Consider the following 52605-nt stretch of genomic DNA (forward strand, 5'->3'; position numbering starts at 1 on the left):
CACCCCGGGGTTGCTAATGCTGGCAACTTTCGGGCTGCAAAGGCTTGAAGCGGGCTTGGAGAAAGACACAGTTAGCGCAACTGATGTCGCCGAATTTCTCGAGCAGGCCGAGCCTATAGATGTGCGCACATTGGCCCAGGAGGGAATGCCTGAGGCGCTGGACGGTTTGCACCGCCGGATCGGCCACGGCGCCGGTGCGGCGCCCTATCTACCCAGCCGCGACGACCCACCCACGGATCAGTTGCTGGTGGCCGCCATTGCTTTGGCCGCGAATCAACACGGCTCGTCTCGGCGGCAGCATGAGCATTCCCAAGCCAATCGGCAATTTGGGCCGCGTCAGCATGCCAATCGTGTGTAGCGTTGGCACGTCGAGTCGAGGCCGTAGCTCTAGACTTCGGATCGACCGGGAAACAAACCCGGGCGCTAGACCCGTCCGATGACGATGCGGGCCGCTGAATGGCGGCCCGAGGAGGAGTCGGGCAGATGACTCGCGCCGACACCTGTCATTTGAATACCTAAAGGGGCAACGTGGACGAGATCCTGGCGAGGGCCGGAATCTTCCAGGGGGTTGAACCGAGCGCCGTCGCAGCGCTGACCAAGCAGCTGCAACCCGTCGACTTCCCGCGCGGGCACACCGTTTTCGCGGAGGGCGAGCCGGGCGATCGGCTGTACATCATTATCACCGGCAAGGTGAAGATCGGCCGCCGTTCTCCGGACGGCAGAGAAAATCTGCTGACCATCATGGGTCCGTCCGACATGTTCGGTGAGCTGTCGATCTTCGACCCGGGGCCCCGGACCTCGAGCGCGACGACGATCACCGAGGTACGCGCGGTGTCGATGGACCGCGACGCGTTGCGGGCCTGGATCGCCGACCGCCCTGAGATCGCCGAACAGCTGCTGCGCGTGCTGGCCCGTCGGCTGCGGCGCACCAACAACAACCTCGCCGACCTGATCTTCACCGACGTGCCCGGTCGGGTCGCCAAGCAGCTGCTGCAGCTCGCCCAGCGGTTCGGCACTCAAGAGGGTGGCGCGATGCGGGTGACGCACGACCTGACTCAGGAAGAGATCGCCCAGCTGGTCGGCGCCTCCCGCGAGACGGTGAACAAGGCGCTGGCCGACTTCGCCCACCGCGGCTGGATTCGCCTGGAGGGCAAGAGCGTGCTGATCTCGGACTCCGAGCGGCTGGCGCGCCGAGCGAGGTAAGCGCCTGCCGCGAAACAGAAGCCACGGTCGCGGTTTCGCGGCGATCGCAACCCTGGCTTAGGTTTCGCGCCAGCGCCGAGAACTAGCGCCGCAGATAGTCCAGCTGGGCCTTGACCGACCACTCGGCGACGTCCCACAGCTCCTTGTCGACGTCGACGTAGACGTACTCGACGACTTGGCGGGTGGTGGCGTCCTCGCCCAGAGTGCGCAACGCGGACCGGATCTGGTCGAGCCGTTGTTCGCGATGCGCAAGGTACTCCTGCGCAACCGCTTCGATGTCGGGCAGGTCGGGACCATGGCCGGGCAGGACAGTGCGCCGGCCGAGCCCGCGGAGCCGTTCCAGCGACGCCAGGTAGTCGGCCAGGCTCCCGTCTTCGTTGTCAATGACGGTGGTTCCGCGGCCCAACACGGTGTCCGCAGTCAGCACCGCGTCGTCGAGGACGAAAGACAACGAGTCGGCGGTGTGGCCCGGCGTCGCCCACACGGTGATCCGCACTCCCGCGGCGTCGATCACTTCACCGTCGGTCAGCTCGGCGGACAGTCCGCGCAGGAATCCGCTGCCGGCCGAACGCACCGGGGCACCGGTCAGGTCCACCAGTTTGTCGATCGCATCGGTGTGGTCGCCGTGCCGGTGGCTGATCAGCACCAGCGCGATGCGCCCCACACCGGCAAGGGCGGCGATGTGCTCGTCGTCGTCGGGTCCGGGGTCGACGACGACAACGTCGTCGCTGCCCGGAGCGCGCAGCACCCAGGTGTTGGTTCCGTCGAGCGTCATCTTGCCCGGGTTGTTCGCCAGCAACACCGATGCGGTGGTCGTCACCGGTCGCAACCGCCCGTAGGCCGGATGCTGCAGCGTGTCAGGGGCGCCCGTCATCGGCCGCTAGCCGACCTCGACCACCAGCTCGACCTCGACCGGGGCATCCAGCGGGAGTTCCGCGACACCGACCGCCGAGCGGGCATGGATGCCGGCATCGCCGAACACCTCGGCCAGCAGATCCGAGGCGCCGTTGACCACGCCGGGCTGGGCGTTGAAACCGGCAGCGGACGCAACGAATCCGGTCACCTTGACCACCTTGGTCACCGAGTCGATACCCACCAGCGCGTCGATGGCCGCCAAAGCGTTCAGTGCAGAAATCCGGGCGAGTTCATTGCCCTGTTCGGCCGTGACATCCGCACCCACCTTGCCGGCTTGGACGAGCTTTCCCTCGTGGACCGGCAGCTGGCCAGAGGTATAGACAAGGTTGCCGCTACGGACGGCCGGCACGTAGGAGCCCAACGGCTTCACCACGACCGGCAACTCGATACCGAGCTCGGCAAGCTTGGCGGAAGCGGTCATTTCGGCCGTTTCAGATACGCGACGTGCTGCTCCCCGGTCGGGCCCTGCAGCACGGAGACCAGCTCCCAACCGTCGGCACCCCACTGGTCGAGGATCTGCTTGGTGGCGTGGGTCAACAGCGGGACTGTTGCGTATTCCCAGGTGGTGGGTTGGCTCATATCCCGAGCTTATCGGCAGCGCCGCCCAGACCCGAGGCGCCCTTGTGCGGAGCAAACCGAGGAGGAGCTGGGCCAATGGTTAGCATGCAAGGGTGGGGACCACATCGAGCGGTGGCAGCAACGTCGGCTGGCCATCGCGATTGTCGAAGACTCGTCTGCATTTCGTGACCGGCAAGGGCGGGACCGGCAAATCGACGGTCGCCGCCGCGCTGGCGCTGACCCTCGCCTCGGGTGGACGCAAGGTGCTGCTCGTCGAAGTCGAAGGGCGCCAAGGCATTGCGCAGCTCTTCGATGTGCCGCCGCTGCCCTACAAGGAACTCAAGATCGCCAGCGCGGAGCGGGGCGGTCAGGTCAACGCGCTGGCAATCGACATCGAGGCCGCGTTCCTGGAATACCTGGACATGTTCTACAACCTCGGCATCGCCGGTAAGGCGATGCGCCGGGTGGGGGCGATCGAATTTGCCACGACGATCGCGCCGGGCCTGCGTGACGTCCTGCTCACCGGCAAGATCAAGGAAGCCGTGATCCGGGTGGACAAGGGTGCCAAGTCCCCGGTCTACGACGCGATCGTCGTCGACGCACCGCCCACCGGTCGCATCGCCCGTTTCCTGGACGTCACCCGGGCCGTCTCCGACCTCGCCAAAGGCGGACCGGTCTACTCGCAGGCCGAGGGCGTGGTCAAGATCCTGCACTCCGATCAGACCGCGATCCACCTCGTCACGCTGCTCGAGGCGCTGCCGATGCAGGAGACCAAAGAGGCCATCGACGAGTTGCAGGGGCTGGGTCTGCCGATCGGGTCGGTGATCGTCAACCGCAACATCCCGGCTTATCTGCAATCCGACGACCTGACCAAGGCCGCCGAAGGCGACATCGACGCCGAAGAGGTGCGAGCCGGCCTGGCCGCCGCCGGAATCAAAATCGGCGACGAGGATTTCGCCGGCCTGCTGACCGAGACCATCCAGCACGCCACCCGGATCACCGCTCGGGCATCGACCGCCGAGCAGCTCGACGAGCTGAAGGTGCCACGCCTGGAACTGCCGACCATCGCCGACGGCGTCGACCTGGGCAGCCTCTACGAGCTGTCGGAAGCGCTTGGCCAGCAAGGAGTTCGATGAGCACCACACCGCCCGCCCTGGACATCGCCGGCATCCTGTCCGACACCACCAACCGTGTCATTGTGTGCTGCGGCGCGGGCGGGGTCGGTAAGACCACCACCGCCGCGGCCATGGCACTGCGCGCCGCGGAGTACGGCCGCACCGTGGTGGTTCTGACGATCGACCCGGCCAAGCGACTGGCGCAGGCGCTGGGCATCAGCGACCTGGGCAACACTCCGCAGCGCGTGCCGCTCGCCCCGGAGGTGCCCGGCGAGTTGTTCGCGATGATGCTCGACATGCGACGCACCTTCGACGAGATGGTGGTGCAGTACTCGGGACCTGATCGCGCACAAGCGATTCTGGACAACCAGTTCTACCAAACGGTCGCCACCTCCCTGGCCGGCACGCAGGAGTACATGGCGATGGAGAAGCTCGGCCAGTTGCTGGCCGAGGACCGCTGGGATCTGGTCGTGGTGGACACTCCGCCGTCGCGCAACGCACTGGACTTCCTCGACGCACCCAAGCGGCTCGGCAGCTTCATGGACTCCCGGCTGTGGAAATTGCTGCTGGGCCCCGGCCGCGGGATCGGCCGGTTGGTCACCGGGGCGGTGGGCCTGGCGATGAAGGCGCTGTCGACCGTCCTCGGCTCGCAGATGCTCGGCGACGCGGCAAGTTTCGTGCAATCCCTGGATGCGACGTTCGGCGGTTTCCGGGAGAAGGCCGACCGCACCTACTCGTTGCTCAAGCGGCGCGGCACGCAATTCGTGGTGGTGTCGGCCGCGGCGCCGGACGCGCTACGCGAGGCGTCGTTCTTCGTGGACCGGCTGTCGGAGGAGAAGATGCCGTTGGCCGGGCTCGTCCTGAACCGCACGCACCCGTTGCTGTGTTCGCTGCCGGTCGAACGCGCGATCGACGGCGCCGAAACTTTCGAAAGCGACGGCGCCAACGCTTTGACCAAGGCCGTCTTACAGATTCACGCCGACCGTGCGTCGACGTCGAAGCGGGAGATCAGACTGCTGTCGCGGTTTACCGGTGCCAACCCCCACGTCGCGATTGTCGGGGTTCCCTCGCTACCGTTCGACGTCTCCGACTTGGAGGCACTGCGCGCGATCGCCGATCAGATGACGTCGGCTTCCGCGGCGACCGCCTGAGAGAGCGTCCTGACTAGCCGACGCTGCGGTGCTTGCGCTGGGTGCTGAAGAACTCAGCCCAGGACACCACCTCGGGGTGCTGCTTGAGTAGCGCACGCCGCTGACGCTCGGTCATCCCACCCCAGACGCCGAACTCCACCCGGTTGTCCAACGCGTCGGCACCGCATTCCAGCATCACCGGGCAGTGCCGACAGATGACCGCGGCCTTGCGCTGCGCGGCCCCCCGCACAAACAGTTCGTCAGGATCAGCGGCCCGGCACAGCGCCTTCGACACCCAGGTGATTCTCGACTCCGCTTCCGCGCCGTAAAGGACGGCGTTAGTCGGTGCTGCGACTGTCTTCCGCGGAGCGGTCCGTATAGCTGACACCAGCGATTCCCCTTCGCTAATAGCCACCCGGTGTGGCGTGCAATGCATGATCCAGATTCCCGATGCGACCTGTGCCACACTGCGCTGCTCGGTGTTACCTGTATCTCATTGTGTGGATAAGCTACGTGGTCAGATACCAATTACGCAACATTCTGAAGACGCTTTTTTGGGACGACCGTGCAGTCCGATCATGAAAAGCCGCCAATGGCCGGGGAATGAAGCCGTTAACAGCGGCCTGAGCTGCGACTGAGAGAAACCTGAGGTGGCGTGCCGGCGGAAAAGGTTTCCGCCAACCACGCGCGAAGGTGTCCGCCGCAGCGCCGCTAGTGTAGTAGCCATGTCGGAGCGCCCCGCGGCTGCGGTCACCATCGCCAAGCTCGCCGGCTGTTGCCTGCTCGCCAGCGTCATCCTCGCTGCTCTGATGTTCCCGGTCGCCGGTGGCGTCGGGCTGATGTCCAACCGCGCGTCCGAGGTCGTCGGCAACGCGTCGGCGCAGCTCCTCGAGGGCGACGTACCGGCGGTGACCACAATGGTGGACGCCAAGGGCAACACGATCGCGTGGCTCTACTCGCAACGCCGATTCGAGGTGCCGAGCGACAAGATCGCCAACACCATGAAGCTGGCCATCGTGTCGATCGAGGACAAGCGCTTCGCCGAGCACAACGGCGTCGACTGGAAGGGCACCCTGACCGGGCTGGCCGGCTACGCCTCGGGCGACGCCGACACTCGCGGCGGCTCGACGCTCGAGCAGCAGTACGTGAAGAACTACCAGTTGCTGGTGATCGCCCAGACCGACGCCGAGAAGCGGGCGGCCATCGAGACCACCCCGGCCCGCAAGCTGCGTGAAATCCGGATGGCCCTCACCCTGGACAAGACCTTCACCAAACCCGAGATCCTGACCCGCTACCTGAACCTGGTGTCGTTCGGCAACAACGCATTCGGCGTTCAGGACGCCGCACAGACCTATTTCGGCATCAACGCCACGGATCTGAACTGGCAGCAGGCCGCGCTGCTGGCCGGCATGGTCCAGTCGACCAGCGCGCTCAACCCCTACACCAACCCGGACGGCGCACTGGCCCGGCGAAACCTGGTGCTCGACACCATGATTCAGAACGTTCCCAATGAGGCCGACGCGATCCGCGCCGCCAAGGCCGAGCCGTTGGGCATTCTGCCGCAGCCCAAAGAGTTGCCGCGCGGCTGCATTGCCGCCGGTGACCGCGCCTTCTACTGCGACTACGTTCAGGCCTACCTGGCCCGGGCCGGCATCAGCAAAGAGCAGCTCGCCCGCGGTGGTTACCTGATTCGCACCAACCTCGATCCCGAAGTGCAGGAGCCGGTCAAGCACGCGGTCGACACCTACGCCAGCCCGACCCTCGACGGCATCGCCAGCGTGATGAGCGTGATCCGGCCGGGGAAGAGCTCGCACAAGGTCGTCGCGATGGCCAGTAACCGCACCTACGGGCTGAACACCGAGGCCGGCGAGACCATGCGGTCGCAGCCGTTCTCACTCGTCGGCGACGGCGCGGGCTCGATCTTCAAGATCTTCACCACGGCGGCCGCCATGCAGATGGGCATGGGCATCAACACCAACCTCGACGTGCCGGCCCGGTTCCAGACCAAGGGCATGGGAAACGGTGGCGCCAAGGGCTGTCCCAAGGAAACCTGGTGCGTCGTCAACGCCGGCAACTACCGCGGTTCGATGAACGTCACCGACGCCCTGGCCACCTCGCCGAACACGGCGTTCGCCCGGCTGATCCAGCTGGTGGGGGTGCAGCGCACGGTCGACATGGCGGTCAAGCTCGGGCTGAGGTCCTACGCCGAGCCGGGCAGCGCCCGCGACTACGACCCGGAGAGCAACGAGAGCCTGGCCGACTTCATCAAGCGGCAGAACATCGGCTCGTTCACGCTGGGCCCGTTCGAACTCAACGCGCTGGAACTGTCCAATGTCGCGGCGACGCTGTCCTCCGGCGGCATGTGGTGCCCGCCCAACCCCATCGACAAGTTGATCGACCGCAACGGCAACCAGGTGGCCGTCACCACCGAGGCGTGCGAGCAGGTGGTGCCGCCGGGGCTGGCCAACACGCTGGCCAACGCGATGAGCAAGGACGCGCTCGGCGGCGGCACCGCGGCCGGATCGGCCGGAGCGGCCGGCTGGAACCTGCCGGTGTCGGGAAAGACCGGCACCACGGAGGCGCACCGGTCGTCGGGCTTCGTCGGTTTCACCAACCAGTACGCGGCGGCCAACTACATCTACGACGACTCCACGTCCCCGTCGGATCTGTGCTCGTCACCGTTGCGACGCTGCGGCGACGGCAATCTCTACGGCGGTAACGAGCCGGCACGCACGTGGTTCACCGCGATGAAGCCGATCGCCACGCTGTTCGGTGAGGTGAAGCTGCCCCCCACCGACCGGGAGTACGTCGAGGGCGGCCCGGGATCTCGGGTGCCGAGCGTCGCGGGTCTGGATGTCGAGGCGGCCAAGACGCGCCTGAAGGAATCGGGCTTCCAGGTCTCGGAGCAACCCGCGTCCGTCAACAGCAGTGCCAAGTACGGCGAGGTGGTCGGAACGTCGCCGAACGGGCAGACCATTCCGGGCGCCGTCATCACCATTCAGACCAGCAACGGCATTCCGCCGGCCCCGCCCCCGCCGCCGGATGGCTTCCCGCCCGCGCCGGTGGGCTCGCAGGTGATCGAGATTCCGGGTCTGCCGCCGATCACCATCCCCATCCTGGCGCCGCCACCGCCTCCCTAGCCCGTTGGCCGGTGTCCGTCGCGCAAACAGTCGGGAACCGGCAGTAGGCTGGCCGGCATGCCTCGTCGTGGGACCCTCACCGCTTTGAGAAGCACCGGCGCTGTCGCGCTCGGCTCGGCTGTCGCCGGCATCGGCTACGCGTCGCTCATCGAGCGCAACGCCTTCGTCTTGCGCGAGTTGACCATTCCGGTGCTGGACCCGGGCTCGTCGCCGCTGCGGGTGCTGCACATCAGCGACCTGCACATGAGGCCCGGCCAGCGGCGCAAGCAGGCATGGCTGCGGGAACTGGCGAGCCTGGAGCCCGACCTGGTGGTCAACACCGGTGACAACCTGGCGCACCCCCGGGCGGTGCCGTCGGTGGTCCAGAGCCTCGGCGATCTGCTCTCGGTTCCAGGTGTCTTCGTGTTCGGCAGCAACGACTACTTCGGCCCGCGCCCGAAGAACCCGCTGAATTACCTGACCAATCCCGGCCACCGGGTACATGGTCAGCCGCTGCCGTGGCAGGACCTCCGGGCGGCGTTCACCGAACGCGGCTGGCTGGATCTGACACACAACCGCCGCGAGTTCGAGGTCTCCGGCCTGCACGTCGCGGCCGCCGGTGTCGACGACCCGCACATCGATCGCGATCGCTACGACACGATCGCGGGGATGGCCAGCCCGGTCGCCAGCCTGCGGCTGGGGCTGACTCACTCTCCTGAGCCACGGGTGCTGGATCGGTTCGCCGCCGATGGCTACCAGTTGGTGATGGCCGGCCACACTCACGGGGGGCAGTTGTGCCTGCCGTTCTACGGCGCGCTGGTGACCAATTCGGGGCTGGACCGGTCGCGCGCCAAGGGTCCGTCGCGCTGGGGGGCCGACATGAGGTTGCACGTGTCGGCGGGGATTGGGACGTCGCCGTACGCGCCAGTCCGATTCTGCTGCCGGCCCGAGGCCACCCTGCTGACGTTGATCGCAGCCCCGACCGGCGGACGCGACCCGCAACGCCAGCACGGCCGGTCCCAGCCGACCTACTCGGTGGGCTGAGGCCCCGCCGCTACGGCGACGTCGAGTGCGTCAATGCGCGAAACTCGGCGTGGTCACTCCAGGTTGCTTCGAGCCACGCCTGATCGACATCGCTGTCGGGAGCAGTGACCAGTAACCACAGCACCCCGAGGGCGAGGATTCCGCCGAACACCACGGCGCCTAACACCGTCATGATTTACCTGCTTCCGTTGCACATCGTGCGCGCTCAGTGTAGTTAGCTGTGCCCACTACCGACTTATTCCACGCCCCGGTGTGGCGCACATCGCTTGGCGCTGGTGACAGCTCGGTCTGCTTAGGAGGCTGCCGGGTCGGTGCGATACGCTGGCGTGGCTTTAAATCGGGGTGTGGCGCAGCTTGGTAGCGCGCTTCGTTCGGGACGAAGAGGTCGTGGGTTCGAATCCCGCCACCCCGACTCGTAGGCAAACCGCAAGGCAGAGGGACGATCTTCGGTCCCCTGCCTTGCGGTTTTTCTCAGCCTCCCAATCGAGGGATTCCCCTGTATCGGCGATGCGCCGGTGCCACTATCGTCTGCAGCAGTTTGTTCGTTCTAGGGGGGAATTTCATGGGGGCTGCTCGGGGTTTGGCGGCGGGGACGGCGTTTGTCGCTGCCGCCGTGGGATTGGCGTTTCACGCGGCGGCGGAAGCACCCGTCGGGCGTTACACCGCAACGGTGATCGGCGACTCCGCCGACCAGGAATCGTCCGAGAAGGCGGCCACGTTGCGCTTCACGTCCTGCGGGAGCGGGTGCACGCACGTTCTCTCGCCGGGGGGCGAGTTCGATCTGCATCTGCAGGGCAACACCTGGACGGGAACGGCGAATTCACTCGACGGTGAGACATGCACTCACACCGTGGACGCCCACCTGGTCTGGACCCATGCCTGCGCGGGTCCCGTCGTCCGCGCGCAGTTGACGAAGAGCGGTTAAGGGACCACCAAGCTGTCCGTCGCCAGCGGCGTCCCGAAATAGGTCGCCTGCGGATCGACGACGACGTCTTTGACCTCACCCTGCTTGGCCAACACGTCGCGGGCCATCTGCTCGAACGTGATTTTCGTTGGGCCGCCGACATTTTCGATGGCGTCGCTCGGTGCAGCCGCCGCCACCCTGGCCACCGCCTGGGCGAGGTCCGCGGTGGCGATCGGCTGAATCAGCGCGTCCGGCACGCGCACCTCGTCGCCTACGGTCAACGACGCGGTGATGGCATCGGTGAATTCGACGAACTGGGTGGCCCGCACGATCGTGTACGGAACTCCAGACTGCTCGACCAGCTTCTCCTGGGCGACCTTGGCGCGCATATAGCCGCTTTCAGGCATCCGGTCACATCCGACGATCGATACGACGACGTAGTGTCCAACACCCGTGTTCTTCGCCGCGGCAAGCAGATTCGTCGTCGAGGTGGTGAAGAACTCCATCACCGGATCGTCGTCGAACGTCGCGGAGTTGGCCACGTCGACGACCACGCCGGCATCGGTCAACGCCTCACCGAGTCCCTCGCCGGTGAAGGCGTTGACACCGGTCCGTGGTGAGGCCGCCACCGTGTCATGGCCCAAATCGTCAAGCACAGCAACCACTTTCGACCCCAGAGCACCCGTACCACCAATTACCACGATCTTCATGGCCGCCGCCTTCCGGGTGTCATTCAGCCGCGCCGAGTCTATCGCCGGGTGGCCGCAGGCGGAACTGCCACGAATTCGCCGCGCGGCAGCGGGCAACCTTGGGATGATTGCCGGGTGAGAGTCATCATCACCGGCGGCAACAGCGGCGTCGGCGCCGCAACCGCGGCCCGGCTCGCGGCCGACGGGCACCGCGTCGTCATCGCCTGCCGCACGATCCCGAAAGCCGAGCGGGTCGCCGCCGCCATCAGCGGCGACGTGACGGTCGCCCAGCTGGATCTGGCCGATCTGGGCAGCGTCCGCAAGTTCGCCGACTCGGTGGACGGGGTCGACGTGCTGATCAACAACGCGGGGGTGCTGGGTCTGCCGCTGACCCGGACCGCCGACGGATTCGAAGCCCACATGGGCACCAATTACCTCGGTCATTTCGCGTTGACCTGCCTGCTCGGCGACCGGATCGAGGATCGGGTCATCTGCGTGGTCAGCTCGTCCTACGCCATGAGCCGCCTGCAGCTGGACGATCTGAACTGGAACGATCGCAAGTACTCCACTTGGTTGGCCTACGGCGAGTCCAAGTTGGCCGTCATGCTGTTCGGCCACGAGCTGACCCGGCGCGGCGTGCGGACCTACCTGACCGATCCTGGTGCGACCAACACCGACATCACCCGGGACGCCAGCGGCATCGTGCCGTGGATCCGGGACCACACCTTCCGTGGATTCCCCGCGCACAGCGCCCAGGTCGGAGCGCGGTCGACCATTCAGGCCGTCACCACCGATCTGCCGAGCGGGAGCTATTTGGCGCCGCGCTTCGGCCAGTGGGGCAGGCCCAAGGTGACCAAGCCGCGGGGCAAGGCCCGTGACTCCGCGACGGCTCGTCGGCTCTGGGAGATGTCCGTCGACTTGACCGGCTGCGACTGGCCCGTTTGAGGTGGGCCGATGCACGGGTAAACACCCCCGTGCTTTCCACCATTGTCGAACCCAGGCTGCCGGCCGCCCGTGGACCGGTGTCCATGGCAGTCCGGCGCAGCCTCACCGAGCCCGCTCCCCGCGACCAACTGACCCGAATCGACGCATCGCTTCGCGACTCCGACCCGTACGGTCTGGATCTGCAACTGGCGCTCTACATGTGTTACGAGCTGCATTACCGCGGCTTCGCCGGAGTCGACCCGTCCTGGGAGTGGGACCCCGGTCTCCTTCATCTGCGCGCTCAGCTCGAACAGGAGTTTCTGGCCGAGGTGCGACGCGACGTGGGGACCATCGAATCGGGTCGCACCGCCGAGGCGGAGATGGAGGACCTGTCGATCGAGTCCTCGGACGGGTCGGGACCCTCGTATTGGTTGCGCGACAACGGATCCTGGCAGCAGATGCGCGAGTACTTCGTACATCGGTCGCTGTATCACCTCAAAGAAGGGGACCCGCACGCTTTCGCGATTCCCCGCCTCACCGGCCAAGCCAAGGCGTCGTTCGTGGCGATCGAATTCGACGAGTACGGCGGTGGGAAGGGTGCAAAGCTGCATCAACAGCTGTTCGCCGACTTGATGGTCGCCGCCGGACTCGACGCGACGTACCTCGCGTATCTCGACGACGTCCCCGCCGAGGCACTCGCGGCGGTGAACCTGATGTCGCTGTTCGGTTTACACCGAGAATTCCGCGGCGCCGCAGTCGGCCATTTCGCGTCGACCGAGATCACCTCGTCGCCGGGTTCACGTCGCTTGGTCGACGCGCTTCAGCGGATGGGGGCGCCCACGGACTGTGTCGCTTTCTACAGCGAGCACGTCGAGGCGGACGCGGTGCACGAGCAGGTGGTACGCCGCGATGTGGTCGGTTCATTGGTGGAGCGCGAACCCGCCCTGGACCGCGATGTGGTGTTCGGCATTCGAGCTCACGCCGCGGTCGAAGACCGGCTGGCCGACGTGATCATGGCGTCGTGGACGGCCGGCGAAACCTCGTTACGACGACCGCTCGACTGAATCTTTCTGCGCTGCAGCGTCAGTGCTGACGCGGGCACGAGCCGGCCGACACCGGCGATGGCTGGTGTCGCACATCGGATACATCTTGCTACGTCGACATGTGCAGATGGCCACCATGAACCGGTCGGATTCGACGATCTCGCCGCTCGGTGTCTCGATGCGTACCGGCCCGGGTATCAGCACCGGGCCGTTCGGCACCACCTGTACCCGAACCGGTTCGGTCATGGCTTGTCCGCGCGGATCACTATCAGTTCCTCGGTCCGGCATCCGCGTGCGATCTGACCGGTGACCTCCAGCCATCCGGCACGTGCCGAGAGCACGGGACCGAACGGAATGAACTGCGAAGCAACGACTTCGGCGTTAAGCCCGGTGGATCGCAAAGAGGCAAGCGACTTCTCGACGCCGGCCAGAGCCGAATGCACCATCAGCAGTGATCCGCCCGCGCCCAGCATGCCGGCTGCGGATTCGCACAATGGGTCGAGCACCAGTCGACCGTCGACACCGGCATCCCAGGCGCGAGCCGGTCCGGCAGTGATCGGGATGACTTCGGTGTCACCCGCCGGCGGTGTAGGCACATACGGCGGGTTGGACACGATCAGGTCGAACGGTGCGTAATCCAGTGCGCCGGACCACGATCCTTCGCACACATTGATCTCCACACCGGCGTACAGCGCATTGCCCTGCGAGCAACTGACCGCCCGCGGGCAGATGTCGAATGCGGTCACGCTACGGGCGCCCAGTTCGGCTGCCGCGATCGCCACAACACCGCTGCCGGTGCACAAATCGAGCACACTACGGTTTTGGGCCAACCCCGAGTCGTCCATGCTGCGGATCAGCAGTTGCGAGTCTTCTTGCGGTGGATACACGCCATCAATGTCGAGCGAATCGGGCGTGGCGAAGTAAGCAGTAGTCACGTCGGCCTTTCGGGATTCTGATTGCCGTGCTGCTTACGGCTCGAAGTGTCTGATGCCCACAATTAACAATCCCGAAACCGCTTGGAACAGCCAGCGTGCTCAGGTATGCGCCGCAGATCGCTCGAGTTGGGCGATCAGACGAGCGCAGAACGCGGGCAGGTCGTCGGGCGAGCGGCTGGTCACCAGATTGCCGTCCTCGACCACTGCTTCATCGACCACCGTGGCACCGGCGTTTCGCAAATCGGTCCGGATACTGGGATAAGAGGTCAGGGTGCGGTTCGCGACGACGCCCGCTTCGACCAGAGTCCAGGGTCCGTGGCAGATGGCCGCGACGGGTTTACCGGAGTTGACGAAGTCGCGCACGAACGCAACAGCGGAGCTGTCCATCCGCAGCTTGTCCGGATTGACTGTGCCCCCGGGCAATACCAGCGCGTCGAACTCGTCGACCGAGGCCTCCGAGACCAGCTGGTCGACGCGGATCGTCCCGGCCGGCTCCAGATCATGGTTACGCGCCTGTATGTCACCGTGGTTCAGCGACAGCAGCACGACCTGGGCACCTTTCTCGACGAGTTGTGCACGCGGCGTCTCGAATTCGACCTTTTCCACGCCATCGGCCGCCAAGATCGCAATCTTGGTTCCTTGCAATTGATTTGACATAGTTACCCTCCTAAGCTGCGGACCGCAGGGCGGCCAGCAGCGGCTCGGCGGCCTCCTTGAGGAATTGCTGCTGGGTGTCGCCACCGATCTGCAGCAGAGCGATGTCGGTGAAGCCCGCCTCCCAGTAGGGACGGACGGCCTCGACGATGGCGTCCAGGTCGGGGCCGCACGGAATGCTCTCGGCGACATCCTCGGGCCGAACGAACTGGGTCGCGCCGGCGAAGCCGGCGGGGGTGGGCAGGTCGGCGTTCACCTTCCAGCCACCACCGAACCAACGGAATTGGTCGTGTGCCCGCGCGATCGCCGCGTCCCGGTTGGGATCCCAGCAGATCGGGATCTGGCCGACAACCCGTCCGCCGCCGGCGATGCCCTTGGCCTGACGGGCGGCGTGCCAGTCGTGGACGAGGTCGCCGTCGGGTTCCACCGCAATCAGGTGCTCGGCCAGCAGTCCGAACTTCTCGATCCCCTTCGCGCCGGCCACGGCCACGCCGATGCCGACCGGCACGTCGGGCAGGTCCCACAGCCGCGCGGAGTCGACCTGGTAGTAGTCGCCACGCCAATCGACCAAGTCGCCGCTGAACAGACTGCGGATGATCTCGATGGCCTCGCACAACATGTCCTGCCGCTGCGTTACGCCAGGCCAGCCCCGTCCGACTACGTGCTCGTTGAGGTTCTCCCCACTACCCAGGCCCAGCGTGAAGCGACCGTCGGCCAGAATCTGCACTGTCGCCGCCTGCTGCGCGACCACCGCCGGGTGGTACCGCATGGTCGGACAGGTCACGTAGGTGTAGAGGTCGACGTGCTCGGTCATCTGTGCGACCGCGCCCAGCACCGCCCACGCATTGGGGGCGTGCCCCTGCGATGTCAGCCACGGCGAGAAGTGATCACTGGCGACCTCGAAGTCGAACCCTCGGTGCTCAGCTGAAATCGCATTCTGGACAAGGTCTTTGGGACCGTTCTGTTCTGTCATGAGGGTATAGCCGAACCGTGTCATAGGGTTTCGGGTACCCGAGCCCGGTCAGGGCAAACGATTCCGTCAGCACCGACCGGATGCAGCCCCCGTCACAGGCGGTCCTTGACCGCCTGTGACAGCCGCGCCCCGTCGGCCTTGCCCGCGGCCAGCGCGGTGGCGGCCTTCATCACCTGGCCCATCTGCTTCATGCCCGGCCGTTCGCCCAACTCCTCGGCCAACTGCGCGATCGCGGTGTCGGCGACGTCGGCCACCTCCGCGTCGGTCAGCGGAGTCGGCAGGTACTCGTCGATGACCCGCGCTTCGGCATGCTCGTTGGCCGCCAGCTCGCCGCGGCCGTTCTGCGTGTAGATCTCCGCGGCCTCACCGCGCTTGCGGGACTCTTTCGCCAGGACCTTGAGCACCTCGTCGTCGGAGAGCTCGCGGGCTTCCTTACCGGACACCTCCTCGGTCTGAATCGCGGCTAGCAGCATCCGGAGTGTCGCGGTGCGCAGCTTGTCCTTCGCCTTCATCGCGTCGGTCAGGTCCGCCCGCAGTCGAGACTTGAGTTCGGCCATGCCGCAGACGCTACGCGCTGGGGAGCGGCACGTTGAGAAATAGCCGGGTGCTCGACAGTATGGAGCCATGCGCGATCCTGAGGAGCGGCGCTCGTGAGGCAAGCCGGCGGCGATGCAGAGCGCAGCGATGCTGAGGAGCGGCGCTCGTGAGGCAAGCGGGCGGCGATGCAGAGCGCAGCGATGCTGAGGAGCGGCGCTCGTGAGGCAAGCCGACCCCGATGGTGGCTGCGCCTGGTGAGCACGCCACCGCCCGGTTACCCGGTCTACCCCTATGGCGGATATGAGCAGGCCGGATACGGGCCTCCCGGATATCAGCCACCGGCATACCAACCACCCGCCTACCAGCAGCCGGCCTATCCCCCGCCCGCCTACGGCTCGACCGGTCATCCCCCGATGGCCTGGCCGCCGATGGGTCAGCCGCCACCTGTCGCGCCGGGGTATCCGCCGCCGGGTCAGGGCTGGCAGCCCGGTTACTTCCCGCAGCCCGGCTACCCTCCGCAGCCCGGCTACGGAGTGCCCCCACCACCGCCCGCGCGCGGCCTCTGGACGCCGGGCATCATCCCGCTGCGGCCGCTGAGCCTCAGCGACATCTTCAATGGCGCGGCCGTGTACATCCGCACAAACCCCCGGGCCACGCTGGGCGTGACCGCCGTCGTCGTGGTGATCTCGCAGCTCATCTCGCTGGCGGCTTTCGCCGGACCGTTGGCCGCGGCGAGCCGGCTCAGCACAGCGCCCGCCGACCAGCTCACCGCGGGCGACTTCGGAGCCTGGACCGCATCGGCCGGGCTCAGCGGGCTGGTCGGCTGGCTGGGCGGCATCTTGCTGACCGGCATGCTCACGGTCGTCGTGGGGCGCGCCGTGTTCGGCGGCCAGATCAGTGCCGGTGAAGCCTGGGCCCGGATTCGCGGGCGGCTGCCCGCGCTACTGGGTTTGGTCGGTATCGAGGCCGCCGGGCTGATCCTGCTTGCCGGCGGCGTGGGAGTGATCATCGGAGCCACCGCCGCCGCGGGCAACATGGCGGCAGCGGTGTTGCTCGGCTTTCCATTGGTCATGATGTCGGTGGGCGCGGTGTTGTATCTCTACGTGGCGCTGTCGTTCGCACCGGTGCTGATCGTGCTGGAACGGCTGCCGGTATTCGACGCGATCACGCGTTCTTTTGCCCTGGTGCGCAACAGCTTCTGGCGAATTCTCGGGATCCGGATGCTGACCTGGTTGGTGGTAAGTCTGGTTGCCGGCGCCGTCGGCGTGCCGTTCGGCTTCATCGGCCACCTGCTCGGCGGCGGTTCCGCGCTGGCCGCCGCGACGGTAGGTGCGGTCGGGGCCGCGATCGGCCAGATCATCACCGCCCCCTTCGGCGCCGGCGTCGTGGTGCTGCTCTACACGGATCGCCGGATCCGCGGGGAGGCATTCGATCTCGTGCTGCAGACCGGCGCCGCCCAGGGACCTTCGGCGACTGCTTCGACCGACGCCCTCTGGCTGACCCGGCCGGTGTAGGACAGCGCAACGGATGCCCGCAATCGACATCGACCGCGACACCGCGCACGAGGCGGCCCAGCGTGAACTCGACAAACCGATCTACCCCAAAGGCTCGGTGTCGCAACGCGTTGAAGAATGGCTGCACGAGCTGCTGTACCGCATCATCGAGAAAGGGTCGTCGCTGCCCGGCGGTTGGCTCACCGTCATTGTCCTGCTCACCGTCCTGATTGCCTTGGTCGTGCTGGCAGTGCACATCGCCCGCCGAACCATCCGGACCCGGACCGGTGGTGACTACCAGCTGTTCGACGCCGGCCAGCTCAGCGCCGCTCAGCATCGCGCCATCGCCGAACACTGTGCAGCCGAACAGGATTGGACGGCAGCGATCCGCCACCGGCTGCGTGCGGTGGCGCGGAGCCTGGAGGAGAACGGGACCCTGGACCCCGCACCGGGCCGGACCGCCAGCGAACTGGCCGTCGATGCCGCGGACCGATTGCCGGCGTTGGCCGCCGAACTGTCACGATCGGCGACCGCGTTCAACGACGTCACCTACGGCGAAAGGCCCGGCACCCAGGCCGGCTATCAGCTCATCGTCGAACTCGACGACCACCTCCGGTTTCGTTCCGCCAGTGGTCAATTCGAGCGTCCTGCACATTCGATGCCCGAGTCGTGGACCCCGGTCCGATGAACATCGCCCCGGCATCTCAGGCGGTACGCCGTCGACCGTGGGGGTGGATCCTGGCCGCCCTGATAGCCGTCTCCGCTCTGGCCGCTGTCACTACCTACCTGACCGCGCCTCGACCGGGCGGGCACCTGGACCCGGAATCGACCGAACGCCAGGGAGCGCACGGGCTGGTCGCCCTGCTGCGCGACCGCGGGGTCAGCGTCGTCGTCGCCAACTCCGTCGACGAGGCCGCGCACGCGGCACGACCAGGGTCGCTGCTGCTCTTCGGTGAGACCCAGCGCGTCACCACCGGTCCACTGCTCGAGCGCCTCGGCAACACCGGTGCGGACCTACTCCTGGTCGAGCCCACCTCACGCACCCGCGCCGCCCTGTCCCCCGGCATCCGCAACGCCGGCGCTGCCACGGCCGACAGTGAACCGAATTGCTCTCTGCGAGAGGCGAACCAGGCGGGGGCTGTCAACTTCGGGCCGTCCAACACCTTCGAGGCGGCCGGCCACACCACGGTGACGAGTTGCTACGGCGGCGCACTGGTCCGGTATCTGGACGGCGATCGGACGGTGACGGTGATCGGCAGCAGCGACTTCCTCACCAACCGTGGTCTGCTGCGCGCCGGCAATGCCGCGCTGGCGATGAACCTGGCCGGTGAGAGTTCCCGCCTGGTCTGGTTCGCCCCGCAACACGTCGAGGGCGGATCAGCGGCCAAGGGCAAGATCTTCGACCTCATCCCGGAAGGCGTGACGTGGATGGTCGCGCAGTTGTGGCTGACCGTGGGGCTGGTCGCGTTGTGGAAGGGCAGACGACTCGGGCCGCTGGTGGCCGAGGACCTGCCCGTCGTGGTCCGCGCGTCGGAGACGGTCGAAGGCCGTGGCCGACTGTATCGATCGCGACGGGCCCGCGACCGGGCCGCGCAGGCGCTGCGCACCGCGACGCTCCAGCGCCTGGCGCCCCGCCTCGGGCTCGGCGTCGAGGCTCAACCACCGGCAGTGGTGCGGGCGATCGCCGCACGGGTCAGATCCGACCCGGACACGTTGTGGCACATCCTGTTTGGGCCGCCACCTACGACAGACGCGGACCTGACACAGCTCACCGAGGCTCTCGACGACATCGAAAGGCAGGTCGCACATTCATGACTCAACCGGAAGGCCAGTCGGCGCGGCACGCACTGCTGGCGTTGCGCGGCGAAATCGGCAAGGCTGTCGTCGGGCAGGACGCGGTGATCACCGGACTGGTGATCGCGCTGCTGTGCCGTGGACATGTCCTGCTCGAAGGTGTTCCGGGCGTAGCGAAGACGCTGTTGGTGCGATCGCTGGCCGCGGCACTGCGGTTGGATTTCAAGCGGGTCCAGTTCACCCCGGACCTGATGCCCGGTGACATCACCGGGTCGCTGATCTACGACAATCGCACCGCCGAGTTCGCGTTCCGGAACGGCCCGGTGTTCACCAACCTGCTGCTGGCCGACGAGATCAACCGGACCCCGCCGAAAACGCAGGCGGCCCTGCTGGAAGCCATGGAAGAACGTCAGGTCAGTGTGGACGGCGAGGCCCGGGCGCTGCCTGACCCGTTCATCGTTGCGGCGACGCAGAACCCGATCGAGTACGAGGGCACCTATCAGCTGCCGGAGGCGCAGCTCGACCGATTCTTGCTGAAGTTGGAGGTGCCGCTGCCGCCGCGCGATGCCGAGATCGCCATCCTCGGACGGCACGCACACGGCTTCGATCCGCGCGACCTGTCGGCTATCCGGCCGGTCGCCGGCCCGGCGGAGCTGGCCGCCGGGCGTGACGCGGTGCGACGGGTCCTGGTGGCCGACGAGGTTCTCGGCTACATCGTCGACATCGTCGGCGCCACAAGGCATTCGCCGGCGTTGCAGCTCGGGGTCTCCCCACGCGGTGCAACCGCATTGCTGGCCACCGCGCGGTCCTGGGCGTGGCTCTCCGGGCGCAACTACGTCACCCCGGACGACGTGAAAGCGATGGCCCGCCCGACGCTTCGGCACCGGGTGCTGCTTCGACCCGAGGCAGAACTGGAGGGCGCCACCACCGACGGTGTGCTGGACGGCATCTTGGCGTCGGTCCCGGTACCACGCTAGTGGTACTGACCGGACGGACGGGGCTGATCGCCCTGCTTTTCGTGCTGCCGATCGTCGTATCTCCCTGGCCGGCAGCAACGTTCAGCGTGCTACTGGGTCTACTCGTGGTCGCGGTGATCACCGATGCCGGCCTGGCGGCCAGCCCGTTTCAGCTGCAGTACACCCGGCTGCCCAACGGGTCGGTCCGGCTCGGTGAGCTGGTGGCCCTCGGGCTGCTGGTCCACAACGCCGGCCGCCGGCGTTTTCGCGGACAACTCCGCGACGCCTGGCCGCCCAGCACCCAGGCCGAGCCAATCAGCCATGCCGTCGATGTCGAGCCCGGAGAGCTGCTGCGGCTGGACACCTGCCTTCGGCCGATCCGTCGCGGCGATCAGCATTCGGCCGCGGTCACGGCGCGATCGATCGGTCCACTCGGGCTCGCGGGCCGGCAACGATCACGCCCGGTGCCCGGGGAGGTTCGCGTGCTGCCGCCGTTCCTGTCCCGCAAGCATTTGCCGTCGCGGCTGGCCAGGCTGCGTGAGCTGGACGGGCTGCTGCCGACGTTGACCCGCGGCCAGGGGACCGAGTTCGACTCGCTGCGTGAGTATGTCGTCGGTGACGACGTCCGCTCCATCGACTGGCGGGCGACGGCCCGCCGCGCCGACGTGGTGGTCCGCACCTGGCGGCCGGAGCGCGACCGGCGCGTCGTCATCGTGCTCGACACCGGGCGTACCGCGGCCGGACGCGTCGGTGTCGACCCGACTGCCGGCGACCCCAGCGGCTGGCCGCGCCTGGACTGGTCGATGGACGCTGCGCTACTGCTGGCAGCGCTGGCCTCACGGGCCGGCGACACCGTCGACTTCCTGGCCCACGACCGGGTGACCCGCGCGGCCGTGTTCGGCGCCTCGCGAACCGAATTGCTGGGGCGCGTGGTCGAGGCAATGGCACCGATCACGCCGGCACTGGTCGAATCTGACGCCACGGCAATGGTTTCCGCGATCATCCGACGAACCCGGCGCCGGGCCCTGGTGGTGCTGATGACCGACCTGAATGCCAGCGCCCTCGACGAGGGCCTGCTGCCGGTGCTGCCCCTGCTGTCGACCAAGCATCAGGTGATCGTGGCGGCGGTGTCCGACCCGCGGGTCAATCAGTTGGCCGCCGGTCGCTCCGATCCGGCCGCCGTCTACGACGCGGCGTCCGCGGAACGCTCGCGCGCCGAGCGCTCAGCGATCGCGTCGCGGCTACGCCTTGGCGGCGTGGAGGTGGTGGACGCGGCCCCGACCGACCTGGCGCCCGCACTGGCAGACCGCTACTTGTCGATGAAGGCCGCCGGGCGGCTATAGCCGCTGCCCGGTCACCGCGTCGGCACGATGTCCGGCGCGTCGGCGATGTCGCCGGTGTCGCCCACCCGCACCGCGCGCCGCCCGAAATACACCACATACGCCAGAAAGCCCGCCTCGGCGAGTATCCCGATACCGATCCGCACGAACGTCGGCAGCGAGGACGGCGTGACGAACGCCTCGATCACACCTGAAACCAGCAGCACCACAACCAAACCCACGGCCACCGAGATCACCGCGCGGCCCTGTTCGGCCAGCACCTGTCCGCGCGGCCGATCGCCGGGTGAGATCACCGACCAGCCCAGTCGCATGCCGGCGGCACCCGCCAGGAACACGGCGGTCAGCTCCAGCAGGCTGTGCGGTAACAGCAGGCCGAACAGCACATCAGCCTTGCCGGCCTGCAGCATCAGGCCACCCACCACCCCGAGATTCGCGGCGTTGGCGAACAGTACGAACGGGATCGGCACCCCGAGCAGGACGGAGAACGCGACGCACTTGGCCGCGACCCAGGAGTTGTTCACCCAGACGTGCAGCCCGAATGCGGCCGCGGCGTGCTCGCTGTAGTACGAGGCAAAGTCGTGGTTGACCAATTCATCGATCTCGCTTGGTGTTCCGATCGTCGACTGCACTTCCGGACTTCCGATCACCCACAGCGCGATCACCGCCGACACCGCGAAGAACACGACGGCCGACCCCAGCCACCACCGCCAGGCACGGTAGGCCACCACGGGGAACGACACCGTCCAGAACCGGGTGAACTCGCTGGACAGCGGAGCATGAGCGCCGGTGACCGCGGCACGCGCCCGCGCGACCAGGCTGGAAAGCCGACCGACGAGCGCGGAATCCGACGTGCCGGATCGCAGCATGGACAAATGGGTCGACGCCCGCTGATACAGCTCGACGAGTTCGTCTATCTCCGCTCCGCTGAGCCGGTTGCGGCTACGGACCAACCGGTCGAGGCGGTCCCAGCTGTCGCGATGCGCGATCACGAACGCGTCGACGTCCACTCGACCGAGGGTAATGGCCAGGTAGCGTGCGCAGTATGTCGGAGGTGGTGACCGGGGATGCCGTGGTCCTCGATGTGCGGGTCGCGCAGTTGCCGGTGCGTGCCGTCAGCGCACTGATCGACATCACCGTGATCGTCATCGGCTACCTGATATCGCTGATGCTGTGGGCGGGCACCCTCGGCCGTTTCGACGACGCGGTGGTCGGGGCGATCATCATCATCTTCACCGTGCTGGTGTTCGTGGGCTATCCGCTGGTGCTGGAGACCGCGACCCGCGGCCGCACCCTCGGCAAGATGGCGATGGGCCTGCGGGTGGTTTCCGACGACGGTGGCCCCGAGCGTTTCCGGCAGGCCTTGTTTCGCGCGCTGGCATCGATCGTGGAAATCTGGATGATGCTGGGCAGCCCGGCGGTCATCTGCAGCATGCTCTCGCCCAGGGCAAAGCGGATCGGGGATGTCTTCGCCGGCACGATCGTGATCAGCGAACGCGGGCCGAAGCTGGGACCACCACCGGTCATGCCGCCACACCTGGCGTGGTGGGCCGCGTCGTTGCAACTGTCCGGTCTGCGGGCCGAGCAGGCGGATGTGGCGCGCCAATTCCTCTCGCGGGCAATGCAACTCGATCCGCAGTTACGCGAGCACATGGCGTACCAGATTGCCGGCGACGTCTTCAGCCGGGTCGCCCCACCGCCGCCGCCCGGGACGCCGCCACAACTGGCGCTGGCCGCGGTGCTTGCCGAGCGCCACCGCCGCGAACTGGCACGTCTTCGGCCCCACCCCGGGCCGCCGTCATTTCAGCCCGGGTACGCCCCGCGGTTCTGACGCCGTTACTGCGCGACGGTGATGGCGAGAATGGCCATGTCGGCCACCAGCAGCGCCAACGCGGTCACCGGAATCACGAAGCCCCAGCGACGCCGGGCGGTGAAGATCGAGAGCAGGATCGTCACCACCGCCACTGCGGGCGCGCCGTAGTACAACACGTCGAAGCTGATCCCGCGGGGACCGAGATTCGGGCAGGCCTTGTCGCTGCAGGCCGCGGTGCTCATCACCGCGCCCAGGGCCACTGCCATCGCGACGCCCGCCGCAAGCGCGGTGAGCAGCGCAAGTGCCCAGTTCAGCCATAGCCGCCGACGGTTGCCCCGGTGGGGGCTCGGCACCCGCGCCTCGGGGTCAACGCCCGGGTGATCTCTTACGTCTGCGTCCTTGCTCATGCGTTGGGTGCTACCCCGCCGACTAGGTGGGCAAACGAGCCGCTGAAAATCCAACCTTGCGAAACGATAGTTCCCGATATATCGTCAGACTATCGGTAGCGCATCGGGCGCTGCCTTTCCAGAAACGAGATCAACCAATGAACACCCCCTTTTTTGACGCAGAAGACGCTCAACTGAGCGGACCGTTCGCGGGTCGACCGCACGGCTTCGGCTTTGCACCGCAGGACCGCCGCGCGGCTCATTTGCAGCGCAGGCAGGCCCGCCGCGAGTTCCGCGACCTGGTCCGGGGTCATGACGCCGGGCATGACGGCCCGTTCGGGCCCGGTTTCGGCCGCGGCTTCGGGCGCGGATTCGGCCCCGGCGGATTCGGCCCCGGTTTTGGGTTCGGGCCCGGCTTCGGCCCCGGCCCCGGCCCCGGCCCGCGAGGCGGACGGCGCGGCGGTCACAGTCGACGCGGCCGGCGCGGTGATGTGCGAGCCGCCATCCTGGTACTGCTCGCAGAGCGGCCGATGCACGGCTACGAGATCATCCAAGAGGTTGCCGAGCGCAGCCAGGATCTGTGGAAACCCAGCCCCGGCTCGGTGTACCCGACCCTGCAACTGCTCGTCGACGAAGGCCTGATCGTCAGCAGGGAATCCGAAGGCAGCAAGAAGCTCTTCGAATTGACCGACGCGGGCCGTGAGGCCGCCGAGAAGATCGCCACACCTCCGTGGGAGGAGATCGCCGACGGCGTCGACCCGGCCCAGCTCAACCTGCGGTCTGCGGTCGGCCAGCTGTTCGGCGCCGTGGCGCAATCCGCGCACGCCGCCAGCGAAGAGCAGCAGCAGCGAATTCTCGAGATCGTGAACAACGCTCGTCGCGAGATCTACACGATTCTCGGCGAAGACGACTGACCAGCTGAGTGAACGGTGGGGGCCGGCGTTGCCGGTCCCCACCTCGGCGTCAGGTGACTTCGACCCAACCCAAGGTGCGCTGCACGGCTTTTCGCCAGCCGGCGTATCCCGCCGCGCGCTCCTGCTCGCCCCACTCCGGTGCCCACCGCTTGCCTTCGCGCCAGTTGGCGTGGAGGTCATCCGCGCCCGACCAGAACCCGACCGCCAGGCCGGCCGCGTAGGCGGCGCCCAACGCCGTCGTCTCGGTCATCGCCGGGCGGACGACTTCGACGCCGAGCACGTCGGCCTGAATCTGCATGCACAGATCGTTGGCGGTGATCCCACCGTCGACCTTCAAAACCCCAAGGCGCACACCGGAATCGGCCTGCATAGCATCGACCACGTCACGGCTTTGATAGCAGATCGACTCCAGGGTCGCGCGGGCCAGATGCGCGTTGGTGTTGAAGCGTGACAGGCCGACGATTGCGCCCCGGGCATCCGAACGCCAGTAGGGCGCGAACAGACCCGAAAAGGCCGGTACGAAATAGACTCCGCCGTTGTCGTCGACCTGACGAGCCAGCGATTCGCTCTGCGACGCCCCGCTGATGATGCCGAGCTGGTCTCGCAGCCACTGCACGGCCGATCCGGTGACGGCAATCGAACCTTCAAGGGCGTAAACAGGTTTGGCGCCGCCGAACTGATAGCAGACGGTGGTCAACAGGCCGTTGGCCGACCGGACGATTTTCTCACCGGTGTTCTGCAACAGGAAATTCCCGGTGCCATAGGTGTTTTTGGCATCTCCGGGGTCCAGGCAGACCTGCCCGACCATGGCAGCGTGCTGGTCGCCCAGGATTCCGGTGATCGGCACCTCTCCGGCCAGTGGGCCGTTGGCCGACGTGAGGCCGTACGGCTCGACCGGTGAGGACGCCGCGATCTGCGGAAGCATCGCGCGCGGAATGTCGAAGAAGGACAGCAGTTCGTCGTCCCAGTCCAACGTCTCGAGGTTCATCAACATGGTTCGGCTGGCATTGGTGACGTCGGTGACGTGCACGCCTCCTCGCGAGCCGCCGGTGAGATTCCACAGCAACCAGGTGTCGGTGGTTCCGAAAATCGCGTCGCCGGCTTCGGCCGCCGCGCGGACGCCGTCGACGTTGTCCAGGATCCACTGCAACTTCCCGCCGGAGAAATAGGTCGCCGGCGGCAAACCCGCCTTGTGCCGGATGACGTCACCGCGGCCGTCACGGTCCAGCGCTGAGGCGATGCGGTCGGTGCGGGTGTCCTGCCAGACGATCGCGTTGTGGTACGGCCGGCCGGTGCGCCGGCTCCACACCAGCGTGGTCTCACGCTGGTTCGTGATTCCAAGCGCAGCAAGGTCTTTCGACGACAAGTTGGTCGCATTGAGCGCCGACATCAGCACCGACGCGGTGCGCTCCCAGATCTCGATCGGGTTGTGCTCGACCCACCCCGCGCGCGGCAAGACCTGCTCGTGTTCGAGTTGGTGCCGGCCCACCTCGTCGCCATCGTGACCGAAGATGATGCATCGAGTGCTGGTGGTGCCCTGGTCGATCGAAGCGACGAACTCGGCCAACTGCATTCCTCCCGCGCGTCAGTCCATCATGAACTACGCGCGACGCGGTTGGTTACAGGCCCGCGATTCCGCCGATGGCGGTCAGTCCGATGTCTGCGTTGACGAAGTCGGCGTAGTCGATCGAGAAGATCGGCGTGAGCACCCCGGCGGCGTCGCTCAGCCCGACCTGCAGCAGCGACGGGATCGTCAGCAGGAATTCCGACGAGTCCGGGCCGGGCGCGCCGCTGAAGAAGTCGACCGAGAACGGCAGCCCGTTGGTCGCCCCTTCGAGGAAGTTGTCGAACGCGAGGGTGTCGGTGTTGAGGCTGAACAGGTCGGTGTAGCCGTCGATCGTGAGCGGCCCGAAGCTCTCGACGAGTTGGCTGGCGGGAGGCGTGCCGCCGAGCTCGATCAGTCCGAGGTCGGCCTGGAGGAACTGCGTGGCATCGAAGGTGGAGATCGGCGTGAGGTCCCCGCCGATGTCCTGCAGGCCACCTTGGTAGATCCCCGGGATGGTCAGGAGCAGCCCGAAGTCATCTGATCCGGGGGTGCCGTAGGAGAGGTCGAACTGAAACGGGATCAGGTTGTAGGACCCGGTGAGGAAGTTGTCGAATGCGTAGGTGCTCGTGTTGTAGGTCAACGCATCGGTGTATCCGTCGATCGCGATCGGCCCGAGATGAGCCAGGTCGTCCCCGGGGGCAGCATGTGCGGCTGCACCGGCGAGCAGCCCCAGTGCCGGCGCCGCCAGCACTGCGCCGACGGCTAAGGCAGCGGTACGGCCCAGGCTGCGACCCATCGACGACTCCGATCGTTTTCTGTGTTGGATATGAATTCGAGCTGAGATTGTTGCAAGTTTCCTGTGTGGGCGTCAATACCGCGCACGCGGGTTTACCTGCCCGCCATCCGTCGGCAATTCCCGTTCACATCAGTTCATTTGGCCGATCTGTTGCGGTGCCCGAGGTAAAGCGGTTGCATCGGCATTGTGGGCGAAGAGGTCAAGCGGACCACCTATGCGCGCGTCGACCGGCAGGAGTACCGGCGCAAAGTACAACAGTGCCTCGACGTTTTCGAGCGGATGCTTGCGCAGTCCAGCTTCGAGTTCGATCGCCCGCTCACCGGAATGGAGATCGAGTGCAACCTCGTCGACGACGCTTACCAGCCCGCGATGACCAACTCCGATGTGCTGGCCGCCATCGCCGACCCCGCCTACCAGACCGAATTGGGCGCATACAACATCGAATTCAACGTTCCGCCCCGTCCACTCGGTGGACGAGCCGCCGCTGCGCTCGAAGACGAGGTCCGGGCCAGCTTGAACGCCGCCGAGAACAAGGCCGGTGCCGGCGGCGCCCACATCGTGATGATCGGCATCCTGCCCACCCTGATGCCCGAGCACCTTGCCAGCGGGTGGATGAGTGAATCGTCGCGCTACGCCGCGCTCAACGACTCGATCTTCAACGCCCGCGGTGAAGATCTGGTGATCGACATCGACGGGCCGGAGCCACTGAGTCTGCACTCAGCCTCGATTGCACCCGAATCAGCATGCACCAGCATTCAATTGCACGTACAGGTGTCGCCCGCCGGTTTCGCCGCGAACTGGAACGCCGCCCAGGTGCTGGCCGGCCCACAGTTGGCGCTGGGAGCCAATTCACCGTATTTCTACGGTCACCAGCTGTGGTCGGAGACGCGCATCGAGTTGTTCGCGCAGTCCACCGACACCCGGCCCGACGAGCTGAAAACTCAAGGGGTGCGGCCGCGAGTGTGGTTCGGCGAGCGCTGGATAACCTCGATCTTCGATCTGTTCGAGGAGAATGTCCGCTACTTTCCGTCGTTGTTGCCAGAGGTCTCCGACGAAGACCCGGCCGCCGAACTCGCGGCCGGCCGCACCCCGCACCTGGCGGAGTTGCGACTCCACAACGGCACCGTCTACCGGTGGAACCGGCCGGTGTACGACGTCGTCAACGGTCGTCCGCACCTCAGAGTGGAGAACCGCGTATTGCCGGCCGGCCCGACCGTGATCGACATGCTGGCCAACGCCGCCTTCTACTACGGCATGCTGAGGACGCTGTCCGAGGAGGATCGGCAGGTCTGGACCAGACTGGAATTCGCTGCCGCGCAACGCAACTTCACCGAGGCCGCCCGTCACGGTATTCGCGCGCAGCTCTACTGGCCGGGATTGGGCACCGTCGGCACAGAGGAGCTGGTGCGCGGCGAGCTGCTGCCGATGGCCTACGACGGACTGGACAGCTGGGGTGTCGCGCCCGACATCCGGGACCGGCTGCTCGGGGTGATCGAAGACCGCGCACGCGTCGGGCGCAACGGCGCGAGCTGGCAGGTGTCCGCTGTGCGGGCACTGGAGAAACGCGGACTCGACCGCCCCGCAGCGCTGGCCGAGATGCTGCGGTTGTACTGCCGGAACATGCATACCAACGAGCCGGTCCACAGCTGGGCCGATCCGTAGGCGGTGAGGCCCGGAGTACGTTGGAAGACATGGCAAATGAAGTAATGGACTGGGACAGCGCGTACCGCCAGGACCGAGACGCCGGGTTCGAAGGGCCCCCGCCGTGGAACATCGGCGAGCCGCAGCCGGAGCTGGCCGCGCTGGCCGCGGCCGGCGAGTTCCGCAGCGATGTGCTCGATGCCGGGTGCGGGTACGCGGAGCTGTCGCTGAGCCTGGCCGCTGACGGCTACACCGTCCACGGCGTCGACCTCACACCCACTGCGGTCGCTGCCGCCACCCAAGCCGCCCAGGAGCGCGGGTTGAGCACCGCGACCTTCGAGCAGGCCGACATCACGGCGTTCGGCGGACACGACGGCCGGTTCAACACCGTCGTCGACAGCACGCTGTTCCACTCGCTGCCGGTCGAGGGCCGCGACGACTACCTGTCCGCGGTGCACCGGTCGGCTGCCGACGGCGCCGGGTACTTCGTGCTGGTGTTCGCCAAGGGAGCGTTCCCCGCAGAATGGGAGCAGAAGCCGAACGAGGTCGACGAAGCCGAACTGCGGGCCGCGGTCGAAAAGCATTGGCAGATCGACCAAATCCGGCCGGCTTTCATCCACGCGAACATCCCGCCGGCCCCGGCGGATTCGGACGTTCCGATGATCGAGCACGACCGCGACGAGAAGGGCCGGATGAAACTGCCCGCCTACCTGCTCAGCGCGCGCAAGAACTGAGCGTCATACCGCCGCGGCCTCGGCCTCGGTGAGCGCCTCCCCGAAGGTCGTCAGGTCGTCGACACCGGCGTCGACGTGCGGCGAGATGCGCAGCACCGGAGCCGTCAACTCCATCGGCGCGCGCTGCACCGCCACCGCGGTCGTGACAATGCGGCGCTCGGCGATCAGCCACGCGCGTACTTTCACGGGATCAGCGCCGCCGGTCGGGGCCAGCGTGGTGATGGCGCTCGGCTCGTCGACCGCTTCGACCACCCGCCACCCCGGCACGTCGGCAAGGACAGTGCGGCTCAGGCGACCCACCTCGGCGAGCCGCTCCTGCACAGCGGCCGGCCCGGCCGCCACGTACTCACCGACCGCGACCGAAAAGCCCACCCGCGCCGCCACATTGGCCTCACCCAGCTCGAGGCGGTCGGCGTTGGTCAACGATCCGACCCACTGCTTCGGCGGAAGGCGGGGCTGCAGCCGCTGCATCAGCGCCGGCCGCACCGCCAGCACCCCGACCCCGCGCGGACCGGACAGCCATTTGCGCGACGACGCGTACATCGCATCGACGGCCACCGCGCAGTCCACCTGCCCGAGTGCCTGAGCCGCGTCGACGATCAGCGGCAGCTCCAATTCCGCACACAGCGTTGCCATTTCCGCCAGCGGCTGCACCACCCCGCGGTGGCTGGCGACCAATGTCAAGTGCACCAGGTCGGGCGGGGCGGCCGCCAGGGCGGACGCCACCTCTGACAGCGCGAGCCGGCCCTCGGCGTCCGTCGGCAACGTCTGACGCTCGAAACCGTGCACGGTCATCAAGGCCAGATTCGGTCCGTATTCGCCGGGCAGACAGGCCAACCTGCGCCGGCCCGGCCAGCTGGCCAACAACAGGTCCAGCGCATGCTGCGATCCGGTGGTGAACACGACCTGCGCGTCGGGCACGCCGGTCAGCGCAGCAACAGCGGCCCGTCCGGCGTCGAGCACCGGCGTGGCCGCCTCCGCGGCGACGTAGCCACCGACCTCGGCTTCGTGTCGGGCGTGGCGGTCCGCCGCATCCAGCACGGCGAGACTCTGCCGGGAACAGGCCGCGCTGTCCAGGTGTAGGCCGGCGACTTGTGGTCGGGCGGACTGCCAGGCCTGCGCCAGGCCGGTGCTCACTTGACCGACAGCGACAATCCGAAGTCACCGGCGTTGTCGGTCCACCACTCGGTCAGCTGCAGGCCCGCTTCCGCCAACTCGGTGGCGACCGACTCGGCCCGGAATTTGCACGACACCTCGGTGAGAACTTTTTCGCCCGAGTCGAATTCGACAGTCATGTCCAGCGCCGCGATGCGGACCTGCTGCGCCCGGTCGGAGCGTAGCCACATCTCCATCCGCTCGTCGGCGGCATTCCACGAGGCGACATGGTGGAACGCGTCGACGTCGAAGTCCGCCTCGAGCTCCCGGTTGATCACCGCAAGGACGTTGCGGTTGAACTGAGCTGTGACCCCTGCGGCGTCGTCGTACGCCGCCACCAATCGCTGGGTGTCCTTGACCAGATCGGTACCCAGCAGCAGGCTGTCACCCGGCTGCAACGCCGCGGCCAGCCCGGCCAGGAATTCGGCCCGGTCGCCGGGTTTGAGGTTGCCTATCGTCGATCCGAGGAACACGAACAGCCGACGGCCGCCGCTGGGAATTTTGGCCAGGTGTTTCTCGAAATCGCCGCACACAGCCGCGATTTCGACACCCGGATACTCGTCCTGGATCGCCTTTGCCGCTATCGACAACATGCTCGCGTCGACGTCGAACGGAACGAACCTGCGCAGGGCGCCGCTGTCGCGCAGCGCATCCAGCAACACCCTGGTCTTCTCCGAGGTTCCGCTGCCCAGTTCGACGAGGGTGTCGGCGCCCGCAGCCGCAGCGATCTCCCCCGCGCGGGTCCGCAGGATCTCCGCTTCGGCCCGGGTGGGGTAGTACTCCGGCAGCCGGGTGATCTGGTCGAATAGCTCGCTGCCCACCGCGTCGTAGAACCACTTGGGCGGCAACGACTTCGGCGTGCTGTGCAGTCCTGCTCGCACGTCACGGCACAGCGCCTCGTAGGCCGAGTCCGCGGCCAGGTGGTTGGACAAGGTGAGCGTCATACTGATCCCTCCGTTGGGTTTAACGCGGTCATGGTCACCAGTTCGGCGGTGACCTCGACGAGATGGCGATCGGGAACTTCCTCCCAGCCGGGCTGGTCGTCGTAGGGCTCACTGGCCAGCACCACGCCGTCATCGCGGCGCAGGATCGACAAAGTGTCACCCCATGTGGTGGCCAGTAATCGAGAACCGTTGGCCGCCATGATGTTCAGCCGCGCATTCGGGTCGGCCGCACCCACTTCGGCAATGGTCTGCCCTAGCGAACCGAGGCCACGGCTGAAGATCAAGGCGGCCAGAACCGCGCTGTCACAGGTGGATTCGGCAGCAGCGCTGGCGGGCAGCACGTCACGATCGACGACTCCGTTGTGCGACAACAGCCATCGTCCGTCGGTGAACGGCGCGGTCGCACTGGGTTCGATCGGCATACCCACGGTAGCCGACCGCACCGCCGCGACCGCGCAGTGACTGCGAAGCGCCGGTGCGATGGAATCGAAGGAAACATCTCCCCACAACGGGGCCGCACTACGCCAGCGCCGCGGGGTCGTGCCGTCGAAAAAGCCGACGCCCCAGCCGTCGGCGTTCATCAACCCGTGCTTCTGCCGGCGCGGGGCGTAGGACTGCACCCGAAGGCCGTGCGGCGGGTCGAGCACCAGCGACGAGACGGAGGTTTCGCGTCCCAGCCAGCCCAGGTGACGGCACATCAGCGGTGGCCTCCCGGGTCGCCTTCGGACCACGCCAGCCGGACACCGGAGAAGATCTGCCGGCGGTACGGGTGATCCCAGTTGCGGAAACTGGGTCGCACGATTCCGGCCTCCACCGCCCACGAGCCGCCGCGCAGCACCCGGTAGTCACCACCGAAGAACGGCTCCGAGTAGCGCTGATAGATCATCGGTGTAAAGCCGGGCCACGGCTCGAGTTCGGAGCTGGTCCACTCCCAGACGTCACCGAGCATCTGCTCGACTCCGTATGCCGATGCGCCGTCGGGGTAGGCGCCGACCGGCGCCGGGCGCAGCGCATCGCCACCGAGGTTGGCCAGTGCCGGCGACGGCTCCGCGGATCCCCAGGGATAGCGCCGGCGCGCGCCGCGCTGCGGATCCCAGGCGCACGCCTTCTCCCACTCGCGTTCGGTGGGTAGCCGCGCACCGGCCCACGCCGCGTAGGCCTCCGCCTCGAAATAGCTGACGTGCTGGACGGGTTCGTCGGACGGGATCTCCTCGACGTGCCCGAACCGGGTCCGGGTCTGCCCGTCGGCGTCCCAGAACTGGGGGGCGGTCAGCCCGGCGGTGGCGCGATGCTCCCAGCCGCGCGCAGACCACCACCGCGGTTGCCGGTAGCCGCCGTCTTCGATGAACTGCCGCCATTCGCCGTTGGTGACCGGAACCCGGCCGATCCGGAACGCGGGGACATCGACGACGTGTGCGGGCCGTTCGTTGTCCAGCGAGAACGGTTCGTCGGCCACGTCGACGCCGAGGACGAACGGTCCGCCCGGCACCAACACCGAGGTGCCCGTGAGCCCGGCCCGACCACACGGCAGCTGGCCGGAGTCGTGCAGCAGCGCCGGGCCGACCCGCAGATTCAACGCCTGCAGCATGGTTTCGTCGTGCTGGTTCTCGTGGCTGACCACCAGGCCGTAGACGAAGTTGTGGTCCGGATCGTCAGGCAGCCGGTCGAGGGCGTCGAGGGACGCCGCCCGCACGGTGCGGCAGTAGTTGCGCGCCTGCTCCGCGGACAACAGCGGCAAGTCGACCCGGCTGGCCCGGGAGTGCACGAACGCGTCGTAGAGGCTTTCGACTGCGCCGGAAAGGATTCCGGGCCGGTCCGGGTCGCCGCCACGCAGCAGCCACAACTCTTCCTGCTGGCCGATGTGGGCCAGGTCCCACACCAGCGGGCTCATCAGCGGGTCGTATTGGCGGCGCAATTCGGCCTCGTCGAAATCCACCAATCGCAGGGTTCTCTGACGGGCCCGCTCCAAGTCGCGGACCACCGTTTCGCGATGCGTCACTGCTCCCCTCGCGCCAGGGCGGTGACGGCGGCCGCGATCCCGCTCTCGACCACCCGGTCGGAGAAATTGTCGGCCGGGCTGCGACCCTGCTCCACGGCGGCGGCGAGGCGCTGCATGCCGTCGCGCAGCCCGGCGGGGGCACGTTCGGCGGCGAGGGCCACGCACCGGTTGGCCGCGGTGTGAATCCGCTGATCACCCAGGCCGAGCCGGGCCGCGGCGTCCCAGGCCGTCGCGACGGGTTCGACCGCCTCGGCCGCCAGGTCCGCAGCGACCGGGTCGTCGAGCAGGGTGACGATGGTGAACACCACCGCGGGCCAGATGTCGGCGGGCATGCTGTCCAGGTAGCGGATTTCCAGCCATTGACGCGGCCGGACCGGCGGGAACAGCGTGGTCAGGTGGTATTCCAGGTCGTGACGGGTGGGCCGGCGACCACCGAGTAGCTCCCGGCCGTCAGCCCAGTCGGCGAACGGCAGATAGTGGGTGACCGGCGTCGGCTCGGGGCTGTGCACGAGCATCACCGGCGCTTTGAGCGCATAGCGCGCCCAGTCGGTGGCGGGGTCGTCGGCGCTCGCGGTCAGGACCGGCCCGCATCGTGCCGAGTCCAGTTGGCTCCACACCCGCTGGCGGGTCGAACGCCAGCCGGAGAATCTCCCGCCCAGCAGCGGCGAGTTGGCAGAGATCGCGACCATGACCGGCCCCAGCGCGTGCGCCAGCCGGACCCTGTCCGCCCAGCCGGCCTGCGGCCCCGCATCGAGGTTGACCTGAACCGACGCGGTCGAGGTCATCATCGCGGCACCCGCCTCGCCGGTGTGACTGGCGACGAAGAACTCCTCCATCGCCTGATAACGCGCGCCCGGATTCACGCGTCCGGCCGGCCGCAATGGATCCGCCCCCAGCGGCACCAGGCCCAGGCCGACGGCGTCGAACGCCTCGCGCAGCGCGGCCTGGTCGTCGGCGATCGCCTCGATCGCGGCCGTCACGCCCGACGCGGGCGGGCCGGACAGTTCGACGGCGCCGCCGGGTTCCACCGTGACAAGGCTTCCGCCGGGCATGGCCGGCAGCGTCTGCAGAACGGCGGTGATCTCATCCCAGCTCGGTCGGCGGTGCGGGTCGGTCGGGTCGTAACAGTGCGCCTCGATCTCCAAGCCGACGCGGCCTACCGGGCCATCCGTCAGGCAGACGCCGGCAATGAACTGTGCGGCGGCCGAAGCGCTGGCAAATTCCTCGAGCTCCAGACGCGCGGGATCGACTTGCGACGCGACGGCGAACGCCATGACCGGAAATCCCTTCGACCCCGCACCGCAGGTCTCGAGCGATCGAGACTGCTGGTTGCGCGCGGCTATCCAACGATAGTCACAAGACTTATCTCCCAGACCGCCCCGACGTATTCCCGCCGATCAGGGGTGACTACTGGCCGAGCGCGTTCTCGATAGCGCCGGCCAGCACGTTCACCGCCGGACCACCGTTGCCGGACTGACAGACTTTGGCTTGCAGCACGACGTTTTCCCGCAGACGGGTCTGGGTGAAACATCGCCGGTCGGTGCCGGCCTCCTGCTTGCTCCATGCGGCGTCGGCCGCGGCCGGCGGGCCGCCGTCGAACGTCCACACCTGGGTGGTCCCGTTGTCGAGGTGCATGGCGGTGGTCTGGCCCGAGCAACCGGTCGTGCGGTCGACGACACGGTGGAACGCCGCTCCGGCCGCGGAGGCGGTGGCGAACACCCCGACGGCCTGCTTGACGAAGTGCGTCTGATCGGTCGGCGATGTCTGCGTGCTGGCACCGTTGAAGGACGCCAGATCGGGATCGTCGTAGACCTCCGGCAGCCCGATGTCGGCCCAGTTGTTGCACACCGGATTGTCGACGGAGAACCCCTGGACGGGGTGGGCGAACAACGACTCGTCCCGCATCGGACCCCCGACGATGTTGCCCACCGAGCCCTTGCTCAGGACCGCGTAGCTGACCACCCCGGGGTCCGAGGGCCGAGCGGACGCGGCCGCGCCGTTCCACGCGGTGGTGGCGCACACCGTTGACACGACGAATGTCGTTGCGGCCGTAGCAATCCGGCTCATCGTCGCCGATCGGCTGCCATTACGGCGTGTAGGTCGGTGGCGGCGGCTCGTCGGGACCACCGTGGCCGCCGTGACCTCTCGGCCCGCCCGGCCCGCCCGGTCCTCCCGGTCCCATGCCGGGGCCCCACGGACCGACCCACGGCGGTCCGCCGGGACCCGAACCGGGCGGGAACGGGCCGCCCGGGAACACCACCCACGGCGGACCTTCCGGCCCGCTCGGTGCCTCCGGCCCGAACACCCCGCGATTGTGGTGGTGGTTCTGCGGACCGTGTCCGGACAGCTCTGCGCCGGCGAAGAAAACGACCGCCAGCACGAACACCGTGCCGGCCACTATCACCACCCATGCCGCGGCCTGATAGAGCCGCGCGTGCCTGGCCGGGGGCAGCGGCGCAACCGTCGGGACGGCCGGGGGCGGGCCCGACGGCACGATCGGGGGTTCGGGAGCTTGGGTCATGCCTTGATCATGCCGAGGCGGGCTCCGCCCATCAACCAGCGGTGTGCGCGAGTCGAGAGGAAGAATCGAACGGCGATGACTTCGGTCCTCCTAGTACCCGAGCACCCAGGCGAATTTCAGGATGACCACGGCGATGAGCGTGACTCCGGCGATGATCGCCACCCAGGCCGCCACTTGGTAGAGCCGCTCCGACCGAGGTGACGGTGCCACAATGGGCGCCGGCGCAGCCGGAGGCGGCGGAGTAGACGGGTCGGGGGTCTCGCTCATACCCGCATAATGCCTTAGCTCAGCACGGTCTGCGAGCGCTACCTTGGCCGATCGGCTTGAGAACTGACAGCCCGGCGCCCTCGTGGGACGCCGGGCTGGTGACCGTCGAGGCTACGAGTGGGCCGGAGCCAGTGACGGAGTGATCGATGACGGCATGTGCGACGGTCCGGGAACGCCGGGGCCGTGGTGGAATGCGGCGCCCTGCTCGTGGTGGCGCGGACCGTCCGGGCCGCCGGGGTGCTGGTGGTGCCAACCGTGGTGATGGCACTTGTGATGACCCAGGTGGGCGACCTTGAAGCCGGTGAAGAAGATGCTCAGGACGATGAAGACGATGCCCGCGACGATCACGACCCACGCCGCGAAGCGGTAGAGCCAATAGGGTTTGACGACTTCGGTCGCGGGGGTGGTGGCGACCGTGGTCGGTGTGGTTGGGGTGTCAGGTGTTTCGCTCATACCTGAAATGATGCGAACATACGAATAGGTCCCGCTGGGTAGAACTTATGAAAGCGCTATGAGCCCTGGCCCAGGTGGGTTTCAGCCGTCCTCGGGCCATGTTTTGAACGGGTTCACGGCGAACTGGATGACCCGATACGGCGACCGCTCCCGCCCGTCGGTGTTGTGCCACTGGCTGACGAACACCCGCACTTCGTCCAGCGTCGACCCCGGCGAGATGTACCCGCCGTAGGGCTGGGCCAGCCGGTTGTCGTGCGGCGGCGGCAGGCTCTCGGCCGGTTCGGGCCACTCGTCGTGCTGCACCACGGTGGTGACCGGCGCGGTGGCCAGTGCGGTCGGGTCGTCGGCAACCCGGATCTCCATGTTCCCGGTGCTGGAATTGAAGTACGACAGCACTGACTTGCCGTCGATCTGCGTCATGCTGATCTCGCCGATCGTGTCACCCCACAGCGGGACCGGCGTCCTGCCCCAACCGCCGTCCGCGCCGGGCGCATAGCCCTGCCAGCGGGACCGGTCGCCGAAATTCTCCGGCGCCACGCGGTAGAGCACCATCGGCTGGCTGCGGTCGAAATTGTCCGCGACGATGTACACCCAGCCGGTCCGCGACTCGGCCGTCGGTATCGGGTCGTAGTAGCCGCTGATCTGTGACTGCCGGCCGTCGGCGTAGCCGGCGTCCCGCGTGGAGCCCGTTACCGTCGGCCAATACCCCTGCACCGCTTCGGCTTTCACCAGTCTAGAACTCTTCGGAACCAGGTTCTCGGCGGTGGTGATCAGCAGGTAGTTCTGCCGGTTGATCTGGACGACACCGGCCGGTAACTGGGACGCACCCGCCGGTTTGGGTTCGGCCAGCAGCGGCTCGTCGACCCCGACGACTCCGGTGTACTTCACTCCGTCCGGGTCGTCGACCGACGATGTGTCCACCCGCAGCGCGATCGGCGAGTAATAGCCGCCGAACCCGACACCCTGGCCGGCGAAGCTGTCGCCGCAGACCTGTACCACCTGTGTCGGAAACTGCAGGAACACACAGAGATCGGTGGCGCCGATGCCGTAGTCGCGGGTGGGCGTCCCGGTGCCCGCCGCCGGACCGATGCGGACCACCTCGCCCGGGACGAGCGGCTGCAGGACCGGCTGCGGCATCGGAGCCGGCGGATCGGCATGCGCGATCGAAAACCCTTGGCAGGCAAGCAATACAACGCTAGTCAGTGAGTGGCGGGCCAAGCTCACCCTGATGTCACAGGTCAGCGGCGAGCAGTTCAGCGATCTGAATAGTGTTCAGGGCAGCGCCTTTACGCAGATTGTCGCCCGCGACGAACAGCGCCAGGCCACGCCCCTCCGGCGCACCCGGATCGCGGCGGATCCGGCCGACCAGCGATTCGTCGACACCGGCGGCGGCCAACGGCGTCGGCACGTCGACCACTTTGACCCCTGGCGCGCCGGACAGGATCTCCCGGGCCCGTTGCGGTGAAAGTGGTTGCGCGAACTCGGCATTGATCGACAGCGAGTGGCCGGTGAACACCGGCACCCGTACGCAGGTCCCGCTGACCAGCAGGTCGGGGATACCCAGGATCTTGCGGCTTTCGTTGCGCAGCTTCTGGTCCTCGTCGGTTTCACCGGAGTCGTCGTCGACCAGCTTGCCGGCCAGCGGCACGACGTTGAACGCGATCGGCGCCACGTAAGCCTTCGGTGCCGGAAATTGCAACGCGCTGCCGTCCTGCACCAACTGCTCGGCGTCGTCGATCACGGCGCGGGTCTGCTCGGCCAATTCGGCCACCCCGGCAACTCCGGTACCGGACACGGCCTGGTAGCTCGACACCACCAGGCGGACCAATTGGGCCTCGTCGTGCAGCACCTTGAGCACCGGCATCGCGGCCATCGTCGTGCAGTTGGGATTGGCGATGATGCCCTTCGGGCGGTTCTTGGCGTCAGCGAAGTTGACCTCGGAGACCACCAGCGGCACCTGGTCGTCCTTGCGCCAGGCCGACGAATTGTCGATCACGGTCACGCCGGCTGCCGCGAACCGCGGTGCCTGAACCCGCGACATCGTCGCTCCTGCGGAGAACAGCGCGATGTCCAAACCGCTCGGGTCGGCCGTCTCGGCGTCCTCGACCTCGATCTCCTGCCCGCGATACGGCAGCTTGCGGCCTTGCGAGCGAGCCGAAGCGAAGAACCGGACGCTGGTCGCCGGGAAGTCACGCTCGTCGAGCAGCCGGCGCATCACCTGGCCCACCTGGCCGGTGGCACCCACAACTCCTATTGCAACCATTTATCGTCCTGTTCCCGCGTACACCGTGGCCTCCTCGGCACCGCCGAGGCCGAATGCTTCGTGTAACGCGACAACCGCCTTGTCTAGTTCGGTGTCGCGGCACAGCACCGAGATCCTGATCTCGGAGGTGGAGATCAAGTCGATGTTGACACCGACCTGGGCCAGCGCCTCACAGAACGTGGCGGTGACTCCGGGATGACTGCGCATACCGGCGCCGATCAGCGACACCTTGCCGATGTGGTCGTCGTAAAGCACTTGGCTGAAACCGATTTCGCTCTTGAGCGCGTCCAGCTTCTCGACGGCGGCCGGGCCGTTGTCGCGGGGGCAGGTGAACGTGATGTCGGTCTTGCCGTTCTCGATCTTGGAGACGTTCTGCAACACCATGTCGATGTTCACGTCGGCGTCTGCGACCGCGCGGAACACCTTGGCGGCGTAACCCGGATAGTCGGGGATGCCGACGACGGTCACCTTGGCCTCGCTGCGGTCGTGGGCGACGCCGGTCAGGATGGGCTCTTCCATGGGTATGTCCTCGATCGATCCGGTGACGATGGTGCCGGGCTTGTCGGAGTACGACGAGCGCACGTGCACCGGGATGTTGTAGCGGCGGGCGTATTCCACGCAGCGAAGCATCAGCACTTTCGCTCCGCAGGCAGCCATCTCGAGCATCTCCTCGAAGGTGACCGTGTCGAGTCGGCGGGCGTTGGGAACGATCCGCGGGTCAGCGCTGAAAATTCCGTCGACGTCGGTGTAGATCTCGCAGACGTCGGCGTGCAGAGCCGCGGCCAGCGCGACCGCGGTGGTGTCCGAGCCGCCGCGGCCCAGCGTGGTGACGTCGCGGGTGTCCTGGCTGACACCCTGGAATCCGGCCACCAGCACGATGCGGCCCTCGTCGAGCGCGGCCTGCAGCCGGGTCGGCGTGACGTCGATGATCTTGGCCTTGCCGTGGGCACCGGTGGTGATGACGCCCGCCTGCGATCCGGTGAACGAGCGGGCCTGGGCGCCCAGCGACTCGATGGCCATCGCGACCAGGGCGTTGGAAATTCGTTCGCCGGCGGTCAGCAGCATGTCGAGCTCGCGCGCCGGCGGGGCCGGGCAGACCTGCTGAGCCAGATCCAGCAGGTTGTCGGTGGTGTCGCCCATCGCCGAGACCACGACGACGACGTCGTTGCCCTGCTTCTTGGTTTCGACGATGCGTTCGGCGACCCGGCGGATCCGGTCGGCGTCGGCCACCGATGATCCACCGTATTTCTGCACGACGAGCGCCACTGTTGCTCTCTCAGGTCGTTGAGTACCGGCAAGTAATCAGGTCGGAAAACAGGATACGTCGACCAGGACTGTGACCTGCACCCGCCGTTTCGCGCCATCTGCTATGCAGGGGGCCGACGAAAGGTGGACGCGATGGCGAGTGCGCCCGAAGTGCTGTGGGGAGACGAACCCGACGAGCACGACTACCCCGCAGCGGCGGACTATCTCGCCCTGCTGGCCTCACCGGAGCAGATCGACGCGATCGTGGCGGCGCTCAAACAGGCCCCGGTGGTGCACCGAAAGGCCAAGGACCTGTTGCGTGCCTCGCAGCTCGCCCTACTCCCCAAGGACAACGTGCACGTGCAGCGTGACCTGAAGAAGATCAAGAAGGGCAAGCGCCTCTCCCCGATCCTCGTCGTGCGCGGCGACCTCGACACCGGGGTGGCCCTGCAGATCGCCGACGGCTACCACCGGGTCTGCGCGAGCTATTACACCGACGAGAACACCGACATCCCGGTCCGGATCGTCCCGTCGAAGTGACTTTGGCCGGGACGGTGGGCGCGGTACAGTAGCCAGCGTGCAGCGGGTGCTCCTTCTCGGACGCCGCGACAGGGCCTGATCCAGACCGGCTTCCTGTCGCGGGTGTTCGCGATGCGCCGGTCTAGCCCACATTCGGGCGCCCTCTCAAAACCCCGGAGCGACCACCGTGACCAGCTATTCCAAGTCGTCGATCGAATCCCCCGACGCATTCACGTCCAGCCGAACCATCAACAAACCCGTGGGCCCACCCCGTCCCGGCCAGCCCTCGTGGAACACCCAGCGCGGATCGTCGATGCCGGTCGACCGGTACCGGCCGTTCGCCGACGAGGTCGAGCCGATCCGGTTGGCCGACCGCACCTGGCCCGACAAGGTCATCGACACCGCGCCGCTGTGGTGTGCGGTGGACCTGCGTGACGGCAACCAGGCCCTGATCGATCCGATGAGCCCGGCCCGCAAGCGCCGCATGTTCGACCTGCTGGTTCGGATGGGCTACAAGGAGATCGAAGTCGGATTCCCGTCGGCCAGCCAGACCGATTTCGACTTCGTTCGCGAGATCATCACTGAGGGAGCGATTCCCGAAGACGTGACGATCCAGGTGCTGACCCAATGCCGGCCTGAATTGATCGAGCGGACCTTCTTGGCGTGCGAGGGCGTGCACCGCGCGATCGTGCACTTCTACAACTCGACGTCGATCCTGCAGCGGCGCGTGGTGTTTCGGGCCGACCGAGCCGCGGTGCAGGCGATCGCCACCGACGGCGCCCGCAAGTGCGTCGAGGAGGCAGCCAAATACCCTGGCACACAATGGCGTTTCGAATACTCGCCGGAGTCCTACACCGGCACCGAACTCGAATACGCCAAGCAGGTCTGCGACGCGGTCGGCGACATCATCGAGCCGACGCCGGAGAACCCGATCATCTTCAATCTGCCCGCCACCGTCGAGATGGCCACCCCGAACGTCTACGCCGACTCGATCGAGTGGATGAGCCGCAACCTGGCCCGGCGCGACTCGGTGATCTTGAGCCTGCACCCGCACAACGATCGCGGAACTGCCGTCGCCGCAGCCGAATTGGGCTACCAGGCGGGGGCCGACCGCATCGAGGGATGCCTGTTCGGCAATGGCGAGCGCACCGGAAACGTCTGCCTGGTGACGCTGGGGCTCAACCAGTTCTCCCGCGGCGTCGACCCGCAGATCGACTTCTCGAACATCGACGAGATCCGTCGCACTGTCGAGTACTGCAACCAGTTGCCGGTGCCCGAACGCCACCCCTACGGCGGCGATCTGGTGTACACCGCATTCTCCGGCAGCCATCAGGACGCGATCAACAAGGGACTAGACAGCATGAAGGTCGCCGCCGACGAGGCCGGCACCGATGTCGACGACATGCTGTGGCAGGTGCCGTATCTGCCGATCGACCCGCGCGACGTCGGCCGCACCTACGAGGCGGTGATCCGGGTCAACTCGCAGTCCGGCAAGGGTGGCGTGGCCTACATCATGAAGGCCGACCATGGGCTGGCGCTGCCGCGGCGGCTGCAGATCGAGTTCTCGCAGGCCATCCAGAAGATCACCGATGGCGAGGGCGGTGAGGTCACTCCCAAGGAGATCTGGGATGCCTTCAACGACGAGTACATCGCGCCGATCCGGCCACTGGAACGAATCAGGCAACGCGTCGACGCGTCGGAGGAGGATCACGGCATCACCCGGATCGCCGCGACGGTCAAGGTCGACGACGTCGAGACCGAGATCAACGGCGCCGGCAACGGGCCGCTCGCCGCGTTCGTCGACGCGTTGGCCACCATCGACTTCGACGTGGCGGTGCTGGACTACTCCGAGCACGCGATGAGCGGTGGCGAGGACGCCCAGGCCGCTGCTTACGTCGAAGCCTCGATCAACGGCAAGACGGTGTGGGGCGTGGGTATCGCACCGTCGATCACCACCGCGTCGCTGCGTGCCGTGGTCTCGGCGGTCAACCGGGCCGCGCGCATCTGACCCGTCGTCAGGCCAGGACCTTGGCCAGCAGCATTCCGGCCAAGGTCTGGGCCTGTACGCAGCTGTCGGCGCCCACGATCAGGTAGACCCAGCCTTTGAGCACGTCCACGGTCGCCGGCGGGGCCACGAAGCAGAACGCCTGATCGCCCAAGGCCGGGACGTTCTGCACGTTGCCGGCGCTCTGCTTGTTGACGCCGAAACCCTTGGCCTGCGAATCGAGGCACTTCTTGTCGACGGGCTTACCGTCGATGCAGTATTCGTTGTTCCAGTACAGCTTGAAGCTGACGTCGTTGCCGGCGGTCGGAATCGACGTGCACTGCGCTTCGCTCGGCGACTGGCTGCCCTGGGCGGCGGGAAATGCGCTGCCCATCACCCGGCTGATGTCGGATGCGCTGAGCAGGCTGCAGAAGTTTTCCGGAACGTGGACGCTGGCAGATCTCGACGCGCCGCCGTGATGGGTGCACCCGTTGGCCGTCAGGACTACGGCCGCCGCGGCGGCCCATACCCGCCACCGGCCGCCAGTTGCATTCATTGCTTTAACTCAATCAAACCGACTCGAGCTTCGCGCAGGGCCGTGGTGCAGAGCCGGGCCGTGGTGCTGAGGAGGCGGGTCATTTCTTAAAAGAGCGCGAACTGCTCACCCGCATGCGACCCGTCGAGGATCTCGGCGGCACCGCTGCCGCCGACCGTCGAGCCGACGGAATCCATGAACTTCGAGTCGGACACCAGCGGCACCCCGAGCTCGTGCGCCAGGTGGCCCTTACCGTGCACGGGGCGATGTTCGTTGCAGATCACCAGCGAGGTTTCCCGGTCGACGTCGGCGGCGTAGGCCAGCCCGGCGTGCAGGATCCGTTCGACCAGCTCGTCGTGCGTCCGCTGGACTTCCGACGACAGCGCCACCCGCATGCCTTGCACCAACGGCCCGCCGCGGACGTAGGGGCCCGGATTGGGATACGGGCAGGCCATCCGGGAGGCCAGCACTTTCAGCGGCCGGAGTTCCTCGTGAGTCACCTTGCCGCTGGGCCAGATCCGTCTGCTGACCGGTCGCACCGGCAGCCAGACGTCCCGTTCGCGCGCCCGCCGCAGTGAGGCCGCCAGCACGTCGGTCAAGACGACGGCGTCGTCGAAGGCATCGTGGGCGCGGCGCTGCGTGACTCCCCAGTGCGCGGCCAGGGTCTCCAGACGCAGGTTGTCGGTGCCCAGTTCCAGGCGGCGGGCCAGCTCGACCGTGCACATGACGCTGTCGATCGGCAGCTCGACGCCGGCCAGCTCCGCCTCGGCGGTCAGGAAGCCGTAGTCGAAGGCGACGTTGTGGGCGACCAGCGTCCGTCCGCGCACGAGTTCAGCCACTTCGCCGACGATCTCGCTGAACTGCGGCTGGTCTTCCAACATGTCGGCGGTCAGGCCGTGGATGTGGGTGGGCCCGGGATCCACACCGGGGTTCAGCAGGCTGACCACGGAATGCTCGACGTGGCCGTCGGCGTCGAGTGCGAGCACCGCGAGGCTGATCACGCGCGCGCTGCCGGGCTTGAAGCCGGATGTCTCGACGTCGATGACGGCCCAACCCGAACCCGGCTCGGTGACCGGTCGACCCCAGGGCCCCGCCTTCACAGCCGTCGTACTGTCCCGCATGAAACCGAGGATTTCACGCCGAGCCGACATCGCCGGGTCGCTGCACGCCGTGTCGCCGATTCAGTCCGTGAGGTCGACCCGCCGCACTCGGAACAGCGCCGAGCTTGCGATCGACCTAGGTCCATCAGGTCGACCCGCCGCACTCGGAACAGCGCCGAGCTTGCGATCGACCTAAGATTCCCCGGTGATCACCGCCCGTGGACGACTTGCCCTGGCCGCCGGCGCCGGCGCGCGCTGGGCGTCACGAGTGACCGGCCGGGGCGCCGGTGCGATGATCGGCGGCCTGGTCGCGATGACGCTGGACCGGTCCATCCTGCGGCAGCTCGGCGCCGGTCGGCGCTCGGTGGTGGTCACCGGCACCAACGGCAAGTCGACGACCACCCGGATGACAGCGGCCGCGCTGCGAACACTCGGCGGTGTGGCCACCAATGCCGAGGGCGCCAACATGGATGCCGGGCTGATCGCCGCGCTGGCCGCCGACCGGTCCGCGTCGCTGGCCGTTCTCGAGGTCGACGAGATGCACGTGCCACACGTCGCGGACGCGATCGAGCCCGATGTGCTGATCCTGCTCAACCTGTCCCGGGACCAACTGGACCGCGTCGGCGAGATCAATGTGATCGAGCGGCGGTTGCGAGCCGGGCTGGCCGCTCATCCGCACGCGGTCGTGGTGGCCAATTGCGACGACGTGCTGATGACGTCAGCCGCCTACGACCACAACGGCGTGGTCTGGGTCGCCGCCGGCGGCAGTTGGGCGGCCGACTCGGTCAGCTGCCCGCGCAGTGGCGAGGTGATCGTTCGCGAGCACGGCCACTGGTATTCGACCGGCGCCGACTTCAAGCGGCCCAGCCCGCAGTGGTGGTTCGACGACGAGACGCTGTACGGCCCAGACGGATTGGCGTTACCGATGCGACTCGCGCTGCCGGGCGTGGTGAATCGGGGCAACGCGGCGCAAGCGGTGGCCGCGGCCGTCGCGCTGGGCGCCGATCCGGCCGCCGCGGTGGCCGCGGTGGGCGGCGTCGACGAGGTCGCCGGGCGGTACCGGACCATCGAGGTCGGCGCGCACTCCGTGCGAATGTTGTTGGCCAAGAACCCGGCCGGCTGGCAGGAAGCGCTGTCGATGGTCAACAGGAATGCGGCCGGCCTGGTGATCGCGGTCAACGGTCAGGTGCCCGACGGCGAAGACCTGTCCTGGCTGTGGGACGTCCGCTTCGAGCATCTCGCGGAGACTGCGGTGGTGGCGGCCGGTGAACGCGGCACCGATCTCGCCGTGCGGCTGGGTTACGCCGACGTCGATCACACCCTGATCCACGACACCCTGGCCGCGATCGCGTCCTGCCCGCCCGGACCGGTCGAGGTGCTCGCCAACTACACCGCGTTTCTGCAGCTGCAGCGCCGATTGGCGCGCCATGGCTGACTCGGCAATTCGGATCGGCCTCGTTCTGCCCGACGTGATGGGCACCTACGGCGACGGCGGTAACGCGGCGGTGCTGCGGCAGCGACTGCGACTGCGGGGCATCGCCGCCGAGATCATCGAGATCACGCTCGCCGACCCGGTGCCCGACAGCCTCGACCTGTACACGCTCGGCGGTGCCGAGGACTACGCGCAGCGGCTGGCCACCAAACACCTCACCCGCTACCCGGGACTGCAGCGCGCCGCGGGTCGCGGCGCGCCGGTCCTGGCGATCTGCGCGGCCATCCAGGTGCTCGGTCACTGGTACGAGACGTCGGCCGGTGAGCGGGTCGACGGGGTCGGGTTGATCGACCTGACCACCTCGCCGCAGCCCACGCGGACGATCGGCGAACTGGTCACCACCCCGCTGCTGGCCGGGTTGACCGCGCCGTTGACCGGCTTCGAAAACCACCGGGGCGGAACGGTTCTCGGCCCGGCCGCGACGCCGCTGGGCGCGGTCAAGAAGGGTGCCGGCAACCGCCTGGGTGACGGCGTGGACGGCGCGGTGCAGGGCAGCGTGTTCGCGACCTACATGCATGGCCCCTGCCTGGCGCGCAACCCCGAGTTCGCCGACCAGCTACTGGGCCGGGTGGTCGGTGAGCTCGCGCCGCTGGAGCTGCCTGAGGTGGATCTGCTTCGCCGCGAACGACTTCGGGCCTGAGCTCTCGGGCGTCACACCAGCCTCGTGTGCAACGAGAGGGCCGGGGCACTCTTTTTTCGTTTTGTCACCACGGGCGATATCACGTTGGCCGGTGATATCGCAGGTGGTGACGATTCCAACCAAGGGTTAGTGGTCGGAGTCAGGTGCGCGTGTTGCCCGTGTGACTAAGCCATCGCGCGGCGGCCGGTCAGCGCCCGGCCCAGGGTCAGCTCGTCGGCGAATTCCAGGTCGCCGCCCATCGGCAGGCCGGACGCGATCCGGCTCACGGTCAGCCCGGGAATATCGCGCAGCATCCGGACCAGATAGGTGGCCGTCGCCTCGCCTTCGGTGTTGGGGTCGGTCGCGATGATCACCTCGGTGATGTCGACCCCGTCGACCTGTTCGCCGATCCGGTTCAGCAGCTCGCGAATTCGCAGCTGGTCCGGTCCGACGCCGGACAGGGGATCCAATGCGCCGCCCAGCACGTGATAGCGACCGCGGAATTCACGGGTGCGCTCGACGGCCTGGACGTCCTTGGGCTCCTCGACGACGCAGACCAGAGTGCCGTCGCGGCGCGGGTCCGCGCAGATGCGACAGCGCTCGTCGTCGGAGACGTTGCCGCACACGGCGCAGAACCGGACTCCGTTGCGAACCTTGGCCAGCACCGCGGTGAGCCGGTCGATGTCCGGCGGCTCAACGGACAGCAGATGAAAAGCAATGCGCTGGGCGCTCTTCGGCCCGATACCCGGCAGCTTGCCGAGCTCGTCGATCAGATCCTGGACCGGTCCTTCAAACACCCAGTGCGCCGCCGCCCAAGCCACCCGCCAGCGGACCGAGCTGTTGCTGCGCCAGCGCCGCGACCTGTTTGGCGGCGTCGGCGAGCGCGCCGACCAGCAGGTCCTGCAGCGTCTCGACATCTTCGGGGTCGACGACCTTGGGGTCGATCTTCACCGCGACCACCTCGCCGCTGCCCTTGACCGTGACTTCCACCAGATCGCCGCCGGCCTTGCCCACCACCTCCGAGGCGATCAGCCGCTGCTGGGCCTCCATCAGCTGTGCTTGCATTTGCTGAGCCTGGGCGAGCAACGCCGACATATCGGGCTGGCCTCCGGGTTGCATGACAGTCCCCTTGCGTCTTGGTATCGACTTGGTTTCGCCTGCGCCGTGCGGGCGGTTCAGAGTTCCAAGCCTAGACGGCGCCGGGCTAACGTGGCGGCGTGCGCATACCTCACCGTCTACGTGTCGGGCCCCCGGCGGCATTGGCCGCGGCGGCCATGATCACCGTCGCCGCCGTCGTCGCACCCGCACCGCCGAGCGCACTGGCGGCACCCGGAAGCATCGCCGGCATGATCGTCTTCCTCGATCCCGGCCACAACGGCGCCAACGACGGCTCGATCAGCCGCCAGGTGCCCACCGGTCGCGGCGGCACCAAGGACTGCCAGGCCAGCGGGACCACCACCAACAGCGGCTACCCCGAACACACCTTCACCTGGGACACCACGCTGCGACTCCGGGCCGCCCTCAACGCACTCGGGGCCCGGACCGCCATGTCGCGCGGCGACGACTCCACCGTCGGCCCGTGTGTGGATCAGCGCGCCGCGATGGCGAACGCTCTGCACCCGAACGCGATCGTCAGCATTCACGCCGACGGCGGACCGGCGGGCGGCCGGGGCTTCCACGTCAACTACTCGGCACCGCCGCTCAACCAGGCCCAGGCCGGGCCGGCCGTTCAGCTCGCCCGGGTGATGCGCGACCAGATGCAAGCCTCGGGAATTCCGCCGGCCAGCTACATCGGCCAGGACGGCCTCTACGGGCGTTCAGACCTGGCCGGGCTGAACCTGGCGCAGTACCCCTCGGTTCTGGTGGAGTGCGGCAACATGAAGAACCCGGTCGACTCGGCGCTGATGGAGAGCCCGGAGGGACGGCAGAAATACGCCGACGCAGTCGCCCGGGGTGTTGCGGCGTTCCTCGGCGGCCAGGCCGCCGCCCGCTAAGCCCCGATCGTCCGACTTCTCCTCAGGCCGTTCCGGCCTGCATCGTCGTCGGGCTAGCCCCGACCGCTCTCGACTTCCCGCTTCAGGTTCGCCAGCACCTCGGCCTGAATCTTCTTCAAGCCCAACGGCGCGAACGTCTTCTCGAAGAAGCCCTTCACACCTCCGGCGCCCTTCCACGTCGTGGTGACGGTGACGCTGGAACCCGGTCCGGCCGGCGCGACCGTCCAGTTGGTCACCAGCGTCGAGTTGGCGTCCTTCTCGATGACGGCGTGTCCGGCGACGTCGACGCTGGCCTTGACGTCGCGGACGCGCGACTTGGTGGCCTGCAGCTTCCAGCTGGCAACGGTGCCCTGCCCCTGCCCGCCCTCGAGCACCTGGTAGTCGTGGTAGTGCGAGGACAGGATCTTGGGCCGGACGTCCCGGTAGTCACCAACGGCGGTCAGCACGGCGGCGGGCTCAGCGTTGACCAGGATCGTGCTGGCGGCACTGACGTTTCCCATTAGGCGTTACTCCTCTGCGCGGGCGTATCTCGCCGACCAGCGTATAGGTGGCCGCGCCGGCCCTAGGCGCTGAGGCGGCCAGATCCGCCCTGAACCGACTGCCCACGCGCCGACGCGGCACGCTTCTGCAGACGGAGCCGAAATCCCCTCGGCTTCAACGTGATCGACTCCGATATCTTCAGCCGATACTTGCTGTCGGCGGTCAGGTCGTAGCGGTGCAGAATCAACGCGAGCGTTAACACCGCCTCGTGCAGCGCGAACTGTCGACCGATGCAGGCCCGCTGACCCGTGCCGAACGGCTTGTAGGCGTGTGCGCGACTCTTCATCTGACCGGGCGCGAAACGGTCAGGGTCGAACCGCTCGGGGTCCGGCCACACCCGCGGGTCGCGCTGCACGAGCGGCAGCACCACCAGCACCCACTGGCCCTTCTTGATCCGGTAGCGCCCACCCAGCACGGTGTCGTCGTGTGCCACGCGCAGGTAACCGGGCGCGGTGGGCCACAACCGCAGTGCCTCGTCGAGCACCGCCCGCACAAAGCGAAGTTTCGCGACATCACCGTAGGCCGGCTCGGGGTCGTCCTGCGCACCCCACAGCGCGTCTACTTCCGCAGTGGCCCGCGCCAGCAGCTCAGGATTCTGGGTGAGGTAGTACAGCGCGAAAGACAATGCGCCCGAAGTGGTCTCGTGTCCTGCGACGATGAACGTGATGACCTGCTGACGGATGTTGACCGGGTCCAGCCGACGTCCGGTCTGCGGATGGGTGGCGTTCAGCATCAGGTCGAGCAGGTCGGGCGTGCCGGGAGCGGCGCCGTCGCGACGGGCCTCGATCACGTCGTCGACGATGCGGCCCATCACAGCGCCGGAGCGCCGGATCGCCGGCTGCAGCAGCCTGGTCAGCGGCGGGAACGTCGACCAGCTGGCGTACTTCAGCACCCGGTTCATCGACGAGATGAAAGTGTGCGGCCGGCGCCGGTCGAAGGAACCGAAGGGGTAGCCGAACCCGGCCCGACCGATGGATTCCAGAGCCAGGCGCGTCATGTCCGCGGTGACGTCCACCCGGCGTCCATCGTCGGCGACACCGTCCCAGTTGACCAGCATCTCCCGGATCGTCTGCACCATGATCGAGTGGTAACCCTGCATCGCTTCGCGACTGAAGGCGGGCTTCAGGATGTCGTGGGCAAGCTTCCAATTCGGATTGTCGGTCTCGACGGTGATCAGCGCGTCCCCGATAACCTCGCGCAGCGGCGCGAGGTGGTGTCCCACGTACTTTCCGAAGCGGGTTTCGTCGTGCACCTCGGCGACCAGATCGAGTCCGCTGACGGCGACCATCTCCGTGCCGAGCATCTTGCGCGCCGAGATCGGGCCCAGCTTCTCCGTCTGCGGCAGCGACGACTGGAACGGGGTGCGGGGATTCAGCCCGAGGACGTCGCCGACGAACGGCACCCGGTAGGGCGGATGGGGAAGGTCGCCGGTGTCGATGATCGCGCGGTTACGCGGCTCCGAAGTACCTGACGTACCGGGCGCGGCTTCCGACGGCCGCATACTAACCGTGGTCATATTCTGAGTATTACATACTATTTGCCTGATTAGATAGCCAGAATATTACTAGTGGTCTCAGGCATGCCAGCGCCGACGCGGCCGCACGACTAGGCGTTGTCGATGCGGCGGGCGCCCAATTCGTTCTGCAGGAGTTCCAGCGCGACCTCTTCGGGGTCGCGGCGCGGTGTCGACGCATCGTCGTCATTCGCCTCGGCGAGCATGCTCTCTTCCTCGGCTCGCTGATCCGATTCCCGGTCGGCGGACGGTTCGGGCGGCGGAGGTGGCGGCGGGACCACTCGACGGGGTCGCTCGATCGGCGGCGGCGCGGCCTTGGGTTCCGGCGCCGCTGCCGTCGGCGCACCGGTCTCGCAGCGCACACGCCAATCCACACCCAGCGCATCCTTGAGCGCCTCGGCGATGACGTCGGCATTGCGCTGTTCGCTCAGTCGCTTGGCCAGCGGCGCCGAGTCGTGGCTCAGCACCAACGTGTTGCCCTCGACAGCGCGGACGGTCGCACCGGCCAGCATGACCTCGGTGGTCCTGCTGCGCTGGCGGACCTTGTCGCGCACGGTCGGCCAGAGGGTGCGCACCGCTGCCGCGTTCGGCTCGCCCGTACCCACGGGTGCCGGGCTCTCCTCGACCGCGACGGGCTCGACCTCGACCTCGACCTGAGCCGGCTCGGGCGCGATCGAAGCCGGCTCGGGTTCGGCCGGACGCTCGGGCTGGACCGGCTCGGGCTGGGCCGGCTCGGGCTGGGCCGGCTCGGGCTCGGCGGCGACCACCGGGGGCGGCTGGGGCGCCGCCTGCGGGGGCGCCTGGTGTGGGGGCGCCGCCTGTGCCGCCGCGACCGACGGCCGGACGTAGGCGGGTTGCACCGCCACCGCCGCCTGCTCGCCGGCTGGAATCGACATGTCCAGTCGCGTCTCGATGCGCTCGACCCGTTGCAGCAGAGCCGATTCGGCGTCGCTGGCCGACGGCAGCAGCAGCCTCGCGCAGATCACCTCGAGTAGCAGGCGGGGCGCCGTCGCGCCGCGCATCTCGGTCAGGCCGGCGTGCACCACCTCGGCATAGCGGGTGAGCGTCGCCGGGCCCAGCCGGGTCGCCTGCTCGCGCATCCGGTCCAGCACATCCTCGGGCGCATCGACCACTCCTCGTGATGTGGCATCCGGAACTGCTTGCAGCACAAGGAGATCGCGGAATCGCTCCAACAGGTCGGTGGCGAAGCGACGCGGGTCGTGGCCGGCATCGATCACCGATTCCACGGCCCCGAACAACGCCGCGGCGTCCCCGGCGCCCAGCGCGTCGACGGATTCGTCGATCAGCGCCATGTCGGTGGCGCCCAGCAAGCCCAACGCCCGCTGGTAGTTGACCCGGTTACCTTCGGCGCCGGCCAGCAACTGGTCGAGCACCGACAGCGTGTCGCGGGGCGAACCGCCACCGGCGCGGATCACCAGCGGGTAGACGGCGTCGTCGACGATCACGTCCTCGTGGGCGCAGATCCCCTCGATCAGGCCGCGCATGGTCCTGGGTGGCAGCAGCCGAAACGGGTAGTGGTGGGTCCGCGAGCGGATGGTCGGCAGCACTTTCTCCGGTTCGGTGGTGGCGAACACGAAGATGAGGTGGTCGGGTGGCTCTTCGACGATCTTGAGCAGCGCGTTGAATCCCGCGGTGGTGACCATGTGCGCCTCGTCGACGATGAACACGCGGTAGCGCGACTGGGCCGGTGCGTAGAACGCCCGGTCGCGTAACTCCCGGGTGTCGTCGACACCACCATGGCTGGCCGCGTCGAGTTCGACGACGTCGATAGTGCCGGATCCGTTGGGCGCCAATCCGACACAGGAGTCACAGACCCCGCACGGGGTGGCGGTCGGACCCTGCTCGCAGTTCAGCGAGCGGGCCAGGATGCGCGCCGACGAGGTCTTGCCGCAGCCGCGCGGGCCGGAGAAGAGGTAGGCGTGGTTGATTCGGCCGGCGGTCAGTGCGGTCGACAGTGGCTCGGTGACGTGCTCCTGCCCCACCACTTCGGCGAAGGTCGCAGGACGGTACTTGCGGTAGAGAGCCACGGTCAGAGGCTACCCAGCCCGTCCGACGATGCGAACCCCGAAGGGGTCCGTTGAGGAGGCGGGCAATCCCAGCCAGCCCGTCCGACGATGCGAACCCCGAAGGCCCTCATCCGCCGAGATCGACGCTGGCGTGCCGGCCACTCGCTTGGGTTAAAGGGGTGGTTGCAACACTTCGTAGGTAGGGGTGTTGATGGCGACTCATCATTCGTTGGTGGCGGTGCAGCGTCAGTTCTGGGAATTGGTCGCTGCGGGTATGTCCTC

The 52605-nt window shown here is 67.5% G+C and carries 56 protein-coding genes, 1 tRNA gene and 1 pseudogene; 24 read left to right on the forward strand and 34 right to left on the reverse strand.

The window, feature by feature from the left end; all coding sequences use genetic code 11:
- Positions 1 to 16: 16 nt before the first annotated feature.
- Together CYU59_RS29120 and crp are read left to right on the forward strand one after the other, a co-directional pair.
- Positions 17 to 358: a hypothetical protein gene (locus tag CYU59_RS29120; RefSeq protein ID WP_363115364.1), complete on the forward strand. Its 342-nt coding sequence runs from the start codon at positions 17 to 19 to the stop codon at positions 356 to 358.
- A gap of 170 nt (positions 359 to 528) precedes the next feature.
- A complete protein-coding gene (gene crp, locus CYU59_RS26625) occupies positions 529 to 1203 on the forward strand; it encodes a cAMP-activated global transcriptional regulator CRP (protein WP_285185747.1) in 675 nt (224 codons plus the stop codon).
- An 82-nt stretch (positions 1204 to 1285) separates the two neighbouring features.
- On the opposite strand, the gene CYU59_RS26630 is transcribed toward crp, so the two are convergent.
- From CYU59_RS26630 to CYU59_RS26640, 3 genes are read right to left on the reverse strand one after another with little or no spacing between them, the layout of a single operon-like run.
- The gene (locus tag CYU59_RS26630; protein WP_293004276.1) at positions 1286 to 2077 is read right to left on the reverse strand and encodes an MBL fold metallo-hydrolase; all 792 of its coding nucleotides are present in this window, start codon (positions 2075 to 2077) and stop codon (positions 1286 to 1288) included.
- Between the two features lie 6 nt (positions 2078 to 2083).
- A complete protein-coding gene (locus tag CYU59_RS26635) occupies positions 2084 to 2539 on the reverse strand; it encodes a RidA family protein (RefSeq protein WP_293004277.1) in 456 nt (151 codons plus the stop codon).
- Complete coding sequence (locus CYU59_RS26640) at positions 2536 to 2697, reverse strand: DUF4177 domain-containing protein (protein WP_293004278.1); 162 nt, start codon at positions 2695 to 2697, stop codon at positions 2536 to 2538. Before CYU59_RS26640 ends, CYU59_RS26635 begins: the two co-directional genes overlap by 4 nt.
- Positions 2698 to 2789: 92 nt before the next feature.
- Between CYU59_RS26640 and CYU59_RS26645 the strand changes: the two genes are divergently transcribed.
- On the forward strand, positions 2790 to 3812 hold the full coding sequence (locus CYU59_RS26645; RefSeq protein ID WP_293004279.1) for an ArsA family ATPase: 1023 nt from the start codon (positions 2790 to 2792) through the stop codon (positions 3810 to 3812).
- Positions 3809 to 4942, forward strand: coding sequence for an ArsA family ATPase (locus CYU59_RS26650; RefSeq protein ID WP_293004280.1), 1134 nt, complete (start codon positions 3809 to 3811; stop codon positions 4940 to 4942). Before CYU59_RS26645 ends, CYU59_RS26650 begins: the two co-directional genes overlap by 4 nt.
- A gap of 13 nt (positions 4943 to 4955) precedes the next feature.
- Here the strand turns inward: CYU59_RS26650 and CYU59_RS26655 are convergent, their stop codons facing one another.
- A complete protein-coding gene (locus tag CYU59_RS26655; protein ID WP_293004281.1) occupies positions 4956 to 5309 on the reverse strand; it encodes a WhiB family transcriptional regulator in 354 nt (117 codons plus the stop codon).
- A gap of 337 nt (positions 5310 to 5646) precedes the next feature.
- On the opposite strand from CYU59_RS26655, the gene ponA2 reads away from it, so the two are divergent.
- Both ponA2 and CYU59_RS26665 read left to right on the forward strand, forming a co-directional pair.
- Positions 5647 to 8061: a transglycosylase/D,D-transpeptidase PonA2 gene (gene ponA2 / locus CYU59_RS26660; protein WP_293004282.1), complete on the forward strand. Its 2415-nt coding sequence runs from the start codon at positions 5647 to 5649 to the stop codon at positions 8059 to 8061.
- Between the two features lie 57 nt (positions 8062 to 8118).
- A complete protein-coding gene (locus CYU59_RS26665; protein WP_293004283.1) occupies positions 8119 to 9084 on the forward strand; it encodes a metallophosphoesterase in 966 nt (321 codons plus the stop codon).
- Positions 9085 to 9094: 10 nt separating this feature from the next.
- Here CYU59_RS26665 and CYU59_RS26670 read toward each other — a convergent pair whose 3' ends face one another.
- Positions 9095 to 9256, reverse strand: coding sequence for a hypothetical protein (locus CYU59_RS26670; protein ID WP_293004284.1), 162 nt, complete (start codon positions 9254 to 9256; stop codon positions 9095 to 9097).
- A 166-nt stretch (positions 9257 to 9422) separates the two neighbouring features.
- On the opposite strand from CYU59_RS26670, the gene CYU59_RS26675 reads away from it, so the two are divergent.
- A tRNA-Pro gene (locus CYU59_RS26675) sits at positions 9423 to 9496 on the forward strand.
- 150 nt (positions 9497 to 9646) lie between these two features.
- Entirely contained in the window at positions 9647 to 10009 is a 363-nt protein-coding gene (locus tag CYU59_RS26680; RefSeq protein WP_293004285.1) for a hypothetical protein, read from the forward strand.
- On the opposite strand, the gene CYU59_RS26685 is transcribed toward CYU59_RS26680, so the two are convergent.
- Positions 10006 to 10698 (reverse strand): NAD(P)H-binding protein, encoded by a 693-nt coding sequence (locus CYU59_RS26685; RefSeq protein WP_293004286.1) that lies wholly within the window; start codon positions 10696 to 10698, stop codon positions 10006 to 10008. The genes CYU59_RS26680 and CYU59_RS26685 overlap by 4 nt on opposite strands.
- A gap of 114 nt (positions 10699 to 10812) precedes the next feature.
- Here CYU59_RS26685 and CYU59_RS26690 point away from each other — a divergent pair, with 114 nt between their 5' ends.
- Together CYU59_RS26690 and CYU59_RS26695 are read left to right on the forward strand one after the other, a co-directional pair.
- The gene (locus CYU59_RS26690; protein ID WP_293004287.1) at positions 10813 to 11622 is read left to right on the forward strand and encodes an SDR family NAD(P)-dependent oxidoreductase; all 810 of its coding nucleotides are present in this window, start codon (positions 10813 to 10815) and stop codon (positions 11620 to 11622) included.
- A gap of 83 nt (positions 11623 to 11705) precedes the next feature.
- Positions 11706 to 12665, forward strand: coding sequence for an iron-containing redox enzyme family protein (locus CYU59_RS26695; protein ID WP_293004329.1), 960 nt, complete (start codon positions 11706 to 11708; stop codon positions 12663 to 12665).
- On the opposite strand, the gene CYU59_RS26700 is transcribed toward CYU59_RS26695, so the two are convergent.
- The 5 genes from CYU59_RS26700 to CYU59_RS26720 all read right to left on the reverse strand — a co-directional run bounded on the left by CYU59_RS26700 (position 12645) and on the right by CYU59_RS26720 (position 15763).
- Positions 12645 to 12890, reverse strand: a complete 246-nt coding sequence (locus CYU59_RS26700) for a CDGSH iron-sulfur domain-containing protein (RefSeq protein ID WP_293004288.1) — start codon at positions 12888 to 12890, stop codon at positions 12645 to 12647. The two genes, CYU59_RS26695 and CYU59_RS26700, sit on opposite strands and share 21 nt — an antisense overlap.
- Complete coding sequence (locus CYU59_RS26705; protein WP_293004289.1) at positions 12887 to 13579, reverse strand: HemK2/MTQ2 family protein methyltransferase; 693 nt, start codon at positions 13577 to 13579, stop codon at positions 12887 to 12889. Before CYU59_RS26705 ends, CYU59_RS26700 begins: the two co-directional genes overlap by 4 nt.
- Positions 13580 to 13678: 99 nt before the next feature.
- Positions 13679 to 14236 carry a type 1 glutamine amidotransferase domain-containing protein gene (locus CYU59_RS26710; protein ID WP_293004290.1) on the reverse strand — a complete coding sequence of 186 codons (558 nt, stop codon included), beginning with the start codon at positions 14234 to 14236 and terminating at the stop codon, positions 13679 to 13681.
- A 10-nt stretch (positions 14237 to 14246) separates the two neighbouring features.
- Positions 14247 to 15230 carry an LLM class F420-dependent oxidoreductase gene (locus CYU59_RS26715; RefSeq protein ID WP_293004291.1) on the reverse strand — a complete coding sequence of 328 codons (984 nt, stop codon included), beginning with the start codon at positions 15228 to 15230 and terminating at the stop codon, positions 14247 to 14249.
- Between the two features lie 68 nt (positions 15231 to 15298).
- Positions 15299 to 15763: a GatB/YqeY domain-containing protein gene (locus CYU59_RS26720; protein ID WP_293004292.1), complete on the reverse strand. Its 465-nt coding sequence runs from the start codon at positions 15761 to 15763 to the stop codon at positions 15299 to 15301.
- A gap of 165 nt (positions 15764 to 15928) precedes the next feature.
- Between CYU59_RS26720 and CYU59_RS26725 the strand changes: the two genes are divergently transcribed.
- Genes CYU59_RS26725 through CYU59_RS26745 form a run of 5 tightly spaced genes read left to right on the forward strand, consistent with a single transcriptional unit; the run spans position 15929 to position 21329 of the window.
- Positions 15929 to 17257, forward strand: coding sequence for a hypothetical protein (locus tag CYU59_RS26725; protein WP_363115366.1), 1329 nt, complete (start codon positions 15929 to 15931; stop codon positions 17255 to 17257).
- 13 nt (positions 17258 to 17270) lie between these two features.
- Positions 17271 to 17924 carry a DUF4129 domain-containing protein gene (locus CYU59_RS26730; RefSeq protein ID WP_293004293.1) on the forward strand — a complete coding sequence of 218 codons (654 nt, stop codon included), beginning with the start codon at positions 17271 to 17273 and terminating at the stop codon, positions 17922 to 17924.
- On the forward strand, positions 17921 to 19051 hold the full coding sequence (locus tag CYU59_RS26735) for a DUF4350 domain-containing protein (RefSeq protein ID WP_293004331.1): 1131 nt from the start codon (positions 17921 to 17923) through the stop codon (positions 19049 to 19051). The genes CYU59_RS26730 and CYU59_RS26735 overlap by 4 nt, the downstream gene beginning before the upstream one ends.
- Positions 19048 to 20007 (forward strand): MoxR family ATPase, encoded by a 960-nt coding sequence (locus CYU59_RS26740; protein ID WP_293004294.1) that lies wholly within the window; start codon positions 19048 to 19050, stop codon positions 20005 to 20007. Before CYU59_RS26735 ends, CYU59_RS26740 begins: the two co-directional genes overlap by 4 nt.
- The gene (locus CYU59_RS26745) at positions 20007 to 21329 is read left to right on the forward strand and encodes a DUF58 domain-containing protein (RefSeq protein WP_293004295.1); all 1323 of its coding nucleotides are present in this window, start codon (positions 20007 to 20009) and stop codon (positions 21327 to 21329) included. The genes CYU59_RS26740 and CYU59_RS26745 overlap by 1 nt, the downstream gene beginning before the upstream one ends.
- 11 nt (positions 21330 to 21340) lie before the next feature.
- Here the strand turns inward: CYU59_RS26745 and CYU59_RS26750 are convergent, their stop codons facing one another.
- A complete protein-coding gene (locus CYU59_RS26750) occupies positions 21341 to 22333 on the reverse strand; it encodes a stage II sporulation protein M (protein WP_293004296.1) in 993 nt (330 codons plus the stop codon).
- A gap of 95 nt (positions 22334 to 22428) precedes the next feature.
- On the opposite strand from CYU59_RS26750, the pseudogene CYU59_RS26755 reads away from it, so the two are divergent.
- Positions 22429 to 23106 (forward strand): annotated as a pseudogene (locus tag CYU59_RS26755) (RDD family protein); the annotation flags it as partial.
- 53 nt (positions 23107 to 23159) lie between these two features.
- Here CYU59_RS26755 and CYU59_RS26760 read toward each other — a convergent pair.
- Positions 23160 to 23543, reverse strand: a complete 384-nt coding sequence (locus tag CYU59_RS26760; RefSeq protein WP_293004297.1) for a hypothetical protein — start codon at positions 23541 to 23543, stop codon at positions 23160 to 23162.
- 137 nt (positions 23544 to 23680) lie between these two features.
- Here CYU59_RS26760 and CYU59_RS26765 point away from each other — a divergent pair, with 137 nt between their 5' ends.
- A complete protein-coding gene (locus CYU59_RS26765; RefSeq protein ID WP_293004298.1) occupies positions 23681 to 24436 on the forward strand; it encodes a PadR family transcriptional regulator in 756 nt (251 codons plus the stop codon).
- Positions 24437 to 24485: 49 nt separating this feature from the next.
- Here the strand turns inward: CYU59_RS26765 and glpK are convergent, their stop codons facing one another.
- Complete coding sequence (glpK, locus tag CYU59_RS26770) at positions 24486 to 26009, reverse strand: glycerol kinase GlpK (RefSeq protein WP_293004299.1); 1524 nt, start codon at positions 26007 to 26009, stop codon at positions 24486 to 24488.
- A gap of 46 nt (positions 26010 to 26055) precedes the next feature.
- A complete protein-coding gene (locus CYU59_RS26775) occupies positions 26056 to 26778 on the reverse strand; it encodes a hypothetical protein (protein ID WP_293004300.1) in 723 nt (240 codons plus the stop codon).
- 186 nt (positions 26779 to 26964) lie between these two features.
- Here CYU59_RS26775 and CYU59_RS26780 point away from each other — a divergent pair, with 186 nt between their 5' ends.
- Complete coding sequence (locus CYU59_RS26780) at positions 26965 to 28440, forward strand: glutamate--cysteine ligase (RefSeq protein ID WP_293004301.1); 1476 nt, start codon at positions 26965 to 26967, stop codon at positions 28438 to 28440.
- Between the two features lie 29 nt (positions 28441 to 28469).
- Complete coding sequence (locus CYU59_RS26785) at positions 28470 to 29153, forward strand: class I SAM-dependent methyltransferase (RefSeq protein WP_293004302.1); 684 nt, start codon at positions 28470 to 28472, stop codon at positions 29151 to 29153.
- Between the two features lie 3 nt (positions 29154 to 29156).
- On the opposite strand, the gene egtE is transcribed toward CYU59_RS26785, so the two are convergent.
- The 12 genes from egtE to CYU59_RS26845 form a co-directional block, all read right to left on the reverse strand.
- Positions 29157 to 30290, reverse strand: a complete 1134-nt coding sequence (gene egtE, locus CYU59_RS26790; protein ID WP_293004303.1) for an ergothioneine biosynthesis PLP-dependent enzyme EgtE — start codon at positions 30288 to 30290, stop codon at positions 29157 to 29159.
- On the reverse strand, positions 30287 to 31252 hold the full coding sequence (gene egtD / locus CYU59_RS26795) for an L-histidine N(alpha)-methyltransferase (RefSeq protein ID WP_293004304.1): 966 nt from the start codon (positions 31250 to 31252) through the stop codon (positions 30287 to 30289). The genes egtE and egtD overlap by 4 nt, the downstream gene beginning before the upstream one ends.
- The gene (egtC, locus tag CYU59_RS26800) at positions 31249 to 31950 is read right to left on the reverse strand and encodes an ergothioneine biosynthesis protein EgtC (RefSeq protein WP_293004305.1); all 702 of its coding nucleotides are present in this window, start codon (positions 31948 to 31950) and stop codon (positions 31249 to 31251) included. The genes egtD and egtC overlap by 4 nt, the downstream gene beginning before the upstream one ends.
- Positions 31950 to 33251: an ergothioneine biosynthesis protein EgtB gene (gene egtB / locus CYU59_RS26805; protein ID WP_293004306.1), complete on the reverse strand. Its 1302-nt coding sequence runs from the start codon at positions 33249 to 33251 to the stop codon at positions 31950 to 31952. The genes egtC and egtB overlap by 1 nt, the downstream gene beginning before the upstream one ends.
- Entirely contained in the window at positions 33248 to 34525 is a 1278-nt protein-coding gene (gene egtA / locus CYU59_RS26810; RefSeq protein WP_293004307.1) for an ergothioneine biosynthesis glutamate--cysteine ligase EgtA, read from the reverse strand. The genes egtB and egtA overlap by 4 nt, the downstream gene beginning before the upstream one ends.
- Before the next feature lie 133 nt (positions 34526 to 34658).
- Positions 34659 to 35318, reverse strand: coding sequence for a sensor domain-containing protein (locus CYU59_RS26815; RefSeq protein WP_293004308.1), 660 nt, complete (start codon positions 35316 to 35318; stop codon positions 34659 to 34661).
- A gap of 19 nt (positions 35319 to 35337) precedes the next feature.
- Entirely contained in the window at positions 35338 to 35772 is a 435-nt protein-coding gene (locus CYU59_RS26820; RefSeq protein ID WP_293004309.1) for a hypothetical protein, read from the reverse strand.
- Between the two features lie 90 nt (positions 35773 to 35862).
- Positions 35863 to 36039, reverse strand: coding sequence for a hypothetical protein (locus CYU59_RS26825; protein WP_293004310.1), 177 nt, complete (start codon positions 36037 to 36039; stop codon positions 35863 to 35865).
- 111 nt (positions 36040 to 36150) lie between these two features.
- Positions 36151 to 36492 carry a hypothetical protein gene (locus tag CYU59_RS26830; RefSeq protein ID WP_293004311.1) on the reverse strand — a complete coding sequence of 114 codons (342 nt, stop codon included), beginning with the start codon at positions 36490 to 36492 and terminating at the stop codon, positions 36151 to 36153.
- Positions 36493 to 36573: 81 nt separating this feature from the next.
- Positions 36574 to 37629 carry a DUF4185 domain-containing protein gene (locus CYU59_RS26835; RefSeq protein WP_293004312.1) on the reverse strand — a complete coding sequence of 352 codons (1056 nt, stop codon included), beginning with the start codon at positions 37627 to 37629 and terminating at the stop codon, positions 36574 to 36576.
- Positions 37630 to 37723: 94 nt separating this feature from the next.
- Positions 37724 to 38755: an aspartate-semialdehyde dehydrogenase gene (locus CYU59_RS26840; protein WP_293004313.1), complete on the reverse strand. Its 1032-nt coding sequence runs from the start codon at positions 38753 to 38755 to the stop codon at positions 37724 to 37726.
- Positions 38756 to 40021 (reverse strand): aspartate kinase, encoded by a 1266-nt coding sequence (locus CYU59_RS26845; protein ID WP_293004314.1) that lies wholly within the window; start codon positions 40019 to 40021, stop codon positions 38756 to 38758. It lies immediately after the preceding gene.
- 132 nt (positions 40022 to 40153) lie between these two features.
- On the opposite strand from CYU59_RS26845, the gene CYU59_RS26850 reads away from it, so the two are divergent.
- Together CYU59_RS26850 and leuA are read left to right on the forward strand one after the other, a co-directional pair.
- Entirely contained in the window at positions 40154 to 40540 is a 387-nt protein-coding gene (locus CYU59_RS26850; RefSeq protein ID WP_293004315.1) for a hypothetical protein, read from the forward strand.
- A 166-nt stretch (positions 40541 to 40706) separates the two neighbouring features.
- Complete coding sequence (leuA, locus tag CYU59_RS26855) at positions 40707 to 42527, forward strand: 2-isopropylmalate synthase (protein WP_293004316.1); 1821 nt, start codon at positions 40707 to 40709, stop codon at positions 42525 to 42527.
- A 7-nt stretch (positions 42528 to 42534) separates the two neighbouring features.
- Here the strand turns inward: leuA and CYU59_RS26860 are convergent, their stop codons facing one another.
- Together CYU59_RS26860 and CYU59_RS26865 are read right to left on the reverse strand one after the other, a co-directional pair.
- Positions 42535 to 43059: a hypothetical protein gene (locus tag CYU59_RS26860; protein WP_293004317.1), complete on the reverse strand. Its 525-nt coding sequence runs from the start codon at positions 43057 to 43059 to the stop codon at positions 42535 to 42537.
- A gap of 86 nt (positions 43060 to 43145) precedes the next feature.
- Positions 43146 to 44138 carry a DEDDh family exonuclease gene (locus tag CYU59_RS26865; RefSeq protein ID WP_293004332.1) on the reverse strand — a complete coding sequence of 331 codons (993 nt, stop codon included), beginning with the start codon at positions 44136 to 44138 and terminating at the stop codon, positions 43146 to 43148.
- Between the two features lie 205 nt (positions 44139 to 44343).
- Between CYU59_RS26865 and CYU59_RS26870 the strand changes: the two genes are divergently transcribed.
- Complete coding sequence (locus CYU59_RS26870; RefSeq protein WP_293004318.1) at positions 44344 to 45573, forward strand: Mur ligase family protein; 1230 nt, start codon at positions 44344 to 44346, stop codon at positions 45571 to 45573.
- Complete coding sequence (locus CYU59_RS26875) at positions 45566 to 46270, forward strand: type 1 glutamine amidotransferase (protein WP_293004319.1); 705 nt, start codon at positions 45566 to 45568, stop codon at positions 46268 to 46270. Before CYU59_RS26870 ends, CYU59_RS26875 begins: the two co-directional genes overlap by 8 nt.
- Positions 46271 to 46434: 164 nt before the next feature.
- On the opposite strand, the gene recR is transcribed toward CYU59_RS26875, so the two are convergent.
- Together recR and CYU59_RS26885 are read right to left on the reverse strand one after the other, a co-directional pair.
- Complete coding sequence (gene recR, locus CYU59_RS26880; RefSeq protein ID WP_293004320.1) at positions 46435 to 47046, reverse strand: recombination mediator RecR; 612 nt, start codon at positions 47044 to 47046, stop codon at positions 46435 to 46437.
- On the reverse strand, positions 47039 to 47368 hold the full coding sequence (locus tag CYU59_RS26885; protein ID WP_293004321.1) for a YbaB/EbfC family nucleoid-associated protein: 330 nt from the start codon (positions 47366 to 47368) through the stop codon (positions 47039 to 47041). Before CYU59_RS26885 ends, recR begins: the two co-directional genes overlap by 8 nt.
- Before the next feature lie 155 nt (positions 47369 to 47523).
- Between CYU59_RS26885 and CYU59_RS26890 the strand changes: the two genes are divergently transcribed.
- The gene (locus CYU59_RS26890) at positions 47524 to 48243 is read left to right on the forward strand and encodes an Rv3717 family N-acetylmuramoyl-L-alanine amidase (RefSeq protein ID WP_293004333.1); all 720 of its coding nucleotides are present in this window, start codon (positions 47524 to 47526) and stop codon (positions 48241 to 48243) included.
- A gap of 53 nt (positions 48244 to 48296) precedes the next feature.
- Here CYU59_RS26890 and CYU59_RS26895 read toward each other — a convergent pair whose 3' ends face one another.
- The 3 genes from CYU59_RS26895 to CYU59_RS26905 form a co-directional block, all read right to left on the reverse strand.
- A complete protein-coding gene (locus CYU59_RS26895) occupies positions 48297 to 48743 on the reverse strand; it encodes an SRPBCC family protein (protein ID WP_293004322.1) in 447 nt (148 codons plus the stop codon).
- Positions 48744 to 48805: 62 nt separating this feature from the next.
- A complete protein-coding gene (locus CYU59_RS26900) occupies positions 48806 to 50299 on the reverse strand; it encodes a cytochrome P450 (protein WP_293004323.1) in 1494 nt (497 codons plus the stop codon).
- A gap of 89 nt (positions 50300 to 50388) precedes the next feature.
- On the reverse strand, positions 50389 to 52344 hold the full coding sequence (locus tag CYU59_RS26905) for a DNA polymerase III subunits gamma/tau (protein WP_293004324.1): 1956 nt from the start codon (positions 52342 to 52344) through the stop codon (positions 50389 to 50391).
- Between the last annotated feature and the right edge of the window lie 261 nt (positions 52345 to 52605).

This window comes from Mycobacterium sp., assembly GCF_002863225.1.
Classification (GTDB): Bacteria; Actinomycetota; Actinomycetes; order Mycobacteriales; family Mycobacteriaceae; genus Mycobacterium.

What these genes read in the sequence shown, in the direction of transcription:
- CYU59_RS29120 (WP_363115364.1), top strand. Translation starts at nt 17, where the DNA reads ATGCTGGCAACTTTCGGGCTGCAAAGGCTTGAAGCGGGCTTGGAGAAA.
- CYU59_RS26630 (WP_293004276.1), bottom strand. Translation starts at nt 2,077, where the DNA reads ATGACGGGCGCCCCTGACACGCTGCAGCATCCGGCCTACGGGCGGTTG.
- CYU59_RS26635 (WP_293004277.1), bottom strand. Translation starts at nt 2,539, where the DNA reads ATGACCGCTTCCGCCAAGCTTGCCGAGCTCGGTATCGAGTTGCCGGTC.
- CYU59_RS26640 (WP_293004278.1), bottom strand. Translation starts at nt 2,697, where the DNA reads ATGAGCCAACCCACCACCTGGGAATACGCAACAGTCCCGCTGTTGACC.
- CYU59_RS26650 (WP_293004280.1), top strand. Translation starts at nt 3,809, where the DNA reads ATGAGCACCACACCGCCCGCCCTGGACATCGCCGGCATCCTGTCCGAC.
- ponA2 (WP_293004282.1), top strand. Translation starts at nt 5,647, where the DNA reads ATGTCGGAGCGCCCCGCGGCTGCGGTCACCATCGCCAAGCTCGCCGGC.
- CYU59_RS26665 (WP_293004283.1), top strand. Translation starts at nt 8,119, where the DNA reads ATGCCTCGTCGTGGGACCCTCACCGCTTTGAGAAGCACCGGCGCTGTC.
- CYU59_RS26670 (WP_293004284.1), bottom strand. Translation starts at nt 9,256, where the DNA reads ATGACGGTGTTAGGCGCCGTGGTGTTCGGCGGAATCCTCGCCCTCGGG.
- CYU59_RS26680 (WP_293004285.1), top strand. Translation starts at nt 9,647, where the DNA reads ATGGGGGCTGCTCGGGGTTTGGCGGCGGGGACGGCGTTTGTCGCTGCC.
- CYU59_RS26685 (WP_293004286.1), bottom strand. Translation starts at nt 10,698, where the DNA reads ATGAAGATCGTGGTAATTGGTGGTACGGGTGCTCTGGGGTCGAAAGTG.
- CYU59_RS26695 (WP_293004329.1), top strand. Translation starts at nt 11,706, where the DNA reads ATGGCAGTCCGGCGCAGCCTCACCGAGCCCGCTCCCCGCGACCAACTG.
- CYU59_RS26700 (WP_293004288.1), bottom strand. Translation starts at nt 12,890, where the DNA reads ATGACCGAACCGGTTCGGGTACAGGTGGTGCCGAACGGCCCGGTGCTG.
- CYU59_RS26710 (WP_293004290.1), bottom strand. Translation starts at nt 14,236, where the DNA reads ATGTCAAATCAATTGCAAGGAACCAAGATTGCGATCTTGGCGGCCGAT.
- CYU59_RS26715 (WP_293004291.1), bottom strand. Translation starts at nt 15,230, where the DNA reads ATGACACGGTTCGGCTATACCCTCATGACAGAACAGAACGGTCCCAAA.
- CYU59_RS26720 (WP_293004292.1), bottom strand. Translation starts at nt 15,763, where the DNA reads ATGGCCGAACTCAAGTCTCGACTGCGGGCGGACCTGACCGACGCGATG.
- CYU59_RS26725 (WP_363115366.1), top strand. Translation starts at nt 15,929, where the DNA reads ATGCAGAGCGCAGCGATGCTGAGGAGCGGCGCTCGTGAGGCAAGCCGA.
- CYU59_RS26730 (WP_293004293.1), top strand. Translation starts at nt 17,271, where the DNA reads ATGCCCGCAATCGACATCGACCGCGACACCGCGCACGAGGCGGCCCAG.
- CYU59_RS26735 (WP_293004331.1), top strand. Translation starts at nt 17,921, where the DNA reads ATGAACATCGCCCCGGCATCTCAGGCGGTACGCCGTCGACCGTGGGGG.
- CYU59_RS26740 (WP_293004294.1), top strand. Translation starts at nt 19,048, where the DNA reads ATGACTCAACCGGAAGGCCAGTCGGCGCGGCACGCACTGCTGGCGTTG.
- CYU59_RS26760 (WP_293004297.1), bottom strand. Translation starts at nt 23,543, where the DNA reads ATGAGCAAGGACGCAGACGTAAGAGATCACCCGGGCGTTGACCCCGAG.
- CYU59_RS26765 (WP_293004298.1), top strand. Translation starts at nt 23,681, where the DNA reads ATGAACACCCCCTTTTTTGACGCAGAAGACGCTCAACTGAGCGGACCG.
- glpK (WP_293004299.1), bottom strand. Translation starts at nt 26,009, where the DNA reads ATGCAGTTGGCCGAGTTCGTCGCTTCGATCGACCAGGGCACCACCAGC.
- CYU59_RS26775 (WP_293004300.1), bottom strand. Translation starts at nt 26,778, where the DNA reads ATGGGTCGCAGCCTGGGCCGTACCGCTGCCTTAGCCGTCGGCGCAGTG.
- CYU59_RS26785 (WP_293004302.1), top strand. Translation starts at nt 28,470, where the DNA reads ATGGCAAATGAAGTAATGGACTGGGACAGCGCGTACCGCCAGGACCGA.
- egtD (WP_293004304.1), bottom strand. Translation starts at nt 31,252, where the DNA reads ATGACGCTCACCTTGTCCAACCACCTGGCCGCGGACTCGGCCTACGAG.
- egtC (WP_293004305.1), bottom strand. Translation starts at nt 31,950, where the DNA reads ATGTGCCGTCACCTGGGCTGGCTGGGACGCGAAACCTCCGTCTCGTCG.
- egtA (WP_293004307.1), bottom strand. Translation starts at nt 34,525, where the DNA reads ATGGCGTTCGCCGTCGCGTCGCAAGTCGATCCCGCGCGTCTGGAGCTC.
- CYU59_RS26815 (WP_293004308.1), bottom strand. Translation starts at nt 35,318, where the DNA reads ATGAGCCGGATTGCTACGGCCGCAACGACATTCGTCGTGTCAACGGTG.
- CYU59_RS26820 (WP_293004309.1), bottom strand. Translation starts at nt 35,772, where the DNA reads ATGACCCAAGCTCCCGAACCCCCGATCGTGCCGTCGGGCCCGCCCCCG.
- CYU59_RS26825 (WP_293004310.1), bottom strand. Translation starts at nt 36,039, where the DNA reads ATGAGCGAGACCCCCGACCCGTCTACTCCGCCGCCTCCGGCTGCGCCG.
- CYU59_RS26830 (WP_293004311.1), bottom strand. Translation starts at nt 36,492, where the DNA reads ATGAGCGAAACACCTGACACCCCAACCACACCGACCACGGTCGCCACC.
- CYU59_RS26835 (WP_293004312.1), bottom strand. Translation starts at nt 37,629, where the DNA reads ATGCCGCAGCCGGTCCTGCAGCCGCTCGTCCCGGGCGAGGTGGTCCGC.
- CYU59_RS26840 (WP_293004313.1), bottom strand. Translation starts at nt 38,755, where the DNA reads ATGGTTGCAATAGGAGTTGTGGGTGCCACCGGCCAGGTGGGCCAGGTG.
- CYU59_RS26850 (WP_293004315.1), top strand. Translation starts at nt 40,154, where the DNA reads ATGGCGAGTGCGCCCGAAGTGCTGTGGGGAGACGAACCCGACGAGCAC.
- CYU59_RS26860 (WP_293004317.1), bottom strand. Translation starts at nt 43,059, where the DNA reads ATGAATGCAACTGGCGGCCGGTGGCGGGTATGGGCCGCCGCGGCGGCC.
- CYU59_RS26875 (WP_293004319.1), top strand. Translation starts at nt 45,566, where the DNA reads ATGGCTGACTCGGCAATTCGGATCGGCCTCGTTCTGCCCGACGTGATG.
- CYU59_RS26885 (WP_293004321.1), bottom strand. Translation starts at nt 47,368, where the DNA reads ATGCAACCCGGAGGCCAGCCCGATATGTCGGCGTTGCTCGCCCAGGCT.
- CYU59_RS26890 (WP_293004333.1), top strand. Translation starts at nt 47,524, where the DNA reads ATGATCACCGTCGCCGCCGTCGTCGCACCCGCACCGCCGAGCGCACTG.
- CYU59_RS26895 (WP_293004322.1), bottom strand. Translation starts at nt 48,743, where the DNA reads ATGGGAAACGTCAGTGCCGCCAGCACGATCCTGGTCAACGCTGAGCCC.
- CYU59_RS26900 (WP_293004323.1), bottom strand. Translation starts at nt 50,299, where the DNA reads ATGACCACGGTTAGTATGCGGCCGTCGGAAGCCGCGCCCGGTACGTCA.